This is a genomic window from Pseudomonas sp. GW821-FHT07G10, assembly GCF_059418545.1.
The window spans coordinates 1-51355 of record NZ_JBWKQB010000040.1 but is presented as its reverse complement, the minus strand read 5'-3'; the positions used below and the strand labels follow the sequence as shown (position 1 = coordinate 51355).

The following is a 51355-nucleotide window of genomic DNA, read 5'->3' as shown; positions in this document are numbered from 1 at the left end:
GCTGATAATCTTGTTGACTATCAGTCTGACTCCACAAGCACCCACACGAATTGCTTGATTCAGTTGTTAAAGAGCGGCTGGTTAAGATCTTTCGTCTCAACCGAGGTGCGCATTCTACAGATACCAATTACCCCGTCAAGCAATTATTTCGAAATTTTTCAAACTTTCTCTTTAGACTTCAAATGCTTAGCCAGCCACCATCATCTCTTGTCAGCAGGCGAAGAATGCTGTACCACAAAAAATCCCGGCCTAAGTCGCACACCCTTCTCTCTATATATGTGTACTTAGGCTCCATAGCGCCCCCCCCTTGCAGCCGTCCTTTTGCAACGACCGCACACTGGCAACCCAACGCGCGACCGCAAACACTCCATGTTCAGCCCCTGGATAAGAATATAAAGCCAGCTTTTGAAAAGCACTGCCGACCCGGAAAAACGTGATGGATGCCACCAACGCCAAAGGAGTCCAGGTTGCTACAATCAGAAAGTGTGGTTGAGCAGCAGCCCACCCTCCGCGTCCGGGCTAGCGTCGGAAAAGCCCTTTACCGCATACAACTGGATCTTCCAGTGCTGGTTGAGCTTCTGAGTAACGAAGAGGGTGAGCTCCTTTAGTTGGTCGCCACTCGAGACGACTTTCTGCCGCCAGTCGTAGGAGGCGCCCACCGTGGTGAGCGCGGCCACTGGTATGGCGAAGCCAAGGCTGGCAAATATCGGGTTGTTGAAGTTGGTGCCGGACGGATCGCCGAACTTCTTCCAGCCCAGGGTGGCGAACCCGGTCACCGGGCCAAAGGCCTTGGCGACGTCGACCTGGGCGGAGTAGTCGGTTTTTCCGGTGCCCAGGCACTTGTCCTCGTCGGCAGTGGGGAGCTTGACCTTGCCAACCAGATTCAACAGCACGCTGCCCTGACTACCGTCGAGCACGGCATAGTCGGCGCTGGCGACGGTGTCTCCGAGACCGCTTTCCATTTTGCCGCATCCGCCCGGCAACGGTTCGCCATCAGGGCCGACCGAGGGGTTGGTAATGCGTAGCCAGGGAACGGTGAGTTTGTACGTCATGGGTCCGGTTTCGTACTTGCCGACGAGCGGGACGTACCAGATTTCGGATGTGGTACCGGTGCCATAGTCACCTCGTGAGTAGTCGACGCCGATCGAAGTGCTGAATGTATTGGCCAAGGCCGGCAAGGTTAAGCTGGCGAGCAGGCTGGCGAGCAGGGTGCGCTTGGATTTCATGTTCACCTCGTGTATCCAGTCATCGAAGCTCACAAAGCATTTTTTGTTTCTGCAAAGCGCGGCCACCAATAGGCACGTACGGATAGCGCGTGTCATCTTTGCGGTGGCATGGCGCAAGCGCGATGGGACTTATCCAGCCTAGTTACCTATGACGATAGTGCATCATGACGCACTGTTTAATTCTTCTTTTCAGGACGCTCGACCTTCTCGACCTTCTCGACCTTCTCGACCTTCTCGACCCTCTCGACCCTCTCGACTTTCTCGACCTTCTCGACCTTCTCGACTTTTTCTGGTCGTTCGACTTTCTCGACTTTTTCTGGTCGTTCGACCTTCTCGACCTTTTCTGGTCGTTCGACTCTCTCGACTTTCTCAACTTTGTCTGGTTGTTCCAGCTTCTCGGTGCCCTCGCGGCGGTCGTCGTCCCCGTGGAAGGTTTCGCTGCGCAAGCCGTTATCGCTCTCAGTGTGGCCGCTCTTGTTGTCGCCCGAGTCGTCCGCTCTATGATCGGTGTCGCCATCAGTGGCTCTGACTCGCCCGGATTGGTTCCTGGCTGGCGTATCGGAGCGCTCGTGAGGGAACTCGATACGCGTTGCCCGTACCTCGCGCGCACCGCTGAACACACCGCTCACCCGCACGCGTCGATCCAGTGCCAGTTCGGAGGGTTGCCCACCGACAAACACTGTGTCGCGCTCCAGCGTCACGTTGAAGCCGCCAACAACCAAGTGCCGGTCCTGCCGCCCCTGCACCAGGCCTTCGATCACCGCCTGGTGTACCTGGCCGACGAAGGCGAGGCTCGGGTCGGGGCGGCTCTGGGCGACGTTCAGCTCGCGACCGGACCAGTGGCCGCGCACCAGCACTTCTTCTGCCGGCGCCGGGTGATTGCTCAGCTTCAGCCCCTGGAGACTGCCGGTGCGATCAATCGAGCCGATGGCACTGGCGTCCCTGAGGCCGGGCGCCCGGTCGATGCGGCTGGCCACCACCTCGCCACGGGCATTGCGCAGCCCGCTGACCCGTACCGGCTCGCCCGGACGCAGACCTTCAGCGACCCGCGCGCCGCTGGCGAGGCGCACCGGTTGCCCCATGACCTGCAGTGGCGCCGAAGCGCTCGGGAGGGCCGTCAAAGGTCCTTCATAAATGTGCAAGATCGAGATGCCCTCTGCCTCCAGGCCTCGCTGAGAGGTGACCGCCGACACTGCGACCACTTGGCCCACCGCCAGTTGGGCGCTGTTGGCGGCGATACCGTTCTCGCTGACCGGCACGTCTTTGGCAAAGTGCACTTCCAAGCCATTGATGCAGATCGAGGCGAACCCGGTGATCGTGCCGACGATACCGGTGCCGCCAGTACCTCCCGGACGCTGCGTGATCGGCGCGCCGGTGCCGCCGATCCCACCATTTTCGGTGCGAATGCCGGTGCCACCCACGCCGCCAGCCAACGCACCGGTGCCGCCGATGCCTCCCGGACGTTGCATGATCGGCGTGCCAGTGCCGCCGATCCCACCATTTTCGGTTTGGTTACCGGCGCCACCCACGCCGCCAGGCTTCGCGCCAGTGCCACCAATGCCACCCGGAAGCTGCGTGATCGGCGCGCTGACAATACCCACGCCATCCTGGTTGACGCAGGCCGGCGTGGCCTGCACCAGAGCGGGAAGTCCAAGGCCCAGGGCGATGGTGATGGCACGAAAGAGGCGTAGGTTGGCAGTCATGGTTGGGGGGCCTTCGGCGAAATGGGTTCGGTAGGCTCCGTGTAGAAGTAAAGACCGATGGTAATGCGCTGGCGCGGTTCGGGACTGGGCAGGTCACGGCTTTCGAGTTCAGTGGCGAGCCGGTTAAAACCTAACAGGGCCTGCATACCCTCGTTGGCGACGGCCTCGCGCAACTCGTCGACGCTGGCCGGGACCAGCGCGTCGTAATGGACGCTACGCTCAAAAAAGGCCGGACCTTCCCCGCTCAGGTTGTGCACCGCAGCGCAGGCGTGATCGTGCAGGTTGTGACCCAAGTACGCTGCTTTCTCATCGAAGCCCTTCTGCGGCACGAAGGCCTGGACTTCGAGGTGGACGCGATCTTGCTCGTCAAGACGGACGACGCCCAGGCGCAGCCATTCGTCCAGCACCACCCGCGCACGGATGTCCGTGCTGATTTTCGCTACCAAAGCGTCGAAGGAGCAGTCGCCGCCGACACTGGCTAGTCGCGGCAGGGGCAATGGCTGGCCGGAGTGATTACAGAAGGGCATGCTGTTGGTCCAGGTGTTGACCAATTGCGCACCGAGGGTGATGTTTTCGGGAAGAGCGGTAAAAGTCGTGTCGCTTGTCTTGCGCAAGCGCCGCACATCCTTGCGATGAACCCCGGTGAGCAGGTTGATGCGGCTGTCGCTCGGGGCTTTATCGTCAAGGCGGAATTCACGATCCGCCACATCGACGAAGACCTCCTTGAGCAGGTCGGCGAACACCGAATAGGTGACTCCTTTGCGGAGCATCAGGCGTACCAGAGGCCGCATGACTTGCCGAAGGGCTTTTAGCAGCGAAGCAGGCAGGGTAGGCGGTTGCATTCAGTGCATTCCTAGACAGATAAACGCAGTATAGCGGTGCGGGAAAAAATCCCATGAGCGGCTTGTGCCGCGTTACCCCCTGCCAATTTTCAGGCCCAACCACTGTACTCATCTATGACGCTTGGTTGACGGGGACTGACCTGCTGCGCGCAAACGCCTCATACAAAACCAGTCCCCGGACCTTTGTTTGATGCCATTAAATTCCGTCAGTCTCCGCTGTTATCAGCGTCGGGTTCGCCGCCGACGTGATTGCGTGTACTTCCGAAATGGTTGCCTTTGAGGCCTCTATCCCTGAACGGCTTTTTCAGCCTTTTCTTCAGCCTGCTCTATAGCCTGTTCTTCAGCCTTTTTAGCCTTCTCAGCCTTTTCTTCAGCCTGCTCTGCAGCCTGTTCTTCAGCCTTTTTAGCCTTCTCAGCCTTTTCTGCTGCCTGTTCTGCTGCCTTCTCAGCCTTTTCTTCAGCCTGTTCTACAGCCTGTTCTTCAGCCTTTTTAGCCTTCTCAGCCTTTTCTGCTGCCTGTTCTGCTGCCTTCTCAGCCTTTTCTGCAGCCTGTTCTGCTGCCTTCTCAGCCTTTTCTGCTGCTTGTTCTGCAGCCTTCTCAGCCTTTTCAGCCTTTTCAGCCTTCTCAGCCTTCTCAGCCTTCTCAGCCTTCTCAGCCTTCTCAGCCTTCTCAGCCTTCTCAGCCTTCTCAGCCTTTTCAGCCTTTTCAGCCTTTTCAGCATGATCGCCGCTTAGCCCGTTGCCCACTCCATTCCCGCCCAATCCACCGGAATGACCAGTACCGCCATTACCCTCACCGTGGCCACCGCCATTTCCACCACTACCATTACCACCTCCGCCGCCATTACCACCACCGCTGCCACCACCACCGCCGCCACTGCCACTATGACCACCTCCGCCGCCATTGCCACCTCCGCCACCGCCACCGCCGCCATCGCCGTGACCTCCACCGCCACCGCTTCCACCACTGTCTTTGGCATATGCACTTGAGCTATGTGAAATAGCATCAGGTACCAGAACGATGGAAGCCGACAGGACTCCACCAATTGCCAACGCCAATAAAGCCTTCTTGAAACGCATATGAGCCATCATCTTGTCTCTCCTGGTGATTTACCGCGAGCAGAGCCAATGCCATCCGAGAGCCGCATACCTGGAAGCAGCCCCTCACCCTTACATTTTTCTCCTTAATCATTGGCGTGGGAAAAATTCCCATATGAATAAAGCTAGTTCGCTTTGGCCGAGCGTCAACCCGCGCACGGAAAAGCCGACTGGCGGTCGGGCGGAGGAGGACGTCAAAAATGGAGTGACGGCGGGGTGTAGTGTTCAACTAATCCCGGACACGACGTTAAGTTTTTTCTCGGCCTGAGCTGGCGCCAGCCCGCCGTTGAATTGGTGCGGTCGAACCCAGTTGTACCGATGCATCAAATAATGGCTGATGTCTCGGTGCGCTTCTTGGGCTGTCATGTAGCCCAGAGTCGGTATCCATTCAGTTTTCAGGCTGCGAAACACGCGCTCCATCGGCGCATTCCCAGCAGTTTCCACGACGGCTCATGCTCTGGCGCATGCGGTAACGCCAGAGCCGTTAGCGAAACTGACGGCTGCCATATTGCGACCCCTGATCCGAGTGAAACAGCAGCCCTTGAGGCCTGCCACGCTGTTCGTAAGCCATGTCCAGCGCCTTGATCACCAGATCCGCATCCGGCTTGTTCGACAACGCCCAGCCCACAACTCGACGTGCGCAGAGATCCAGGACAACAGCCAGGTAATGCCATTTCCCCTGCGCCCAGATGTAGGTGATGTCGCCACACCAGACTTGATTGGGTGCCGGGACATCGAACTCCCGATTCAAGATGTTCGGAATATCAGGTCGCTCGACCGTCGCTTGTTTGTAGGCATGTGATCCCGGTTGTTTACTGACTAAATCCAGTTCCCGCATCAGACCACGCACCTTGTACCGTCCGATTTGCTCGCCGTCTTCCTGCATCATCGACACGATGCTGCGGCTACCGGCAGCACTGCGACTTTGTGAAAACAACTCGCTCACCCGGCTGCGCAACCGAAGCCGTTCAACGTCTGGGGTTCGGCGCCTGAGGCGATGGGCGTAGTAGCACGAACGAGTGATTTCAAAGACTGTGCAAAGCCAATCAACCGGTTCTTGTGCACTCAACTGATCAATCAGCGCGTGCGCTCGTGTTCTTCCGACATCAAGAGTGCGGTAGCCTTTTTTAAAATGGATTTCTCCCGCTCAAGGCGGGCGATCCGGGCTTCCAGCTCCTGGATTTTCTGCTGTTCCGGTGTCAGCGCCTTGCTCTGCGGAGAAACGCCGGTGCGCTCCTGCTGAAGCTGATTAACCCAGCGACGCAACGCGGACTCGACAACCCCGAGCGAACGGCAGGCTTCGATATGGCTATAGCCTTGATCGAGCACGAGGCCTGCGGCCTCGCGTTTGAACTCAGCGGAAAAGGAACGACGCTGCTTGGTCATCAGACACCTCGATCTGGCGAGCATTCTCGCCTAAATGGGTGTCCGGTTTCATTAGACCACTACACTAACGCCGATACCGCCGTGGAACAATTCAACCAACTAAAGAGCGGCAGGTGAAACCTGATCCTTCTGTCCCTCCCGGGTGATATCAAAAATCTTCTGATTGCATACCGAAAAATTCTGCAAGTCGAACTCAACCAAATATGTCTTATTGGGCTGAGCAAGGAAGGTACGAGACAGCGGACCGCATTTTCCTATCCGATAAGTCGTGCTGCGGTCGTCACGCCAATTTGCTTCACCTTCAACCTCAGTCAGTTGACCTGCTGGCACCAGAATTTCGCGGCTCGGCCTAGCGCCATAAATCCCCCGAGAAAGCCCCTTATACAGCCCTCTAGCAAACGCTGGCATTTGCTGTTCTATAGCATCGTTATACACAACACCTACGCCGTTCAGATTTCCGGGCTTTCCAATCTTAAAGTTCACCTGTGATTCGGTGCTGACCACTTTGAAAATGACCTTTGAATTGTGTTCGTCCGCAGTTACCACAATAGGCTTTTCAACAGGTTCTTCTGGAGTCGCCCCCTTATGCGAAGAACAGCCAGCAAAAAAAGCGGTAACCACGATCAAAGAGACGGACCGAGCTAACAAATTGCACATAGACAAATCTTAATTCCCCACAAAATCCACAATCCCTAACCACAAGGTAGCCTAACGCCACTATATCGAAAGCCCCCAGAGTTAAACGGTTTTTTCGAGTATGCCTATCCAGATACGGCCAAATTTTGCCTTTTTCAGCCTTTTCGCTTGATAAGTAACACCCAAAGTGAAACAGTGTTAAGAGAACACCCTAACTGATACAGGTACCCATCATGTTCATCCGCGCATACCTCCGAGCATCGACCGAAGAGCAGGACGCCGGCCGCGCCCGGAAATCACTCGAGCAGTTCGCCAGCGATCACAACAAGGTCATTGCCAGTGTGTACCTGGAGAACGCCAGCGGAGCGACCGCAGACCGGCCTGAGCTGCTGCGCCTGCTCAAAGATGCGCGAAAGGGTGACGTGTTGCTGGTGGAGTCGATAGACCGCCTCTCACGCCTTCCTGTGGAGGACTGGCAGAAGCTCAAGGCTGCGATTGATTCCAAGGGGCTGCGCATCGTCGCGCTCGACCTGCCAACGAGCCACCAGGGGATGCAGGACACCAAAGGCGACGAGTTCACCGGGCGGATGCTGGGAGCGATCAACTCGATGCTGGTGGAAATGATGGCCGCCATTGCTCGCAAAGATTACGAGCAGCGCCGCGAGCGCCAGGCCCAGGGTATCGAGAAGGCCAAGGCCGCTGGCAAGTATCAGGGGCGCCCGGTTGACGCCGATCTGCACAAGCGAGTGAAAGAACTGCTGGCAGCAGGCCTCGGCATTCGTGCCACGGCCAGGCACGCTTCGTGCTCGACCACTACGGTACTCCGGATAAAAGATACGATTTGACAACGGTTTCGAAAAAGGAACGCTTATGAAGCGAAAGCATCACAACACGCTCAAATACATCTACGACCGAAATGAAGTCCCATTTCGGTCGATCGTCGGTCACGTGGCGAGGGTAAACGGTGATCACCGAGACTTTTACCCGCTAGCCGGGCTGGTTCTAGAGGGCTTCGTTGGCTTCACTGGACCAATGCTGTCCGGTAGCTCCGACGGGCTTGCTCATCAGGACGCCTACAATCTCAGCCGAGTATTTCAAGCCTACTCACAGGGGGTTGGCAACCAGTCGTATGACAATGTCACCATCCTGGGAAAGGGCGAAGATTCCCACCTTTTTATTGCAGCGAAAGGCCTGCTTTATTTCCATGAACGAAGTGAGAAACGTAGACAATGGTGGACGGCTGCCGGGCTAAGCTTGGCGGGAGCCATTATCGCGGGATGTATAACAGGGCTACTGGCCGCGAAGTTCTGGCCGCACTGATCTCCCACATCGAGCAGAAGTCAGAAACTACTCAACCTCAGAAACAGGCCCTGCAGGGCCTTTTTTGCGCCAGCTGCTGTCACCCTGCTGTCACAAGCGAGATCGCTGTCACGGGGAATCGGCTGAAAGCCTTGAATTATATGGTGTCCCAGGGCAGGTTCGAACTGCCAACCTTCCCCTTAGGAGGGGGATGCTCTATCCAATTGAGCTACTGAGACATAGGGCGACCGCAAAGACATGCGCGGTGCGAAGGATGGCGTGCATGTTAACGGCCAAGCCGGCATTTGTCATGTCGTCTATAGGGCTTTTTAAGTGTAGGTCAGAGCCAGCGCAGGACCGCCGCGTCGGCGATCGTGAAAACAGCATCAGTACAAAAAGCCATCACTGACGCCCTCCCGCACCAGCAGCCCGAGGAAATGCTCGACAGTGACAGACAACTCTCCGGAGTTATCCAGCCGTATGACAGGAGCGCCGTCGCCTGAGGATCCGCTGGCGAGAAACAGGTCATTGCGCTTGAGCCTCGCTTCAATTTCCTCGGCATTTTCACGCCTGCGTCGCACAAGGCGATGACGTAAAACATCGCTCTTCACCGATAACAAAACAGGTAGCAATGTCGGATAACGCTTACGCGCTGCAGCCAAGTACTCTCTGGAGCCGTTGACCAGTACGTTGCGCCCGAGGGCCAGCCATTCATCAATCTGGACCGGGATTCCGTAACCGAGACCGTTGGCGTGCCAATACAAGGCAAAACCTCCTTGCTGCTTGATTCGCTCGAACTCCGCTTGAGAGACACCCACGGCATCCTCCCCTGCGGACTCGGCCGAGCGCGTAATGACTCGTCGCGCCACATCGCAGCCAATTCTGCGCAATGGTTCGCGGGAGGCATCGATAAGGCTGTCTTTACCCGCCCCCGACGGGCCCATCAAATAAATCAGTCTGCCCGGCATCTCGGTAACGTCTCTAGTCGCTTGCATGCCTAGTAAATCGGCCATTTGCCACTATCCTATACAAAAAGGATAAATGATCGAATCCGCATAAAATGCTCGCTCCGGAGGCTTCAGACACCTCCTGTCAGGCAATTGGAAGCGGTCAGATGTGCCGCATAGGGTAATCTTTTCAAACCAATGCGCATTTCTGATAATTAGTGCTGGCATAACGCCTTTATCCAGCTCAATATTTGTCATAGAATTGACGCCAACGATCTGGCATTTATGAGGCATGATGCGGGCCTCTTAACAATTCAGGTTGAACATTTGGTTGTGAAGCTTGTCCTAACAGACATCTTGCGGCCAATTCCGAAAACCGCTCCCCTGAACTAACCGGTTAAATATATGCGCCCATTGAAACAGGCAATTTATTCCAGCCGCACGGCTGACAAGTTCGTCGTGCGTCTGCCCGATGGAATGCGTGAACGCATCGCCGAGGTGGCTCGCAATCATCATCGCAGCATGAATTCTGAAATCATCGCGCGCATGGAGCAAAGCCTGATTCAGGAAGGCGCGCTGGGCGAAGAATTGAGCATGCGCCTGGACAGTCCGGAACTGTCACTCCATGAACGCGAACTGCTTCAACGTTTCCGCCAACTCTCACATCGTCAGCAAAACGCACTGGTCTCCTTGATCGCCCATGACGCCGAAATGGCAGCAGACGCCTCCTGATTCCACCCTGAAAGTTCAAGCCAGCCTAGCGCTGGCTTTTTTTTTGCCCAAAATTCGGCACAACCGATCATGTCGGAGGGCGCATGCACCGCCCTGCTCAAGACCCATCAAGAATGAATATAAGGAGAATCGCACAGCCCGCCAAACGGTAAGACTGTGCAGGGAAGATTCAAAGCAGGAAAATCGTCGCCAGCCCAAGGAAGATAAAGAACCCGCCACTGTCGGTCATGGCGGTGATCATCACGCTCGCCCCCATTGCAGGGTCACGCCCGAATCTCGCCAGTGTCATGGGAATCAGGACGCCCATCAACGCCGCCAGCAACAGATTGAGGGTCATCGCTGCGGTCATCACCACACCCAGCGACCAACTGCCATACAGCAAGTAGGAGACCACACCGATCACCCCCCCCCAGACCAGGCCATTGATCAATCCGACGGCCAGTTCCTTGCGCATCAGGCGTGAGGTGTTGCCGGTGCTGACCTGATCCAGCGCCATGGCGCGCACGATCATGGTAATTGTCTGGTTACCCGAGTTGCCGCCAATACCGGCAACAATCGGCATCAAAGCAGCCAGGGCCACCAGCTTCTCGATGGAGCCTTCGAACAGACCGATCACTCGAGAAGCGACAAATGCGGTAATCAGGTTAATTGCCAGCCAGGCCCAGCGGTTGCGCAGGGACTTCCAGACTGAGGCAAAAATATCTTCCTCTTCACGCAGACCCGCCATGTTGAGAACTTCGTTTTCGCTCTCTTCACGAATCAGGTCGACCATTTCGTCGATGGTCAGACGGCCAATCAGTTTGCCGTTCTTGTCGACCACAGGAGCCGAAATCAAGTCATAACGTTCGAAAGCCTGAGCGGCGTCGTACGCATCTTCGTCCGGGTGAAAACTCACCGGATCGCTGGCCATGACATCCAATACCTGTTTGTCCGGGTCGTTGACCAACAACCGCTTGATCGGTAGCACGCCCTTGAGCACACCGCCGTAGTCGACCACGAACAGCTTGTCGGTATGACCCGGCAGTTCTTTGAGCCGACGCAGGTAACGCAACACCACTTCGAGACTGACATCCTCACGGATAGTCACCATCTCGAAGTCCATGAGCGCACCGACCTGCTCCTCGTCATAGGACAACGCGGAGCGGACACGCTCACGCTGCTGGCCATCGAGGGTTTCCATCAGTTCGTGGACGACGTCTCGCGGCAGCTCTGGCGCCAGGTCAGCGAGTTCGTCGGCATCCATCTCTTTGGCAGCCGCCAGGAGCTCGTGATCATCCATGTCGGCGATCAGCGTTTCGCGAACGGAATCGGACACTTCAAGGAGGATATCGCCGTCGCGCTCGGCCTTGACCAGTTGCCAGACAGTCAGACGCTCTGCAAGCGGCAAGGCTTCAAGGATGTGGGCAACGTCGGCGGAGTGCAGGTCATCGAGTTTGCGCTGCAACTCGACAAGGTTTTGCCGGTGAACCAGGTTCTCGATCCGGTCGTGATGATGACCTTCCTGGCGATGAGTCAGGTCTTCGACTACCCGCTGGCGCTGCAGCAGCTCAACGACTTGAGCGAGGCGGTCTTGCAAACTTTCTTGCGTTTTCTTTACTTCAACTTCAGACATAGGCGAACTCCACTCCCAGCAGCGGGGCACGCCGGAAGGATCAATCAGTCAATTCATGATTGTAAAAACGGGGTACTGAGTAACTACTGGGTAAGTCCATGGAGGTATTCCACAAGCCCCGGCGGGGCTGACGGGCGCAATGATACACCGCTTGATGTCGTTTAACGCTAAAAAATCTCGGCAAGAACAAGCGCTTGCAACGCAATCCTGGTCGCTGTCCGAATCTGTAGAGCTGCGACGACTCATTCAGAAAAGAAAACACACCCGGGGCCAAAAAAGTACCGTCTATCCTGTCTCGGGACCGTCACGGAGGACGTCGCATGTCGCTGAGAAAGACCTCGCTCTTGTACCTCGCCCTGCTTTGGCTAGCGTCGCAAGCAAGCGCCACGACTGTGCAGCGATGCGAAAACGCTGACGGCCATGTCACCTTCACCTCCCAGGGTTGCGCGCCACAAGAGACACTTCGAATTCACAATGTGGCCAATCCTGCTCCGAGCGGGGTCAAGGCTGCCTCCTCGAAGAGCAGCCCCCTGAAAATATTCAGAGCGAAATCAGCAAAAGAGGAGCCGGTCATTGTCGGGCAGCCCGATGACGTTTGTGCAAGCCTGCTCAGCGCCAAAGAACGCCGCCAGGCAATCATCAATCAACGAATCGTACCTGGCATGAGCCAACAGGAAGTCGAAAGCGCACTCGGCAAGCCAGACAAAATCAGCATTCGAAATGCGACCACGAGCTATCGCTACAACGCAAAGAAAGGTCGCAGCGCTCAAATCGTGTTCGATGAGAAAGGCTGCATAACAGAAAAACGCTAAGCAGCAAAAAGCCCGCACTCGGCGGGCTTTGTGTTTTACAGCCTGTTTACGCCTTAGCGCCCAGCTTCTTCAGTTCTTCGCTGCGCAGTTCACGGCGCAGGATCTTGCCCACATTAGTGGTTGGCAGCGCATCGCGGAACTCAACGGCTTTCGGCACTTTATAGCCGGTGACGTTGGCGCGCATGTGTTGCATCACCTGCTCCTTGGTCAAGGTCACGCCCGGTTTGGCGACGATGAAAATCTTGATCGCTTCGCCCGATTTCTCGTCCGGCACGCCAATGGCTGCGCACTGCAGCACGCCCGGCAAAGCCGCCAGCACGTCTTCGAGTTCGTTCGGATAGACGTTGAAACCAGAGACCAGAATCATGTCCTTTTTGCGATCGACAATGCGCATGTAACCGTCTGGCTGGATGATCGCGATATCGCCGGTCTTCAACCAGCCTTCGCTGTCGAGGATTTCGTCGGTGGCTTCCTGACGCTGCCAGTAACCCTTCATGACTTGTGGACCCTTGACGCACAGTTCGCCCACTTCGCCCAGCGGCTGTTCGACACCCGCATCATCAATGACTTTGCAGACCGTGGACGGTACCGGAATGCCGATGGTGCCGATCTGGATGTTCTGGATCGGATTGACCGTGGCCACCGGGCTGGTTTCGGTCATGCCGTAACCTTCGCAAATGGAGCAACCGGTCACGGCTTTCCAGCGCTCGGCAGCGGCCAGTTGCAGGGCCATGCCACCAGACAGAGTGACTTTCATCGCAGAGAAGTCCAGCTGGCGGAATGCCTCGTTGTTGCACAGCGCCACAAACAGCGTGTTCAAGCCGACAAAGCCGCTGAACTTCCACTTCGACAGCTCCTTGACCATCGCCGACAGGTCGCGCGGATTGCTGATCAGGATGTTGTGGTTGCCGATCAGCATCATCGCCATGCAATGAAAAGTGAAGGCATAGATGTGGTACAGCGGCAGTGGTGTGATCAGAATCTCGCAACCTTCATTCAGGTTGGACCCCATCAGCGCCTTGCACTGCAGCATGTTCGCCACCAGATTGCGATGGGTGAGCATCGCGCCCTTGGCCACGCCAGTGGTGCCGCCGGTGTATTGCAGTACTGCGACATCGCCGCTGGCCGGGTTGGCATCAGAGACTGGTTGGCCGCGACCTTTGCTCAACACGTCGTTGAATTTGATGGCCTTGGGCAAGTGGTACGCCGGGACCATCTTCTTCACATACTTGATGACGCTATTGATCAGCAGGCGCTTGAGTGGTGGCAGCAGGTCGGCCACTTCGGTAACGATCACATGCTTGACTGAGGTCTTGGGCACCACGGCTTGTGCCAGGTGCGCCATGTTGGCCAGGCAGACCAGCGCCTTGGCACCGGAGTCGTTGAATTGGTGTTCCATTTCCCGCGCGGTGTACAGCGGGTTGGTGTTGACCACGATCAAACCGGCGCGGATGGCACCAAACACGGCGATCGGGTATTGCAGCAGGTTTGGCAACTGTACGGCGATTCGATCGCCTGGCTGCAAGTCGGTATGCTGTTGCAGGTAAGCGGCAAAAGCGCCCGACAATTCGTACAGTTCACCGTAGGTGAGCGTCTTGCCAAGGTTGCTAAAGGCCGGTTTGTTGGCGAAGCGTTGGCAAGATTGCTTCAACACCGCCTGAATATTCGGATACTCGTCTGGGTTGATCTCGGCAGCAATCCCAGTTGGGTACTTATCCTTCCAAAAGTTTTCGATCATGGAAGCCCACTCCTCAGCAACGCGAATTCATCACCGCATTTAGTGCGATTATTATTGGTGTATGTATTGGTGAATCTGGCTTTTTACTTAGGCCGAGAAGTCACAAAGCGGGCCGAGAGTAGCAGCTTTGCCAATGGCCGACTAGAGCCAAAGAAGGCCTTGCCAGTCACGAATACGACTCAAGAAAACTCAATAGTCACTTTTAGAGCAAAAATTCTATAAGCTCGTAAATCGCTCTAGAACGGTAGTTTCAGCTGTATTTATCAACCAAAAAAAGATCACAGCCTATCGGTAGCTCCTACGCCGACCGTGTTCACCCATGAAATTGAGATGAGCACTGATCTCGCAGGAACTGCCGCAGGCTGCGATCATTTCAGGATCGATCGATCCCGCACTCTACTTACAAAATATTACGCGATATCGCGCAACTCCCGTCGCAGGATCTTGCCCACCGGTGTCATCGGCAGCGAATCGCGCAGCACGATGTGCTTCGGCACTTTGTAGCCGGTGAAATTTTCCTTGCAGTAAGCCTTCAGCTCTTCAAGGCTGACACCCGACTCGCGAGCGACCACAAACAACTTCACCGCCTCGCCCGAACGATCGTCCGGTACGCCGATCACCGCACAGTTGGCGACTTTCGGATGGGCCATGACCACGTCTTCGATTTCATTCGGGTACACGTTGAAACCCGAGACAATGATCATGTCTTTCTTGCGATCGACGATCCGCACAAAACCGTCCGGATCGATCACCGCAATGTCACCGGACTTGAACCAGCCTTCGGTATCCAGAACTTGCGCCGTGGATTCCACTTGCCGCCAGTAGCCCTTCATGATTTGCGGGCCTTTGATGCAGAGCTCACCGCGCTCGCCCAGTGGCTGCTCGACGCCGTCATCGTCAATGACCTTCAGCGTTGTACCCGGCACCGGAAGACCGACCGTGCCCAGCCGCGATTTGTCGCCGTAAGGGTTGGTACACGCAACCGGCGAGGTTTCGGTCAGCCCGTAACCTTCGGTAATGCGGCAACCGGTCATTGCCTGCCAACGCTCGGCAGTGGCCTTGACCAACGCGGTACCACCGGAATTGGTGAGCTTGAGGCTGGAGAAATCCAGGGTCTTGAAATCCGGGTGATCCATGAGCGCAACGAACAAGGTGTTGAGTCCCAGCAGCGCCGAGAAGCGCCAGTTTTTCAGCTCTTTGATAAAGCCGGCAATGTCCCGCGGATTGGTGATCAGAACGTTGTGGTTGCCGGTCACCATCATGCACATGCAGTTCGCGGTGAAAGCATAGATGTGGTACAGCGGCAATGGCGCGATCATCACCTCCTGGCCTTCCCTGAGCAGCGGCTGGCCATCGGCACCGAGCTGGGACAGGCAAGCCCGCGCCTGTTGCATGTTGGCAACCAGGTTGCCATGAGTGAGCATCGCTCCCTTGGCCAGGCCCGTAGTGCCGCCAGTGTATTGCAGCACCGCGACATCGTTGAGGCTGACGGTTAACGGCTTGATACCATGACCACGTCCCAGCCGCAGCGCGCTCTTGAACGAAATGGCCTGGGGCAGGCTGTACGCCGGCACCATCTTCTTCACTTTGTCGACCACGGTGTTGATCAACCACCCCTTGGCACTGGGCATCAGATCACCCATCTTCGCCTCGATCAGGTATTGGATCTCGGTATCGGCCAGCACTTCCTGGACTTTCTGGCCGAACATATTCAGGTAAACCAGTGCCCGGGCACCGGAATCCTTGAACTGATGACGCATCTCACGCGGGGTATACAGAGGATTGGTATTGACCACGATCAACCCGGCACGCAACGCTCCGAACACGGCAATCGGGTAATGCAGGACATTGGGCATCTGCACCGCAATCCGATCGCCAGCGACCAGATCAGTGTGCGCTTGCAGATAACCGGCGAATGCTGCGCTGTAGCGTTCCAGCTCAGCGTAGGTCAGGGTCACACCCATATTGCTGAATGCTGGACGATCAGCGAACTTCTTGCAGGAACGCTCGAAAACCTCGATCACCGACTTGTAGGCACCCAGATCGATATCCAGGGGAACGCCGGCCGGGCGTTTGTCATTCCAGAATTCAGGTTGCATTGTTCTTGTCCTCTTTACCTGAGCGTGTCCGGGCCGCATCTCTGCTTCTTTGAAAGGCGGGGCTCTTCGGACGTTAGCAGCTATAGCGATTCAGGCAAATACACGCCGGCGTGTCATTGATAGCGTGAATCTTGTTGCTGAGGCACACCCTGATCAGGCGGCAATTGTCTGATGAGCTATACAATGCAACGACCCCGTGCAAAGGAATCGCCATGATCCACGATACTTTCTGGCTGACCGCGAGTGACCACTGCCGCCTTTACGTCAACCAGTGGCTGCCTGAAACTGCGCTCAAAGCGGTGATCTTGTTGGCCCATGGAATGGCCGAACATAGCGGCCGCTATGCCCGCCTGGCCGAAGCGTTGAGCAAACAAGGCTATGGGTTGTACGCCCTGGATCAACGCGGTCACGGCAAAACCGCCGAGCACGGCGTGCCGGGGCATTACGCAGACAAGGACGGCTGGCGCAAAGTGGTCGGCGACCTGGCCTGCCTTAACCAGCACATTGGCCAGAAGCATCCCGGAACGCCTATTGTGCTGCTCGGGCACAGCATGGGCAGCTACATCGCCCAAGCCTACCTGCTGCATCATAGCGCCAGCCTGCACGGGGCGATTCTGAGCGGTTCAAACTTTCAGCCCGTTGCGCTCTACCGCGTCGCCCGTCTGATCGCTCGTTTCGAACGTTTGCGCCAGGGTGCCACCGGTCGCAGTGCGCTGATCGAATGGCTGTCATTTGGATCGTTTAATAAAGCCTTCAAACCCAATCGCACACCTTTTGACTGGCTCAGCCGCGATTGCGACGAAGTCGACAAATACGTCAACGACCCGCTCTGCGGCTTCCGCTGTACGAACCAGCTATGGATCGACATGCTGGGCGGGTTGCAGCAAATCAGCAAAGCGTCCAATCTCGCCCAGATTGATCCGGGCCTGCCGCTGCTGGTGATCGGCGGCGAATGTGATCCGGTGAGCAACGGCACACGTCTCAAAGACTTGGTCGATGCGCTGCGCGGGGCCGGAAGCCAGTACCTGCAACTGATTATCTACCCACAGGCTCGGCACGAACTGTTCAACGAAAGCAACCGCGACGAAGTAACGAGGGATGTACTGGCGTGGCTGGAGCAGGTATTGAAGAATCGTCGGCCACCACGAACTGAATAATTTTTGTTTAATATCAATAAGTTGATTTAATTACTTCGTCACAGGACTTGAGATAGATGACCCAGGTTACCAACACCCCATACGAAGCCCTCGAAGTCGGCCAGACCGCCAGCTACAGCAAAACCGTTGAAGAGCGTGATATTCAGCTCTTCGCCGCGATGTCCGGCGACCACAACCCGGTGCACCTGGACGCCGAGTTCGCCGCCGCGACCATGTTCAAGGAACGCATCGCTCACGGTATGTTCAGCGGCGCCCTGATCAGCGCTGCCGTTGCGTGCGAGCTGCCTGGGCCGGGCACTATCTATATCGGTCAGCAAATGAGCTTCCAGAAGCCGGTGAAGATCGGCGACACCCTGACCGTACGCCTGGAAATTCTCGAGAAACTACCGAAATTTCGTGTACGCATCGCCACCCGGGTGTTTAACCAGCGCGATGAGTTAGTGGTAGATGGCGAGGCTGAAATCCTGGCGCCGCGTAAACAACAGACCGTGACACTGCCGACATTGCCGGCGATCAGCATCGGCTGACCCGATCGTTCCCACACTCCCGGACACTGGTGACGCGCGAGCGTGGGAACGATCAATGCGACCCACCCGCTCCCTCCTCCACCTGCACGCTAGCGGTCATCCCCGCGCTCAGGTTGATGCCTTCAGGCAGCTTGTCGCGCTCGATCCCTAGCGCAATCCGCTGCGCCAGGAGCCCTCAGTTGAAGGTCGGCTCCACTTCCGCCAGCCGTTGCCCGTCCATCTGTATGATCTGCCAATTGGCCCGCATGCAGAATGCCTGTATTTTCCAGGATGTTTGAATCAAGACGGCCGCATCATGAATCCCGAAAAGCTTGAACTGCTGGTCACCCGCGAAATGCCCTTTGGTAAATACAAGGGCCGCATCATTGCCGACCTGCCCGGCCAATACCTGAACTGGTTCGCCCGCGAAGGTTTTCCTCACGGAGAACTGGGCGGCTTGTTGGCCTTGATGCAGGAAATTGATCACAACGGCTTGTCCGACCTGCTCGACCCGCTACGCGCCAAGCACGGCAAACCCAAACCTGGTGGCCTGTACGGCTAGTTCGTTAGCTCAAGTTCGGATGCCAGAAGTTCATAGCCAAAGCGCTGTGACGAGTCATAGCCCGCTATGGCGAGGAACAGCAACGCTGGATATGGGCTTCTGGCGCCGAAGTTGACTAACAGAACTAGCCACACAGGCCACTAACCACTGACCGAGTCGCCCCATGCCCGAGAATACCCGCCACGCCCGCGACGAAGCTTTTTGGCGGACATTCGCCGACCGCTTTGACATCGAACCGGGGCCCATCAACCTGGAAAACGGTTACTTCGGGCGCATGAGCCGTACCGTGGTTGATGAATACCAGCGCAATATCGCCTTTATCAACCGCAGCAACTCGGTGCATGTGCGCCAGCATTTCGAACAAGTCGAAAGCGTGCAGATCCGCCGCCAACTGGCCGACCTGCTGGGGGTCGATCCCGAAGCGGTCGCCCTCACCCGCTGCGCCTCCGACGCCCTGCAATCGTTGATCCGCAACTACAACACCTTGCAGCCCGGCGATCAGGTGCTGTTCAGCGACCTGGAGTACGACACGGTCAAAGGTGCCATGCGTTGGCTGGCGCGCAATCGCGGGGTGGAGGTGATCGAGATCGAGCATCGCCACCCCGCCAGCTTCGACAGCTTGCTGGCGAGCTACCGCGACGCCTTCATGCGTTACCCGCGTTTGAAGCTGATGGCATTGACTCACGTGACCCATCGCACCGGGCTGGTCATGCCGGTGCAGGCAATTGCCGCGGCAGCCCGGGAACATGGCGTCGATGTGATTCTCGACGGTGCCCACGCCCTCGGTCAGATTGAGTTCAACCTCGTTGAGCTGGGTGTCTGCTTTGCCGGTTTCAATCTGCAGAAATGGATCGGCGCACCGCTGACTCTGGGCTTTGTCTATATCGCCCCGCAGCGTCTGGCCGACATTGATCCGGACATGGGCGAAAGTCATTTCCCGATCACCGACATTCGCTCACGCACGGCCTACAGCACGCCGAACATCCCGGCGTTGCTGACCTTGCCGCTGGTGCTTGAAGAACATCGGATCATCGGCGGTGCAGCCACCAAAGGCGCGCGACTCAATTATTTGCGTGATCTGTGGGTGAGAGAGGTTCGCGAGTTACCGGGAATCGAAGTGATGACTCCGGACGACCCGCGACTGTATTGCGGCATAACCTCGATGCGCTTCACCCGGCACGCCAATCAGCAGGTGATGGTCGAGCGGCTGCTCAACGAATACAACCTGTTTACCGTGGCACGCAGCGGCTCGGCGGTTGGCCCATGCATTCGGATTACGCCGGGGTTTATCACTTCGGCAGCAGATATGCGGTTACTGGCGCGGGCATTGATTGAGTTGAGCAGTTAGGTCTTTGTTGCCAGCACCATTGCCTTCGCGGGCAAGCCTCGCTCCTACAAATTACGCATACCTGTAGGAGCGAGGCTTGCCCGCGATGGCGCCCTGAGCGGCGATACAAAACCTGACGAAGATGGCTTTTGTTCAGGCAAAAAAAAACGGCGCACTGACCAAGTGCACCGTAAAGCCGTAGAACAACAACGATTTCAGTAAAACCAATCAGTCCAGCAGGGCCAGAGCCTCTGCGGTGCATTCCTGGATCCGGGCCCAGTCACCGTTTTTGATCCACTCGGGATCCAGCATCCAGCTACCGCCGACGCACATCACATTTTTCAGCGCCATGTAGCTCTTGATATTGGCCGGGCTGACGCCGCCAGTCGGGCAGAAGCGCACTTCGCCGAACGGACCGCCAAGGGCTTTGATCGCTGCGACGCCGCCGCTGACTTCCGCCGGGAACAGCTTGAAGCGACGATAGCCCAGTGCATAGCCTTCCATGATCCCGGAAGCGTTGCTGATGCCGGGCAACAGCGGAATCGGGCTGTCGACGCTGGCTTGGAGCAAGTCGCGGGTGATGCCCGGGGTGACGATGAATTGCGAACCGGCCGCTTCAGCAGCGGCAAGCATGTTGCGATCCAGCACAGTGCCGGCACCGGTGACCAACTCTGGACGCTGCTCGCGCAGCAGCTGAATCGCCTTGAGGCCGAACTGCGAACGCAAGGTCACTTCCAGGGCAGTCAAACCACCGGCCGCCAGCGCATCGGCCAGTGGCAGAATGTCTTGTTCACGAGCGATGGTGATCACTGGCAGAATCCGCGCCTTGGCACAGAGGCTGTCGATCAGGGCAACTTTGTCCGCCATGGAAACGGTCGGGAGTGTGTTTGTCATAGCGGCTGATCCTTGGCTCATGGGCACCAGTAAATCTCTAACGTAGGTTGCAAAAATGCGCGAATCGGCATAACGGCGATATCGTCACCAGCCAGCGCGGCACTCAGGGTGGTCAATTTGGATTGACCGGAAATAGACAGAACAGTGACCTTCGCCGAAGCCAGCAGCGCACGGCTCATGCTCAGACGCTGATGCGGCACGGTCGGCGCCAGCATCGGCCAGCAGCGGCGCGAACCATCAAGCTTCAGTGCCTGGCCAAGGTTCGGGCTGTTGGGGAACAGCGAAGCGGTATGCCCATCATCGCCCATGCCCAGCACCAGCACGTCGATCGTCGGCAACTCGGCCAACAACCGGTCTGCCAGCTGCGCAGCTTCTTCCAGGTTTGCCGAAGCGCTGTACAGGCTCAGGAACCGCGCTTTCGCGGCCGGGCCTTGCAACAGATAACGCTTGAGCAGGCCGGCATTGCTGTCTGTGTGCTCCACCGGTACCCAGCGCTCATCCGCCAGGGAGACCACGACCTTCGACCAGTCCAGATCCTGCTTGGCCAGGCACTGGAAAAATGCGACCGGACTGCGTCCGCCCGACACCACCAGAGTCGCTGCGCCACGGGCGCTGATGGCCTCGCGCAGCTGCTCGGCTACATTGAGTGCCAGGCCTTCAGCCAGCAGCATCGGAGTAAGGAACTCATGGGCGCTGACGCCCTGAGGCAGTTTGAATTCAGATATCGCCATACCACGACCTCCCATCCCGCGTAATCAGTGCAATTGAGCTCATCGGCCCCCAGGACCCGGCCGCGTAAGGCTTGGGCGCATCACCGGATTTTTTCCAGCCGGCGATCAACTGGTCACACCACTTCCACGCGGCTTCGATTTCATCTTTACGGACAAACAGGTTCTGATTGCCGCGCATCACTTCCAGTAACAACCGCTCGTAGGCATCGGGAATCCGTGCGCTGCGATAGGTGTCGGAAAAGTTCAACTGCAATGGACCGCTGCGTAGTTGCATGCCTTTGTCCAGGCCTTGTTCCTTGGTCATCACGCGCAAGGAAATACCTTCGTCCGGTTGCAGGCGGATGATCAGTTTGTTGCTGATCTGCAGGCGCTGCTCGGGGGCGAAGATGTAGTGCGACGGTTCCTTGAAGTGGATGACAATCTGCGACAGCTTCTGCGGCATGCGCTTGCCGGTACGCAGGTAAAACGGTACCCCGGCCCAACGCCAGTTGCGAATATCGGCGCGCAGGGCAACGAAGGTTTCAGTGTCGCTCTGGGTGTTGGAGTTTTCCTCCTCCAGATAACCCGGTACCGATTTGCCTTCGCTGTGGCCGGCGATGTACTGGCCACGCACCACTTGAGTGGTCAGGCCTTCCGGACTGATCGGCGCCAGTGCCTTGAGTACTTTTACTTTCTCGTCACGAATACTGTCGGCGGACAAGTCGGCCGGAGGATCCATGGCGATCAGGCAGAGCAGTTGCAGCAGGTGATTCTGGATCATGTCCCGCAATTGGCCGGCCTTGTCGAAGTACCCCCAACGGCCTTCGATACCGACCTTCTCGGCCACGGTGATTTCCACGTGGGAGATGTAATTCTGGTTCCACTGGGTTTCGAACAAGCTGTTGGCAAAGCGCAGTGCGATGAGGTTCTGCACCGTCTCTTTGCCCAGGTAGTGGTCGATCCGGTAGGTACGGTTTTCCGGGAAGAACTGCGCTACCGCATCGTTGACCTTGCGCGACGACTCGAGGTCCGAACCGATGGGTTTTTCCAGTACCACACGGGTGTTCTGAGTCAGCCCGACCTTCGACAGGTTCTCGCAAATCGCACCGTAGACCGCCGCCGGGGTGGCGAAGTAAGCAATCATACGCTGCGCGGTTGCGGCCCGTTCGGCCAGGGCGACGTAATCATCCGCCTTGAGGAAGTCGACATGCAGGTAACTCAGACGTGCCAGGAAGCGATCGACCACGGCTTCGTCGAGTTCCTTGGCATCCACATACCGGCGCAGTTCGGCCTCGATGAATGCCAGATGCTGCTGCTCGCTGCCAGGCTCACGCGCCAGCGCGATAATCCGCGTGTCGTCGTGCAGCAGGCCAGCACCATCGAGCTGATACAAAGCAGGAAACAACTTGCGAAGCGCCAGATCGCCGAGGGCGCCGAACAAGGCAAAGGTGCACGGTTCAACCGTAATCGAGGGCATGATGTTTGTTCTTTTATCAAGTTAAGCTACAAATACCTTTTTTTAAGGCATCACTCAAGAGAAAATGTAGTAATAAACACAACATTTACTCAAAATATAGATTCCGAGTGGTGGTAGGTCGAGGCCATCAGTAGGATAGGCCACCGCCGAGGGCCGCTTCAAAGGCCCAATTTGCATAGCCGACCCAAGGAACATATATGGACCGCGTGCGAAATCTTCTGGAACAGATCCAGAAACGCCTCGAAGAATTGAACAAGGCTGAACGCAAAGTCGCCGAAATCATCCTGCTCAATCCGCAGCAGGCGACCCGCTTCAGTATCGCCGCCCTCGCCCAGGCCGCTTCGGTGAGCGAGCCGACGGTCAATCGTTTCTGCCGCTCGTTCGGCGTCAGCGGCTATCCGGAACTTAAACTGCAGCTGGCCCAGAGCCTGGCCAGCGGCGCGGCCTATGTCAGCCGTGCGGTGGAGGCTGACGACAATCCTGAAGCCTACACCCAGAAAATCTTCGGCAGCGCCATCGCATCCCTGGACAGCGCCTGCCAGGCGCTGGACCCGAACCTGATCAGCCGCGCGGTAGATCTGTTGATTCAGGCCCGGCAGATCCACTTCTTCGGCCTCGGTGCTTCGGCTCCGGTGGCACTGGACGCCCAGCATAAATTCTTCCGCTTCAACCTGGCCGTCACAGCCCATGCGGATGTGCTGATGCAGCGGATGATTGCCTCGGTCGCTCACACCGGTGAGTTGTTCGTGATCATTTCCTACACCGGCCGCACTCGCGAACTGGTGGAAGTGGCGCGCATCGCCCGGGAGAACGGCGCTTCGGTACTCGGCCTGACCGCCGCCGACTCGCCCCTGGCCAAGGCCAGTACCCTGAGCCTGAACATCCCGCTGCCCGAAGACACTGACATCTATATGCCGATGACCTCACGGATCATCCAGCTCACCGTGCTCGACGTACTTGCCACCGGCATGACCCTGCGCCGTGGCGTGGACTTCCAGCCGCACCTGCGCAAGATCAAGGAAAGCCTCAACGCCAGCCGGTATCCGATTGGAGATGAGTTCAACTGACACACTGATCGTTCCCACGCTCTGCGTGGCAATGCAGCCCGTGACGCTCCGCGTCACTGGACGCGGAGCGTCCCAAGAGACATTCCCACGCGGAGCATGGGAATGATCACTAAGCCCCGACTCTCGCCTGCAAACTCAAATGCGCCCTCTCCCCCGGTGCCAGGCTGAGGCTGTCGGTCCCGCCGCTGGCCGCTTCAACGCAGACGAACCCAGAGACCTCACTCCAGCTCACGCCCAACAGTGGCCGCGTCCCGGGATGCCAGACCACGGTGTCGGCGCTGTCACCGGTATCGATACACAATTCGCGCTGCCAGGCATGGTCCTTTAGCTGCAATTCACCCTCGTGCTGGAACACCCGCTGGCAGCCGCCGTCGACCCGCAATTCGCCTTCCTGTTGGCAAACCTTGCGATTCAACTGGTCATAACCCTGCGCGCCGTCGAGCCCAGACAGCGCTACCTCGCCAACGTCACCAATACGCCAGTAAGCGTGCAAAGCATGACTCAACTGGCACGGCAGGCTGTCCTGATGCTCGGTGCTCAGGCGCAAGTCCATGCTTTCCCCCAAATGCGCATGGAGGTCCACTTGCCAGTCGCACAGTTGCAATTGCCAGTGCAGGCATACGCCATCATCGTCACTGCTGCTGTCGAGCAGCTTCCAGTCGATCAACCGTGCCCAGCCATGGGAGGGCCAGGCGTTTTCGCTTGGATGTCGGCCATACCAGGGCCAACACACCGGCACACCACCGCGAATTGCCCCGACCTGCGGCCACTTCGCCGCACACCAGAGCCAGGGTTTTTGCCCCCGTGGCTGGAAGTGCAGCAGTTGCGCCCCCTGGCGACTGAACACCGCCTGGCACAGCGGATGATCGATCACCAGTACATCACGCAACTGATAGCGCTCCCACGCAAACGTCGGGCGTGCGCGGAGTGATTTGAAAAAGCGTTGTAGCGGGTGCTCATGCATGTGCCGCGGTCCTGAAAATCATTTGCCTACCTGTTGATCGTTCCCACGTCGAGGCGTCGAACCATCTGCGTGGGAATGCCGCTCTGGACGCAGAGCGTCACGGGATGCGTTACCACGCGCGAGCGTGGGAACGATCATATGTGTGCCCCAAAAAAAAGCGGATAGCCAAGGCCATCCGCAAAATGCGCACATAGAGAAGGAGCTTATCGCAGCTGCGTTAGAACACCGACTGAATTTTCAGGCCGGCGACGATTGCGTTGTCGACTTGATCGACACCACCTGGGTGCATCACGTATTGCAGGTTCGGGCGCACGGTCAGCCAGTTGGTCACATGGAAGCCGTAGTTCAGCTCGGCGTTGTACTCGGTTTCCTGGATCGGCAGGAAGCTCGGGTTGTCAAAGTCGCTGATGCCGTTCAGGTCGTTGGTCAGACGACGTTGTTTTTGCGCATCGTCGTTGACGTGGATGCGGGCGATGCCGATACCGACGTCATCCTTCGGACGGGCATCGAACGGACCTTTGTAGACCAGCATGATCGACTGGTAGTTGTCGACGACGTTGGTGTCCTTGTCGTGGAAGGTGGCATTGGCGGCGATATTCAGGCCGCGCGAGGCATCGCCGTTGTGATCGGTAAGTTGCTGCTGGGCGACGAACCAGTAGCCATGCTTGCTGCTGTGGGATTTGAAGGCGCCACCGGACACCGGTTGCGGCTGACCATCGGCACCTTCAAAGACGTCGTCGGCCTTGGCGGTGCTGTAGTAGTAACCGACGCGGTATTCGCCTGGCAGGTCGTTGACCTTGGGCGACCAGACCAACTCCACCGGCAGGATGGTGCCTTTGGTGCCGCTGCCGCTGAGTTTGAAACTGTTGCCGGTTTCCAGCTGGGACGGGTTCTGGTTGTAGGCGCCAATCTGCGCAAAGAGTTCAGGCGTGATGTTGTACTTCACACGGATCGCCGCCTGACTGACGGGCCAGTTGAACCAGATGTTACCGACCCAGTTACCCACCTGGGAACCGCAGAACGCCAGGTTCTGGAAGTCGCAGGGGAAGGTGTTGAAGTCTTCGCCTTCACCGAAATAGCCGGCCTTCACGTCCAGCTTGCCGTCGAAGTATTTCTGCTTGAGCCACAGCTGGGTCAGACGCCAGGTCTGCCCACGCCCCCAGACTTCCTGAGATGAACTGAAGGTGCCGGCACGCGGATCACTGATCCGGTCGTTAGAGATGTTGCGACCGCTACGCTCGGTGATCGCCACTTTGAATTCGGTGTCTTTCCAGCCGAGAATCTTCTCCAGGTCCAGATGCGCGCCAAGCCCGAACTGGTCGCTGTAGCGTGCTGTCCTGTCGTTGTTGAAACCACCTTTGAGGTTAGCGCCGACCTCACCGACGTAGTCCAGCGTGAAGTCGTAGCCCTTCTCGATCAGCGCCGTCCGTTCCCCACCCCAGTCACCGGTCATCCACTTCGAGTTTTCGCTGAACGCATCTGCAGCCTGTACGCTACCGACCAGACTCATCGCCGCCACGGCTGACAACTGGCAGATAAGCTGGCTATTGGCGTTTCTTTTTTTCATCCCTACATCCTCGTCTTTATTGTTATTAACTGTTTTTATCTAACGCGGTTTACATCGATTGCGACGCGTGACAGACCACCCCCGCCACGAACTCAGTGGCCCTTGAACTGCGCCACGTTGGTGCTACGAGCCTCAACTTGCGGCTGACCGGCAACCCCCAGACGTTCACCGGTCTTTGCGTCGAACAGCAGCACTTTGGATGGATCAAATTGCAGCGTCAGGGTTTCTCCCGCTTGCGGCGCGACGTCCGGCGCCAAACGGCAGCAAACCTTGGTCTCATTGAGATTGACGAACACCAGGGTGTCCGGACCGGTGGGTTCGGTGACCTGGACTTCAGCACGAATAATCGGCAAGCCGTTCGGCTCGTTCGCTGCCAGAACGATCTGTTCCGGACGCATACCGAGGATCACTTCACGCTCTTCAAGACCCGCATCCTGCATACCCAGCGGCAGCTCGCAACGCGCCTGGCCGCTGTCGAGCAGCGCCACCAGACGGCCTTCCTTGCGCTGCAAACGCAGCGGGATGAAGTTCATCGGCGGCGAGCCAATGAAGCTGGCGACGAACAGGTTGGCCGGATCGTTGTAGATCTGCTTCGGCGTACCGAATTGCTGAATGATCCCGTCCTTCATCACCGCCACTTTGTCGCCCAGGGTCATGGCTTCGATCTGATCGTGGGTGACATAGACCGTGGTGGTTTTCAGGCGCTGGTGCATCAGTTTCATTTCGGTGCGCATCTCGACCCGCAGCTTGGCGTCGAGGTTGGACAGCGGTTCGTCGAACAGATAAATCTTCGGCCGCCGAGCCAGTGCGCGGCCCATGGCCACACGCTGTTGCTGACCACCGGAGAGCTGGCCGGGTTTGCGGCTGAGCAGGTGTTCGATTTGCAGCAGCTTGGCGACGCGGGCCACTTCCTCTTCGATCTCGGCCGCCGGCATTTTGCGGATCTTCAATCCGAAGGCGATGTTGTCGCGCACGCTCATGGTCGGGTACAGCGCGTAGGACTGGAACACCATGGCGATGTCGCGATCCTTGGGGCTCATGCCGCTGATGTCAGCGTCGTCCACCAGAATCGCCCCGCCGCTGATGTTTTCCAGACCGGCGATGCAGTTCATCAAGGTCGACTTGCCGCAACCGGACGGGCCGACGAGGATCAGGAACTCACCGTCATCGATCTTCAGTTCGATGTTTTTCAGGGTGTCCGGCAATCCGCTGCCGTAAGTCTTGTTAACATTGCGTAATTCGAGAGTTGCCATGTTCTACCCCTTGACCGCGCCAGACGTCAGCCCACGCAGGAAATACTTGCCAGCGAATATGTAAACCAGCAGTGTCGGCAGCCCGGCGATCATCGCCGCCGCCATATCAACGTTGTATTCCTTGACCCCGGTGCTGGTGTTGACCAGGTTGTTCAGGGCCACGGTGATTGGCTGGGCATCGCCACTGGCGAAGACCACACCGAACAGGAAGTCATTCCAGATCTGGGTGAATTGCCAGATCAGGCAGACCATCACGATCGGAATCGACATTGGCAGCAGGATCTTCCCGAAGATGGTGAAGAACCCCGCACCATCGAGCCGCGCCGCTTTCACCAGCGCATCCGGAATGCTCACGTAGTAGTTACGGAAGAACAACGTGGTGAACGCCAGCCCGTAGACGATGTGCACCAGCACCAGGCCCGTGGTGGTATTGGCCAGGCCGAGTTTGCCGACGGTGAACGATGCCGGTAGCAGCACGGTCTGGAACGGCAGGAAGCAACCGAACAACAGCAGGCCGAAGAACAGCTGTGAACCACGGAAGCGCCACATCGACAGCACATAACCATTCATCGCGCCGATGAAGGTCGAGATCAGCACCGCCGGGACAGTGATTTTCACCGAGTTCCAGAAGTAGCCGCCCACGACGTCCCAGGCCTTGATCCAGCCAATGCCGTCGATCACTTGCGGCCAGCTCAGCAGGTTGCCGGTGCGGATGTCTTCCGGGGATTTGAAGCTGGTCAGCAGCATCACCACCAGCGGAATCAGGTACACCGCTGCGGCCAACAATAAGGTCGCGTAGATCGCTATGCGGCTAAAGCTGATGGCAGGTTTGCCAGGCTGATTACTCATGACGTTTGCCTCGCAGTTCGGAGTACAGGTACGGCACCAGAATCGCCAGGATCGCGCCGAGCATCATCATCGCGCTCGCCGAACCGATGCCCATCTGGCCACGGCTGAAGGTGAAGGAATACATGAACATTGCCGGCAGGTCGGAGGAGTAACCCGGACCGCCCGCCGTCATCGCCGCCACCAGGTCGAAGCTCTTGATCGCGATGTGCGCGAGGATCATGAAGGCGCTGAAAAACACCGGACGCAGGCTCGGCAGGACGATCTTCAAATAGATGGTCGGCAAGCTCGCACCATCGACTTGAGCGGCACGGATGATCGATTGATCGACACCGCGCAGGCCGGCCAGGAACATCGCCATGACAAAGCCCGAGGCTTGCCACACAGCGGCGATCACCAGGCAGTAGACCACGCGATCCTGATCCACCAGCCAGTCCAGGCGAAAGCCTTCCCAGCCCCAGTCACGCAGCATCTTGTCCAGCCCCAGGCCTGGGTTGAGCAGCCATTTCCAGGCGGTACCGGTGACGATCATCGACAGCGCCATCGGGTACAGGTAGACGGTGCGTATGAAGCCTTCCTTGCGAATGCGCTGATCCAGCAGCACCGCCAGAAACACGCCGAGCACCAGGCTGATGCCGATAAACATACCGCCGAAGACCGCGAGGTTCTTGCTCGCGACCCACCAGCGGTCGTTTTCCATCAACCGGATGTACTGCTGCAGGCCTACCCACTTGTAGCTCGGCATGAAGCTGGAATTGGTAAAGGACAGAACGAATGTCCAAATGATGTAACCGTAAAAGCCAACCAGGACGATCAGCATGCTCGGCGCCAAAACCAGTTTGGGGAGCCAGCGCTGCAGTGCGTCAAACGGTGAGGCTTTGCTGAAAACCGCCACAGAGCTCATCGGGATAATCCAGTTGAAGAGAAGTGAATGCGCACAGTGACCCCTTGTGGGAGCGAGCTTGCTCGCTCCCACAAGTTCACGCGGCGTCAGGGACTACTGGGCGGCTTTGATGGCCGATGCCAATTGGGCGCTGGCCTTGGCCGGGTCAGCGCTCTTGTCGTTCATGAAGTTGGTCACCACATCGAAGATCGCGCCCTGTACCGCCAGGGACGTGGCCATGTTGTGCGCCATGCTCGGTTGCAGGCCGCCGGTCTTCTCGTCAGCCAGGAAATCCTTGGCCGACGCCTGGGCGCAGGAGTCGAAGCCCAACGTGCTCATGTCATTGAGCATGTCGGTGCGAACCGGGATCGAACCTTTGTTGATGCTGAAGACCTTCTGGAAGTCTTTACCCAGTGCGACCTTGGCCAGGTCCTGCTGAGCAGCGATATCGCCGGTGCGATCGGCCTTGAGCTTGAACACTGCGAGGGAGTCGATGTTGTAGGTGAAGGCTTTTTCAGTGCCCGGGAACGGCACACACTCATAGTCCTTGCCGGCTACCTTGTGGGCGGCGGTCCATTCGCTTTTGGCCCAGTCACCCATCATCTGCATGCCAGCCTTGCCGTTGATGACATCGGCGGCAGCGATGTTCCAGTCACGCCCCGCGCGATTGGGGTCCATGTAGCCGGTGAGCTTTTTCAGCTCGGTGAAGGACTTGACCATTTCAGGGCCGGAAAGGGTTTTCTGGTCCAGATCGACCAGGGCTTTCTTGTAACCATCAGCGCCCATGACCGAGAGCACCACATCTTCAAACACGGTGCTGTCCTGCCAAGGCTGACCGCCGTGGGCCAGGGCAATGAAGCCTGCGGCTTTCAGTTTGTCGCCAGCGGCATAGAACTCTTCGAGGGTGGTCGGGGCTTTTTCGATACCGGCTTTCTTGAAGACGGCCGGGTTGATCCACAGCCAGTTGACCCGGTGGATGTTCACCGGCACAGCGACGTAATCGCCTTCGTACTTGACGGTATTGGCGACCTTGACCGAGAGCAGGCTGTCCCAGTTTTCCGCTTTGGAAACGCCTTTCAGGGCGTCGGTGCTGAGCAGGCCAGTGCTGCCCCACTCCTGGATATCCGGGCCTTTGATTTGCGCGACACCCGGTGGGTTACCCGCCACGGCGCGGCTCTTGAGTACGGTCATGGCTGTAGCGCCACCGCCGCCGGCAACTGCACCGTCCTTCCAGGTGAAGCCGTCTTTTTCGACTTGAGCCTTGAGGACATCGACCGCTGCTTTTTCACCGCCAGAAGTCCACCAGTGCACGACTTCCACGGAACCTTTGGACTCGGCAGCAAGGGCGCTGAGGGGAAACAATGAGGCGAGAGAAATGACAGTGGCGAGGCGAGAAATCGCATTCATCTGAAGTACCTTTCTTGTTGTTATGCATGCAAGTCTGGTGCTTGCGCTGCATAGGATTTTAACCAGGGCTTTAGCCTTCGCAGGTAACGAAGGGACGCGTAAATGTCACGACATGGTTACACAGCAACGCTCAGGGATAACTGTGCCAGGGCAGTTGCCATGCTGGGCGCCAGAGGCAGACGGGGCAGCAGAACGGCTTGCCAGGCGTGATAGAGATCGGGTTTGCCGGCCCAGATATCGGCACTGGGTCGATTCTGCGGGTCCAGTTCGTGATGCCAACTGCCATTGTCTCGATCGATCAGCCGGGTTTCACTGAACTCCCAAAACAACCGATACCAGGTTTCGTAACGAGGCTCACCCGTGCGCTTGAGCAAAGCGCTGGCGGCGGCACTGGCTTCGGCATGTGTCCAGTGCAATCGATGGCGAACCACCGGGCGATTGTCCCAGTCCAGGGTATAGACGATGCCCGGCGCCCCATCGACTGCCCAACCATGACGGCAGGCGCTGTCGAACAAGCCCTGGGCATCCGTCGCCAACCATTGCGGTGTCAGCAGCCCCGCCCGATGACGAGCTGCGTCAAGGTGCAGCACTAGCCGCGCCCATTCGAAACCGTGGCCGGGGGTAGTGCCGTAGGGCCGGAAACCATCGTCGGGTTTGTCCTGGTTGTATTCGCGTAGCGGCTGCCAGTGTCGATCGAAATGCTCGATGACCATGAACTCGTTGGCCGCAGCATGGGTATGAATCACTCGCTCGACGATGCGCAACGCGCGGTCCAGCCAGCGACTGTCCTGGGTGACATCCGCCAGGGCCAGAAAAGCCTCGGTTGCATGCATATTGCTGTTGGCGCCGCGATAGGTTTCTTCGTCACTCCAGTCACGATTGAAGGATTCGCGCATGGCGCCCTCCTCTTCGCTCCAGAAGTGCTCGTCGATAATGGTGATCGCATCCGCCAGCAAGGCCTGTGCACCCGGCCGCCCGGCGACAACCGCAGAGCTGGCAGCCAGCGCGACAAAGGCATGCAGGTAGGCGGCTTTGCCCGTGTTGCCGTCGCGGTGGGACGGTGCGGCAAACCAGCCGCCGTGCCTGGCGTCCCGAAGCGGTCCGCTCAGGGCGGCGATACCGTGATCGACCAGTTCGGCAAACCCGGGTATGCCCTGAACGTGCGCCATGGCAAAGCTGTGGGTCATGCGCGCGGTGTTCATGGTTTCGGCTTGGGCATTAGCCGGGAGGCAGCCCTGATCGTCGAGATTGCCAAAGCCTTCGACAACTTTCGCGGCTTTGGCGAATGACAACAGACGCTGGCCTTCGGCGGCGAGCCAGGCGTGGTGGGCAGGCGAATTCAGCCAACAGCTGAACGTTGGAGGAGTGGTGTCCATTGGGTACCTTTTTTTGTTGTTATGACTGACTGGAGTCTAAACAACGCGTGGTACAGCGCAGGTAACGAAGGACCGGCCGAATGTCACCGCTCAGTGACACAAGAGGATCCGCTTTTCGTAGCAACTGGCGAAGCCTGCTGCTACAAAGTACCGGTCAATCCACACTGCGGGGCAAATGCAACGTCACCCGCAACCCACCCTCACGCAGATTCTGCAAGCTCACTTCACCACCATGGCTATGAGCGATGTTGCGGGCGATGCCCAGCCCCAGGCCGTAACCCTGCTGCTGACCCGACAGACGAAAGTGCGGCTCGAAGACCTGTTCCAGACGCTGTTCAGGCACCCCCGGCCCCTCATCGTCGACATGCAGGATGAACGCGGCGTCATCGTCATCGATATGCAGATGAGCCTTCTGTCCGTACTTCAACGCGTTGTCGATCAGGTTGCCGATACAGCGCTTGAGCGCTAGCGGTTTGCCAGGATAGGTCGCCAGCGCCCGCCCCTGCTGGGTCACCCGGCCATTGCCGTTGGGACTCAGATAGGGTTCGACCAGGCAATCGAGCACATGGTTGAGGTCCACTGGCTCGATGTTTTCGTGAATATCGGTGTCTTTGACGCATTGCAGCGCGCCTTTGACCAGCAACTCCAACTCATCGAGATCCCGACCGAACTTGGCTTGCAGCTGTTCATCTTCCAGCAGTTCGACCCGCAGCCGCAGACGGGTAATCGGCGTACGCAAGTCATGGGAAATGGCGCTGAACAACTGGCTGCGCTCGGTCAGGTAGCGACTGATGCGCTCACGCATGGTATTGAAGGCGCGGCCGACCTCGACCACTTCGCTGCCACCACCCTCGGCTACCGGCTCGACTTCGGCGCCCAACGACATGTCCCGCGCGGCCCGCGCCAGACGCTTGAGCGGTCGACTTTGCCAGTGCACCAACAGGCCGATGAACAGCAGCAGAAAGCCGCTGGTCAGCAGAATGAACCACACCTGCTGCGAAGGCAGCCCTTGCTCTTCGAGGCTGGTGTAGGGTTCGGGCAACAGCGAGGCGATGTATAGCCATTCGCCCGGGGCCAACTGAATTTGCGTGACCAGCACCGGCGGATTGACCGGCTCCAGGGTCAGCGCGTAATGGGCCCAGGAGCGCGGCAACTCATCGAGTTTCAAACCGCCATTGAATATCCGCAGGTCTTCGGCGCTGACGAATTGCACCGAGATAACCGCATCATTGCCCAAGGACTGGCGCAGCACCTCATCCACCGCCTTGAGCACCGCTAGCTTGCGCGGCGTCGGCGGTAGCACTTCCATACCCAAGGGCTTGTCGTTGAGGGTCACGACGAATCGCGTGCCGCCCATGCTGCGCAACTGGTCGAGCACCAACGGTCGGTAAGCCACCGGCAACGACCGGAAGTAACTGACGCTGGCAGTCATCGAATGCGCCAGGCTGCGGGCGCTGGTGACCAGTCCTTCAAGCTGGGTAGCGCGCAATTGCGAAACCCAGATCACACTCGACAGCGTCTGCGCGAACAGCACCGCCAGTAACGTCAGCAACAACATTCGCCCAAGCAACGAACGTGGCACCGGCACGCGGCGAGCGATTCTGGCGAAGAACTCAGTGACCATTGCTGGCAACCACATTGGCAGCCAATTGATAACCGCTGCCGCGCACCGTGCGAATCAGGCGCGGTGGTTTGTCGGTGTCGCGCAAACGCTGGCGCAAGCGACTGACCGCCATGTCGACGATACGGTCCAGCGGCATCAAATCACGGCCGCGGGTGGCGTTGCCGATGGTGTCGCGATCGAGGATTTCCTGCGGGTGATCCAGGAACAGTTTCAGCAAAGCGAAATCGGCACCGGACAAAATCACTTCCTCGCCGTCGGTATGAAACAAGCGGTGGCTGACCATATCCAGTCGCCAGTCATCGAAGGACAAGACTTCACCACCGGAGCGCTCCTGACCGAACTGGGCCCGGCGCAACAAGGCCTTGATCCGCGCCTGCAATTCACGGGGGCTGAAGGGTTTGCCCAGATAGTCGTCGGCGCCCAACTCCAGCCCGATCACCCGGTCGGCTTCGTCGGAACTGGCGGTAAGCATGATGATGGGCACCTGGGACTGACGCGGGTGCTGGCGAATCCAGCGACACAGGCTGAAGCCGTCTTCGTCCGGCAGCATCACATCGAGGATCACCAGGTCACTCGGTGCGTCGTTCAAGGCCTGGCGAAACCCGGCGCCGTCCGGCGTGGTCCGCACCTGAAAGCCGGCGCGGCTGAGGTAGGCGTCCAGCAACTCGCGTATCTCTTGATCGTCATCGACCAACAAAATCGACTTACTGACTGAGCTCACGTGGGTCGTCCTTGTTGTTATGGATGGAGCGGATTATGCCTTATGGATCACAGATCTGGATCGTTCCCACGCTCTGCGCGGGGATGCATCCCGTGACGCTCTGCGTCACCTCTCGAAGCGGACGCAGAGCGTCCATGGCGGCATTCCCACGCGGAGCGTGGGAACGATCATCAGGAAACCGCCTGCTCCAGTGCCACGCCGGCCCCCGTCAGGCCGGAATATGGCGCTGTCACCAGCCACACCGGAATACCCTTGAAATAATCGCTCATGCAGCCCTTGTCGGCGAAGCAACGAGCAAAACCACTCTCCAGGAAGAAGTCGGCAAACCTCGGTATCACGCCACCCACGATATACACCCCGCCACGCCCGCCAGTGGTCAACACGTTGTTGCCGGCGACGCGACCGAGCCAGCAGCAGAATTGCTCCAGTACTTCCAGCGCAATCGGATCCCCCGCAAGCCCCGCAGCTGTGATCGCCTCCGGCGTATCGAGGACCGGCTCATGCCCGTCCACCGCACAAATCGCCCGATAGACCCGCGGCAAGCCGCTGCCGCTCAGCGCGGTCTCGGCGCTGACATGACCGATCTCACTGTAGATGTGTTGCCACAACTGGGTTTCCCGCAGGCTGCTCAACGGTAAGTCGACATGCCCGCCTTCGCCTGGCAACGCAGCCCAGCGGCCTACGCCAAGGTCTAGCAAGGTACCGACACCGAGCCCTGTGCCCGGCCCGATCACCACCGCCGGACGCAACGGTTCGGGAGTCCCTTCGCAAACCACCCGATATTCACCCGGTTGCAGGCGGGTCATGCCCAGCGCCATGGCCGAGAAGTCATTGACCAACAGCAGCTGATCGACCTGCAAGGCCTGGCAGAAGGCTTTACGACTCAACCGCCAGTGGTTGTTGGTAAAGCGAAATTCGTCACCACTCACGGGGCCGGCCACCGACAGGCATACCGACCCGATCGAACCGAGGGGCAAACCCAGCCCGCTCAGATAGACGCCAATGGCCTCTTCCGGGCTGGTGTGGTCGGCCGTCGCCAGCACCTGGATCGACTCCAGTTGCTGGTCTTTCCACAACGCAAAACGTGCATTGGTTCCGCCAATGTCACCGACCAGCGCTAGCTTCACTTCAGGGTCTCCAGTGCAGAGGTAAAGGCGCTGGCACCTTGCTCTGCCGAGCTGAAGGCCATGCGCATGAAACCGAACAATTCACGACCGCAACCAATGCCGTTATCCAGCAGACCTTTGGCCGGCTCGCGTGCCGCGAATTCATCGGTGTCCACCATAAGCTGCAAGGTACCATTGACGCCATCGACACGAATGATGTCGCCGTCGAGCACTCGCGCCAGCGCGCCACCGACAAAGGCTTCGGGGCTGACGTGGATCGCCGCCGGGATCTTTCCGGAAGCACCGGACATACGCCCGTCGGTGACCAGCGCAACCTTGAAGCCACGGTCCTGCAGAACACCGAGGAACGGGGTCATTTTGTGCAGTTCCGGCATACCGTTGGAACGCGGCCCCTGGAAGCGCATCACCGCGACAAAATCCTTCTCCAGCAGACCTGCCTTGAAGGCATCGGCCAGGTCCTGCTGATCCTGGAACACCATCGCCGGTGCTTCGACGATCTGGTGCTCTGGCGCAACCGCCGAGACCTTCATCACGCCACGGCCGAGGTTGCCTTCCATCACCCGCAAACCGCCCTCTGGCGAGAACGCGCGAGCCACCGGCCGCAGGATGTTTTCATCGAGGCTTTCGATCGGACCTTCACGCCACACCAGTTCACCGTTCTCCAGGAACGGCTCCTGGGTGTAGCGGCTCAGGCCATGGCCGGCCACAGTGTTGACGTTTTCGTGGAGCAAACCGGCTTCCAGCAGTTCGCGGATCAGGAACGACATTCCGCCCGCGGCCTGGAAGTGGTTGATGTCGGCTTTGCCGTTGGGGTAGACGTGGGACAGGGTCGGCACCACCTCGGAGAGGTCGGCCATGTCCTGCCAGGTCAATTGAATGCCCGCCGCCATGGCGATGGCCGGCATGTGCAGCGTGTGGTTGGTCGAGCCGCCAGTGGCGTGCAGTGCCACGATGGAGTTGACCAGCGAACGTTCGTCGACGATCTCGCCCAGCGGCGTGAAGTTACCGCTTTGTTTGGTCAGACGGGTGATCTGGTGCGCGGCTTCGCGGGTCAAGGCATCACGCAGCGGGGTGTTCGGGTTGACGAAGGATGCGCCCGGCAAGTGCAGGCCCATGACTTCCATCAGCAACTGGTTGGTGTTGGCGGTGCCGTAGAAGGTGCAGGTGCCAGGGCTGTGGTAGGACTTCATCTCCGATTCCAGCAGCTCTTCGCGGCTGCACTTGCCTTCGGCGTAGCGCTGGCGGACGTCGGCTTTTTCCTTGTTGGAAATCCCCGAGACCATCGGCCCGCCCGGGACAAAAATCGTCGGCAAGTGACCGAAGCGCAGCGCGCCCATCATCAGGCCGGGAACGATCTTGTCGCAGATACCGAGCATTATCGCCGCGTCGAACATGTTGTGGGACAGCGCCACGGCAGTCGACATCGCGATCACTTCGCGGCTGGCAATGCCCAGCTCCATGCCCGGTTCACCCTGGGTCACGCCATCACACATGGCCGGTACGCCACCGGCGAACTGGCCGACCGAGCCGATCTCGCGCAACGCGTGTTTGATCTGTTCCGGGTAGTGCTCGTACGGCTGATGCGCCGAGAGCATGTCGTTATATGACGAAACTATTGCCACGTTGGCGGCGTTCATCATCCGCAGAGTGTTTTTGTCTTCAGTGCCGCAACCCGCCACGCCGTGGGCGAAGTTGGCACATTGCAATCTGGCGCGTTGCGGGCCATCGCTGGCGGCACCGCGAATCAGGGCCAGGTAAGCCTCGCGAGTAGCGCGACTGCGGGAAATAAGCCGTTCGGTGACCTCAAGAACGCGGGGATGCATATGTAGAACTCCAGGCTAACGGATGTGGCGACCTGATTGTCTATGCTGATTGAAGGTGTCTGCGCTTGGCATTGCAGACGTGCTTTTCAAGCATTCGGACCAGTTGATTCAGGCCACTCGTTGTAGATAAAACAAAATATTGCCACTAAAAAGGCTTGTTTTCTATTTTTTTACGAATAATCTTGTAATTCCAACAACAAAATTACAGCAGGCGCTTTTCAAATGACTCTACGAATTGCAATCAATGGTTTTGGCCGTATTGGCCGTAACGTCCTGCGAGCACTTTATACCCAAGGCTATCGTCAGGATCTGCAGATCGTCGCCATCAACGATCTGGGGGACAGCGCGATGAACGCGCACCTGCTCAAGTACGACACCGTCCACGGCACCTTTGATGCCGACGTGCAGCACGATCAGGAAAGCCTGACCGTCAACGGTGACCGTATCGCGGTCAGCGCCATCCGCAACCCGGCCGAACTGCCATGGGCTGCCGAGAAGATCGACGTGGTCTTCGAATGCACCGGCCTGTTCACCGACCGCGCCAAAGCTGCTGCCCATATTACTGCCGGCGCACGCAAAGTGATTATCTCGGCACCGGCCAAAGGCGCCGACGCCACCGTTGTCTACGGGGTCAACCACGACATTCTGCGCCAATCGCACCAGATCATTTCCAACGCGTCGTGCACCACCAACTGCCTGGCCCCCGTGGCCCAGGTGCTGCACCGCGAGCTGGGCATCGAAAGCGGTTTGATGACCACCATCCACGCCTACACCAATGACCAGCACCTCACCGACGTCTACCATGTCGACCCGTACCGTGCCCGTTCGGCCACCCAGAACATGATCCCGAGCAAGACCGGCGCCGCCGAAGCGGTGGGCCTGGTGCTGCCGGAGCTGGCGGGCAAACTGACCGGCATGTCGGTGCGCGTACCGGTGATCAACGTGTCGCTGGTGGACCTGACCGTGCAGCTCAAACGCGAAGCGACAGCCGATGAGGTCAACGCGCTGCTCAAAGACGCCAGCCAGCATTCGAAGATCCTCGGTTACAACACCCTGCCGCTGGTCTCCAGCGACTTCAACCACAATCCTCTGTCGTCAATCTTCGATGCCAACCACACCAAGGTCAGCGGCAAGCTGCTCAAAGTGCTGGCCTGGTACGACAATGAATGGGGCTTCTCCAACCGCATGCTCGATAACTGCCTGGCCCTCTGCAACGCGGAGTAGGTGCTGGCGCAGGCTGCGATCTTTTGATCTTGACGTCCGCGTGACCGCTGAAAAAATCGCAGCCTTCGGGCGCTCTGCAACGCCCAATAAAGCGAATCGCCTATGGAACAGCAACCGATGATCGGTATCAGCTTCACCCAGAAAACCATGGCGGCGCGCAAGCGTATCGCCCTGGTCGCCCATGACCACTGCAAAGTGTTCCTGCTGGACTGGGCCGAACGGCAAAAGGACAAGCTCGCCCAACACGAACTGGTCGCTACCGGCACCACCGGCCTGCTGCTGAGTAAACGTCTGGGCCTGCCCGTGGAAAGTATGATCAGCGGCCCGTTAGGCGGCGATCAGCAACTCGGTGCACGGATCGCCGAGCAGCGGGTGGATATGCTGGTGTTTTTCTGGGACCCCTTCGAGCCACAACCACACGACCCGGACATCAAGGCGTTGCTGCGGGTTGCGGCGGTCTGGAACATCCCGGTGGCCTGCAATGAATGCAGCGCCGACTACCTGCTCAGCAGTCCGCTGATGGATCAACCGCACTCGTACCGGATTCCCGATTACGAGGCTTACCTGCTGGGCCGTCAGTAACTCTCTCACAAAGTAGTACTTGACCATTCGTGCAGATGATAAGCATTATCATTAACTGCAAAATGGATCAGGTCCTACCGTGAGTCAATCGCGCTTCAACCACGTCTTCCTCGCTCAGCGAGTCTCTCTGCTGCGCACGCTGGAGCGGATGGTCAACAACCACAGCACCGCCGAAGACCTCTTGCAGGAAACCTACCTGCGCGTGACCCGCGCCTTGAGCGAACGGGCGATCGACCACCTGGAACCCTTCGTTTTTCAGACCGCCCGCAACCTTGCCCTGGATCATCTGCGCTCGCGGCGCATCCAGGCCCGGACCCTGCTTGAGGACGTCCCGCTGGATGTGGTGCAAAGCGTCGCCGCGCCCCTGAGCAGTGCCGAAGATGCCGCCCATGCCGAACAGTTGCTCGAACGCTTGAACATCAGCCTCAGCCAACTCAGCCCGCGCCAGCAGCAGATTTTCATGCTCAGTCGCCTGCACGGACACAGCTACCTGGAAATCGCCGAGAAGCTCGGCGTGTCCCTGAGCACCGTACAAAAAGAACTCAAACTGATCATGGCCATCTGCATCGGCGTCGCCGAACGCTTAAACAGCTGATCGGTCTGCCGGATTACTCTTTAATACAGTATGGGTGTCATACAAATCAGTTTGTTACCCTTAGCCCTCTTTCCAGATATCCATCCAGTAAAGCAGTCGTGCTGCAGACACCACCAAGGAACGCCCGTGACGGACACCGACCGATTCCGCCCGCCAGCCATGGCGCCGGACACCTCCAGCGACAGTGCCATGGACCAGGCGCTGGATTGGCTGATCGTGCTGGAACGTCCGGGCGAAGAGCAAACCCGGCAATTCCACGACTGGTTGGCGGCCTCGCCGTTGCACGCCCAGGCCTTTGCCAAAGCCCAGGCCATCTGGGACGGTCCGCAGGTAGCACAGTGCGCTCAAAGCCTGAGCGCACAGCATAAAAAGTCGATCCTCTCGCGCCTGCGCCCGCACTGGAAGCCGCTCGCCACAGCGGCCGTGTTGGTGCTCGGTTTATTCAGTTTCAGCAACCTGCCACTGCGTTTGCAGGCCGATCATCTGACCGTGGTCGGCGAGCGCCAGCGCCTGCAACTGGAGGACGGCTCCCAGGTCCTGCTCAACACCAACTCGGCGTTGTCCAGCACCATCAACGAACAGCAGCGCGTTGCCCGTCTGTTTCAGGGCGAGGCGTTTTTCGACGTGACGGCCAATCGTGGTCAGCCGCTGGAAATCGACGCCGGCCCGGTCAGGGCCAGCGTGCGCGACACCGCATTTGCCGTGCGTTATCTGGACGGCGTGGCCCAGGTCAGGGTTCAGCGCGGTGACGTCGATCTCCAGACGACCCGTGACGACGCGCGAATACGCCTTTCCGCCGGGGACAGCATCCGCATCGGCCCGAATGGTTTTGATCGGCCCGCCAGGCTGGACCTCGACAAGGACCTGGCCTGGGTCCAGGGACGCCTGGTGTTCGAAAACTGCCCGCTGAGCCAGGTGCTGGCTGAACTGCGTCGTTACTACCCGGGCTGGATCATCAACAACAACGCACAGCTTGCCGATGTTGCGGTAACCGGCAACTACCGTCTCGACCAGCCGCTGGAGGTGGTTCGCGCCCTGGCCCACATCACTTCCGCCAGGCTCCAGGAATTCCCGGCACTGGTAATCCTCAACTGATTCGAACTTATTTTTACTCGATAGCCATCGGTAGAACGTCTCGTTATAGCCAATGCAATTGATTCGCATTTTTAATGCTGATCTGCACCTATAAGATTCGTGCGACACGGAGCGCTATCGATGTCCCCTCGCCTCAACAGCCGGTCCCCTTCATCTTCTGCACGCCTGCAAAACGGCACGCTGTCCTTGCTCACCGCCGCCATCCTGCTGGCTGGCGCACCAGCCACCCCGGCCATGGCCGCCACCGCAGCCCAACAACCGACCCACAACATGGGCGATTACACTTTCGCCATCGCCCAGCAGCCGCTGGTGTCGGCACTGAACGCCTTTACCGCCGTCACCGGCTGGCAAGTCGGGCTGCCCGCAGAGCTCGCTGAAGGCGTCGCATCGCCTGGCGTGCGCGGTTCACTGGCGCCGGAAAAAGCGCTGGACCGACTGTTGTCGGGCACCAACCTGAGCTATCGCAAGCTCGGTAACAACAACATCGTTCTGGAAAGGCGTACCGGCGGCGCACTGGCCCTGCAAAAGGTGACCATCAGTGCCACTCGTCAGGCACAGGACGTGACCACCGTGCCGAGCACCGTCACGGTTCACGACCGTCAGGAGCTGGACCGCCAGAACGTCAACACCATCAAGGAACTGGTGCGCTACGAGCCGGGTGTTTCGGTGGGCGGTGCCGGTCAACGTGGCGGCATCACCGGCTACAACATCCGCGGCATCGATGGCAACCGGATTCTGACCCAGGTCGACGGCGTCGAAGTCCCCAACGGCTTCTTCAACGGCCCCTATGCCAAGACCCAGCGCAACTTCGTCGACCCGGAAATCGTCAAGCGCGTGGAGATACTCCGCGGCCCGGCGTCAGTGCTCTACGGCAGTAACGCCATCGGCGGCGCGGTCAGCTATTTCACCCTCGACCCGGACGACATCATCAAACCCGGCCAGGACTTCGGCGTACGCCTGAAGACCGGCTACAACTCTTCCGACGAGAGCTGGCTGAAGTCCGGCACTTTCGCCGGCCGCGTCGATCAGTTCGATGGCCTGCTGCACTTGAGTCAGCGCGAGGGTCACGAAACCGAGTCCTTCGCCAGCAACAACGGCACCGGGCTGGAACGCACCGCTGCCAACCCGGAAGACGTGCGCACCACCAACGTGCTGGCGAAACTGGGCTGGAACTACAACGAAGATTCGCGTCTGGGCCTGACCTACGAAAAGTACAAGGACGATCGCGACATCAATCAGAAAAGCGCCGTCGGTGGTCCGTTCAACGCGGGCCAGCCGCTGGGTATGTATCGTTCGCGTACCGGTAACGACACCGTTACCCGAGAGCGTTTCGGCCTGGAGAACAACTTCGCCCTCGAGACCACAGTGGCCGATCACCTCAAGTGGAGCCTGAACTACCAGATTGCCAAGACCGACCAAAGCACCGTGGAAAACTACTTCCCGTTCAGCCGCAATGTGATGCGCTCGCGCGACACGCTCTTTGAAGAGCAGCAGTGGGTGTTCGACGCACAATTGGACAAGGCATTGAGCATCGGTGAGACCGATCACCTGCTGACCTACGGCACTACCCTCAAGCAGCAGAAAGTCACCGGCTCGCGCAGCGGTAGCGCTACTTGCCTGGCGGTCGGTCGTGGCTGCACGGCCATCGGTGCAATCAGCCCGGCGGATGTATTGAAGAAGTCCAGCGACTTCCCGGACCCGACCATCAACACCTACAGCCTGTTCGCCCAGGATCAAATCAACTGGAACCAGTGGACCTTCCTGCCGGGCCTGCGCTACGACTACACCCAGCTCAAGCCGCACATCACCCAGGAATTTCTCAACACCGTCGCCGCCGATGGCAAAGGCGCCGTCAGTGACGAGAACAAAACCTGGCACCGTGTGTCGCCCAAGTTTGGACTGACCTACGCGCTGACCGATCAGTACACCTGGTACGGTCAATACACCGAAGGTTTCCGCACCCCGACCGCCAAGGCGTTGTACGGACGCTTCGAGAACACCACCACCGGCTACCGCGTGGCGCCTAACCCTGATCTGCAACCGGAAACAAGCAAAAGCTACGAGACCGGCCTGCGCGGCAACTTCGAATCCGGCTCGTTCGATGTGGCGGTGTTCTACAACCAGTATCGCGACTTCATCAATGAAGACGCCGTCACCCCCGGCTACACCGAGCTGACCTTCCAGAGCAGCAACATCAAGCACGCCACCATCAAGGGCATCGAGGTCAAGGGTCGCCTGCAACTGGATGCCTTTGGCGCACCACAAGGCCTCTACAGCCAGGGCTCGGTGGCCTACGCCCACGGTCGCAACAACGACACCGGCGAGCCAATCAACAGCATCAACCCGCTGACCGGCGTGTTTGGCCTGGGCTACGATCAGGACAACTATGGCGCCTTGCTCAGCTGGACGGTGGTCAAGAAGAAAGATCGCGTCGACAACAGCAACTTCAAGTCGCCTGACGGCGTCAGCACCCAATTCAAATCGCCTGGCTTCGGCATTCTCGACCTCAGCGCTTTTTACAAGGTCACCGACGATGTCACCGTCAACGCTGGCCTCTACAATCTGACCGACAAGAAGTACTGGCTGTGGGATGACGTGCGCGGCTTCGACAGCGTCGGCGAAGCCGCCGTGATCAGCCCGGCCAACCTCGACCGCCTGACCCAGCCGGGTCGCAACTTCGCGGTCAACCTGATTTGGGATATCTGATCCGGGGTCCTCACTGCGTCGCTCTTATCCATGACGCAGTGAGGATTTTTTACGCTGCCACGTCTCCCCGTTCGTCTAGTTACAAAGCGCCTCTCATTCTCAAGGACATCTTCATGACCAATCAGGATTCAACCCAGCGCCCAAGCCTGCGCTCCCAGCGTCTGAACCAGATCACAAACGAACCTCATGCCCGACTCGACGCGCTGGTCAAAGCACACGCGCCGTTTGAAACCCAAGCCAGCTTCGCCCGTTTCGTCGTCGCCCAGTACCTGTTCCAGTCGGAGCTGGTGGCGCTGTACAACGACGCTGAACTGATCAGCATCGTCCCGGACCTGCCAGCCCGCTGCCGTGCCGAGCAGGCCAGGGCCGACCTTGCCGATCTCGAGACAGATGTACCGGCATCGGTTGCTGGCGCGGTTAAAAACCCGAGTAAAGCCCAAGCCCTGGGCTGGATCTTCGTTTCCGAGGGCTCGAAACTCGGCGCAGCGTTTTTGATCAAACGTGCCGTCAGCCTGGGCTTGAGCGACACCTTCGGTGCCCGCCACCTGGGCGAGCCGGCTGGCGGTCGTGCCGAAGGCTGGAAGAGCTTCATCAAAACCCTCGACGGGCTTGAGTTCAGCGCCGAAGAAGAAGTCGATGTAGAGAAAGGCGCGATCGACGCATTCAACCGCTTCACCGTATTGCTGGAACAGGCGTACGCCACGGCACCCGAACTAGCCTGAACCGGACATGCTTTTGTAGGAGCAGGGGGGGCGCCTAGCCCTTGCCCGCGATGAACGATGACGCAGTCTGTCTGATACACCGCAGCGCATTGATCGCGGGCAAGTCGGATCGCCGCACCGCTCGCTCCTACAGGGTTCGGAGATGTTTCAAAAGAACCGATACAATCAAGCCTATGACCCGCCAATCCCTCCCCACCTCAAAATCCGCCCGCCTCCTCTTTGGCCTGCTGGCCTACGCCAGTCTGGCCTTGGGGCTGATCGCCATCGTCGTGCCAGGTTTGCCGACCACCGAGTTCATCCTGCTGGCCGCCTGGGCTGCGACCAAAAGCTCGCCGCGCCTGAGTGCCTGGCTGGAAAACCATCGGCTGTTCGGGCCGATCCTGAACAACTGGCGCAACGGCAAAATCATCGCCCGTAGAGCCAAGGTCAGCGCCACCCTCAGCATGCTGCTATGCGCCGGGCTAATGCTGGTGATGCTCGACCACGGCTGGCCGATCTACCTGGCCATTGCCGGAATGAGCCTGGGTAATCTGTGGATCTGGTCACGACCGGAAACTGTGCCGCAGACGTCCTGATCCACCGCCCCCTCGCCACAACTTTCGGGGGTAACCCCCGTAGGAGCGAGGCTTGCCCGCGATCAACGATGAGCGGGTTGGTCTGATACACCGCAACGCCCATTTCGCGGGCAAGCCTCGCGCCTACAGATACCCGCGCAGCTTTTGATCTTTTGATCATTAATCTATGATTCCCCCTCTTCCGGAGGGCCTTTGATGACTGATTTTCTGACGTCCATTCATGCTGCACTTGGCTTGCAGCAACCCCCTGAAACCATCCGTTTCACCTCCATCGGCGCCCTGTCCTCGGCATTTGCCGTCACCGATTTGGCTGGTGCCAGCATCGCTGCCGCAGGCCTTGCCGTTGCCGAACTGCTTCGCAGCCAGACCGGCCGCTTGCCCGCGCTGGAAGTCGACCGGCGTCTGGCGTCGTTCTGGTTCGCCACCTCACTGCGTCCAGTCGGCTGGAGCGTCCCGCCACTGTGGGACCCGATAGCCGGTGACTACGCCACCCGCGACGGCTGGATCCGTCTGCACACCAATGCAGCGCATCACCGCGCCAGCGCCGAACGCGTCCTGGGCCAGTGCGCTGATCGGGCGGCGATGGCCGCCAAGGTCGAACAATGGGGAAAAACCGAGCTGGAACAAGCGCTCGTCGACGCCGGAGGCTGCGCCGCCGAAATGCGCTCCTGGGCGCAATGGCAAGTGCATCCCCAAGGTGTGGCGGTGAATGCCGAGCCGCTGATCCATTTCGCACAGAGCAGCCGTGAAGCCGCAGAAAAATGGCAAGGTTCGGTGGCGCAACCACTGGCCGGGATCAAGGTATTGGACTTGACCCGCGTGCTCGCAGGCCCGATTGCCAGCCGCTTCCTCGCCGGACTTGGCGCCGATGTGCTGCGCATCGATCCGCCGGATTGGGATGAGCCCGGTGTCGTACCGGAGGTGACCCTGGGCAAACGTTGTGCCCGACTGAATCTCCATGACAGCGTCGATCGCGCCGTATTCGAAAGTCTATTGGGAAAGGCCGACATCCTCCTCCACGGCTACCGCGCCGACGCACTGGAACGTCTCGGTTACGGGCAGATTGAACGCCAGAACATCGCTCCTGGACTGATTGATGTCTGCCTCAACGCCTACGGTTGGAGTGGCCCCTGGCAAAACCGCCGGGGTTTCGACAGCCTGGTACAGATGAGCAGCGGAATTGCCGACGCTGGCATGCTCTGGAAAAAGACCGACAGACCCACGCCGTTGCCGGTCCAGGCACTGGACCATGGGACCGGTTACCTGATGGCCGCCAGCGCGATTCGCGCGCTGACAGAACGCTTGAATCATGGCCACGGCAGCTCGGCCCGATTGTCATTGGCGCGCACCGCGAAGTTGTTGGTGGAGCATGGGCCTGGCAACGCGCAAGAGCCTCTGCGGGCAGAAGATGCAGAGGATCAAGGCATGCTGGTCGAGCAGACCACCTGGGGGCCAGCCCATCGCCTGCAAGTGCCGTTGAAGATTACCGGCTCACCATTGCAGTGGGCATCTCCAGCCTGTGAGTCAGGTTCACATCGGGCGAAATGGTGGTGATTTTAAAGTGATTTTCTCGAGCAAGCCCGCTTGTACATGCACAGCAGCAGTCCGGATCCGAAGGTCAGTGTCGAGGCATTGCAAGGTTCGATTGCCAGGCCAGAGATCCGTTGAACGGCAATCAATGATCAGCTGAGCGACGTCCAAAGATGCTGTGCCGCATAGGCCCGCCACGGCCGCCAGGCTTCGGCTCGCAACAATAGATGGCGGGCCGTGACCGGCTTGCCTTCGAGGGCCGCCAAGGCATTGATCAACCCCACATCGCCCGATGCAAACGCATCGGGCTCGCGCAACTGGCGGATGGCAATGTACTGCGCCGTCCAGTCACCAATACCGGGTAACTCCAGCAATCTCGCCACACTGTCCTGCAGGCTGGCCTTGGGTTCGAATATCTGCGGATCATCCAGCAAGGCCTGCGCGACCCCAGACAACGTCCTGCCACGATTTTTGGGCATCCCCAATGCAGCGAGATCAGCTGCGGCCATGACCGCCGGCTCCGGGAAGACATGGGTCAACCCCGGCAGTTTCGGGTTCAGTGCGCGCAGCGGCTCGCCATACTGCGCCACCAGCTTACCTGCCAGTTTAATCGCCGCGCCGATGGTGATCTGCTGGCCCAACACCGCCCGGATCGCCAACTCCAGAGCGTCCCATGCTCCAGGTACGCGCAGCCCCGGGCGAGCGGCCGTCAACCGGCCCATCAACGGGTCACGCGCCAATTGCTGATTGATCATCCGCGGCTCAGCCGCCAAATCAAACATGCGCTGCAATCGCCCCAGAATCTGCGGCATAGAGGCCCGGTCCGCAAAACGCACCGTCACCTCAAGTGCATCTCCCGTCCCCGGTTGCACGCTGAGCGTGCCATGAACACCTTTCAGGCTGATGCTGCGTGAATACGCGCCATCGGCCACGGTCTCCAACCCGGCAATCGACCGTGCAGCGAGGAAACCGAACATCGCCGACCAGTCATACGGCGGCCGGTAAGGCAGAAAAAGTGTCACTTCTTCTGCACTGCAAACATCGCGCGCAGTCACAACGAATAGATCCTGCTGCCGATCATCGAACCCACTACCAGAGCGATTAACGCGCTGAGTCGAAGCTTTTGCGTCGGCTGGGTCATGTTTACCTCGGCGTTCAAGTGTTTTCAAACGAGCGAAACTACAGCACTTATTCATCCAACTAAATAATCACAGGCAATAACGTTTATCAGGTAACGCCAGAAACCCTGCCTTGCTTAGAACTAATTATTCTATGCGCCAGCCGTCGCTTTGCGGTTCTGTGGTGTGTTGCTGATAAATCAATCACCCAGCGGAAATCGCTATCAGACTGCGCACATTTGATAAAACGGACTAAGTTCATATTTCCAGGCAGTTGAATCCATTCAGCTTACATATTAGCCACAGCCTCTGGAAAAGGCTTCAACAGCATCCACTGTCATACCGTTGAAATAAGCATAAACCGTTCATAAACAATGAAATGTCCCCATGCACCGATCCACGTCAGTTATTGGGTTACTTCGTCCTGCCGTTCAGTACCCTTGGATATTTCTCCCCGATCTTCGGCGAAGGCAACACTGTGGCCGCCGTCATCCGGCCAATATCGCCCTGGAGCAAGCGCAATACCCTATGCACACGATCAAGGCGATCCTGCGTCGCGGTGAAGCCATGACCGCAGCAGGCAGGCCCCAAAGTCCAGGCTGCCTGCAAGTTCGCCCACAACACTGGCAAAGTCGCGGTGATCGGTTCACTCTCGGACATCGAAGCGATCGTCCAGGGCAGGCCGGTACTCACATCAGCACGGCGAAACCCGGGATCAGCGACTACCGAGAAGCTTGCTGCAAGAATTTCGAGGGCAGACCGGCGGTCTGCCCTTTTTCAGCCTTGAAGGAGAGACACCCATGGCCATATTCGAACCCGGGCATTTGCACATCGAGCGCCACGCGCTGCAAAAAGGCGACGTCAGCTATGACCTGCGTATCGACTATGAAGTGGTCCAGGATCCCAAGGAAGGCATAGGCATGCTCTTCACCCTGCACGGGACTGTCGAGGGTAAGGAGCTCAAGGAGTCGTTTTTTCTGCCCAAGGACCAGGCCTTCGATTTTGCTCGCCACGCCACCCATATCGCACAGAAATACGGCATGCCCAAGACCGCCAACATCATCTCGATGCACAAATACTACGACGAGATGTTCGAGGACGTGCGCAAGCAACTCGGCGTCAAATCCGGTGACCCGGTCAAGCCGGAGCATCTGGAGTAAACCTGCTCCGAAATTATCGGCGCAAGGGACATCCACCCCTCACCCTTGGGGAGAGGGCTGGGGTGTGTAGTGGTTTTCGAAACCGACGATAATTTCGACATTTCACCAACTACCCTCCTCCAAGGCATACTTGCCACCCCTCGCATTGCAGAACCGTCAACCGCCCCATGCGTATCCACGTCAGTTTCATCGACCGCGTCGGCATCACCCAGGAAGTCCTGGCCTTGCTCGGCGGGCGCAATCTCAATCTGGATGCGGTGGAAATGGTTCCACCCAACGTCTACATCGACGCCCCGACGTTGAGCCCGCAGGTGCTGGAAGAGCTACGCGATGCACTGTTCAGCGTGCGTGGCGTGCAAGCGGTGACAGTGGTCGACATCCTCCCCGGCCAGCGCCGTCATCTGCAGCTAGACGCTTTGCTCGCGGCGATGACCGACCCGGTGCTGGCTCTGGACAGCGCTGGCAACGTCCTGCTGGCCAACCCGGCGCTCGTTGCCTTGTACGGCCGCGAACCGGCCGGGGAAAGTATCACCGAACTGTTTGCCGATCCGGCGCTGCTGGATGCGTTGCTCGAACATGGCTTCCGTCTGCCGTTGCGCGAAATCACCGTCAATGGCCAGACCCTGTTGCTCGACGCCACACCGATCACCGACGCCGGGGCTCTGCTGACGCTGTACCAGCCCAATCGCATCGGTGAACGCCTGTCCGCGCTGCATCACGACCATGCCGAAGGCTTCGACGCACTGCTCGGCGAGTCCCCGGCGATCCGTACCCTCAAGGCCCGCGCCCAGCGGGTGGCGGCCCTCGACGCACCGTTGTTGATCCAGGGCGAAACCGGCACTGGCAAAGAGCTGGTGGCCCGCGCCTGTCACGCCATCAGCGCACGCCACAGTTCGCCGTTTCTGGCGCTGAACTGTGCGGCACTCCCGGAAAACCTCGCCGAAAGTGAGCTGTTTGGCTACGCCCCCGGCGCCTTTACCGGCGCCCAGCGCGGCGGCAAGCCGGGGCTGATGGAGCTGGCCAACCAGGGCACGGTGTTTCTCGACGAAATCGGCGAGATGTCGCCCTATCTGCAAGCCAAGCTGCTGCGCTTTCTCAACGATGGCAGCTTCCGCCGGGTCGGTGGTGATCGCGAGGTCAGGGTCAATGTGCGGATACTCAGCGCCACCCACCGCGATCTGGAAAAAATGGTCGGCGAAGGCAGCTTTCGTGAAGACCTGTTCTATCGCTTGAACGTGCTGAATGTCGAAGTCCCGCCGCTGCGCGAACGCGGTCAGGACATTCTGCTGTTGGCGCGCTACTTCATGCAGCAGGCCTGTGCGCAGATTCAACGTCCGGTCTGCCGCCTGGCGCCCGGCACCTATCCGGCGCTGCTGGGTAACCGTTGGCCGGGCAATGTCCGGCAATTGCAGAACGTGATCTTCCGCGCCGCAGCGATCTGCGAAAGCACGCTGGTGGACATCGGTGATCTGGACATCGCCGGCACTTCCGTGGCGCGTCAGAGCGACACCGAAGTCGACAGCCTGGAACAGGCCATGGAAGAGTTCGAGAAAACCCTGCTGGAAAAACTCTACGTCAATTACCCCTCGACCCGCCAACTGGCCAGCCGCCTGCAAACCTCCCACACCGCCATCGCCCATCGTTTGCGCAAATACGGCATTCCCGGCAAGGTCTGAAGCCATCTGCGTCCTTCGTAGGAGCGAGGCTTGCCCGCGATTCAGACGATAAGGTGCGCCAGACGTACCGCGTTATCGTTCATCGCGAGCAAGCCTCGCTCCTACGAAGGACGACGCATCAAAAACGACCTCCACCTGTACTGAAAGCGCTACAGTGGAATGATATCGATACACCCCTCAGTAATCTCCGCCACGCAAGGCTTTGATCCTCATAGGCTTTTTTCTTCGCCTTCCGCTGTAGCGATTTCGCTACAGTCATGGATTTCTTTGCCTACTCAAAAACACCCAAGCAATTGATTTATAAAGAATAAAAAACATTGGCCGCAATTTTGCTAAGTAATTGTTCATTCAGCTCTGCCCTGCACGAGCATTCAATCGCGTCTACCAGACGAGTCTGGCCCCTGAGGAGTTTCCATGAGCGAGTTGCGTTTTACTGAAGATCACGAATGGCTGCGCACCGAAGCTGACGGCAGCGTTACAGTCGGCATCACCGCCTTCGCACAGAACGCCTTGGGCGACGTGGTCTATGTGCAACTGCCAGAACTGCAGTCCTACGACAAAGGCGCCGAAGCCGCCACCGTCGAATCGGTAAAGGCTGCCAGCGGCGTTTACATGCCATTGGACGGTGAAGTGGTTGAAACCAACCCGGCCCTCAACGACAGCCCTGAACTGGTCAACGAAGATCCGCTGGGCGAAGGCTGGTTCTTCCGCTTCAAGCCGACCGACGCCTCGGCTGTCGCCAACCTGCTGGATCAAGACGCCTACGACCGTCTGATCAAAGCCAACGCCGAAGCCTGAGGAATAGCGCCATGACTCAAGTCAACCTGAGCACCGCCAACGAATTCATCGCGCGCCACATCGGCCCGCGTCAGGGCGACGAGCAAGCCATGCTCAACAGCCTGGGCTTCGACTCCCTGGAAGCCCTGAGCGCCAGCGTCATCCCCGACAGCA

Annotated in this window: 46 protein-coding genes, 1 tRNA gene and 4 pseudogenes; 23 read left to right on the top strand and 28 right to left on the bottom strand. The window is 58.6% G+C overall.

Annotated features, from left to right (window positions below):
- Nucleotides 1–476: 476 nt before the first annotated feature.
- From AC07O1_RS28180 to AC07O1_RS28150, 7 genes and pseudogenes are all read right to left on the bottom strand, one after another.
- A complete protein-coding gene (locus tag AC07O1_RS28180) occupies nt 477–1226 on the bottom strand; it encodes a hypothetical protein (RefSeq protein ID WP_495090908.1) in 750 nt (249 codons plus the stop codon).
- A gap of 176 nt (nt 1227–1402) precedes the next feature.
- The gene (locus AC07O1_RS28175) at nt 1403–2929 is read right to left on the bottom strand and encodes a DUF5666 domain-containing protein (protein ID WP_495090907.1); all 1527 of its coding nucleotides are present in this window, start codon (nt 2927–2929) and stop codon (nt 1403–1405) included.
- Entirely contained in the window at nt 2926–3771 is an 846-nt protein-coding gene (locus tag AC07O1_RS28170; RefSeq protein WP_494992130.1) for a DUF6502 family protein, read from the bottom strand. Before AC07O1_RS28170 ends, AC07O1_RS28175 begins: the two co-directional genes overlap by 4 nt.
- 285 nt (nt 3772–4056) lie before the next feature.
- Nucleotides 4057–4518, bottom strand: a complete 462-nt coding sequence (locus AC07O1_RS28165; protein WP_495090906.1) for a hypothetical protein — start codon at nt 4516–4518, stop codon at nt 4057–4059.
- On the bottom strand, nt 4503–4778 hold the full coding sequence (locus tag AC07O1_RS28160) for a hypothetical protein (protein WP_495090905.1): 276 nt from the start codon (nt 4776–4778) through the stop codon (nt 4503–4505). The genes AC07O1_RS28165 and AC07O1_RS28160 overlap by 16 nt, the downstream gene beginning before the upstream one ends.
- Nucleotides 4779–5094: 316 nt before the next feature.
- Nucleotides 5095–6255: pseudogene (locus AC07O1_RS28155) on the bottom strand (IS3 family transposase).
- Between the two features lie 99 nt (nt 6256–6354).
- Nucleotides 6355–6882, bottom strand: a complete 528-nt coding sequence (locus tag AC07O1_RS28150) for a hypothetical protein (RefSeq protein WP_495090904.1) — start codon at nt 6880–6882, stop codon at nt 6355–6357.
- A gap of 242 nt (nt 6883–7124) precedes the next feature.
- Between AC07O1_RS28150 and AC07O1_RS28145 the strand changes: the two genes are divergently transcribed.
- The gene (locus tag AC07O1_RS28145; protein WP_495090903.1) at nt 7125–7736 is read left to right on the top strand and encodes a recombinase family protein; all 612 of its coding nucleotides are present in this window, start codon (nt 7125–7127) and stop codon (nt 7734–7736) included.
- 25 nt (nt 7737–7761) lie between these two features.
- A complete protein-coding gene (locus AC07O1_RS28140) occupies nt 7762–8211 on the top strand; it encodes a hypothetical protein (RefSeq protein ID WP_495090902.1) in 450 nt (149 codons plus the stop codon).
- Nucleotides 8212–8352: 141 nt separating this feature from the next.
- Here AC07O1_RS28140 and AC07O1_RS28135 read toward each other — a convergent pair.
- A tRNA-Arg gene (locus AC07O1_RS28135) sits at nt 8353–8429 on the bottom strand.
- Between the two features lie 147 nt (nt 8430–8576).
- Nucleotides 8577–9158, bottom strand: coding sequence for a phosphonate metabolism protein/1,5-bisphosphokinase (PRPP-forming) PhnN (gene phnN, locus AC07O1_RS28130; protein WP_495090912.1), 582 nt, complete (start codon nt 9156–9158; stop codon nt 8577–8579).
- A gap of 384 nt (nt 9159–9542) precedes the next feature.
- Between phnN and AC07O1_RS28125 the strand changes: the two genes are divergently transcribed.
- Complete coding sequence (locus AC07O1_RS28125; RefSeq protein WP_133837973.1) at nt 9543–9869, top strand: Arc family DNA-binding protein; 327 nt, start codon at nt 9543–9545, stop codon at nt 9867–9869.
- Nucleotides 9870–10038: 169 nt separating this feature from the next.
- Here AC07O1_RS28125 and mgtE read toward each other — a convergent pair whose 3' ends face one another.
- Complete coding sequence (gene mgtE, locus AC07O1_RS28120; RefSeq protein WP_495090901.1) at nt 10039–11481, bottom strand: magnesium transporter; 1443 nt, start codon at nt 11479–11481, stop codon at nt 10039–10041.
- Between the two features lie 320 nt (nt 11482–11801).
- Here mgtE and AC07O1_RS28115 point away from each other — a divergent pair, with 320 nt between their 5' ends.
- Complete coding sequence (locus AC07O1_RS28115) at nt 11802–12293, top strand: DUF4124 domain-containing protein (protein ID WP_495090900.1); 492 nt, start codon at nt 11802–11804, stop codon at nt 12291–12293.
- 46 nt (nt 12294–12339) lie between these two features.
- Here the strand turns inward: AC07O1_RS28115 and fadD1 are convergent, their stop codons facing one another.
- Complete coding sequence (gene fadD1, locus AC07O1_RS28110) at nt 12340–14031, bottom strand: long-chain-fatty-acid--CoA ligase FadD1 (protein WP_495090899.1); 1692 nt, start codon at nt 14029–14031, stop codon at nt 12340–12342.
- Between the two features lie 410 nt (nt 14032–14441).
- Nucleotides 14442–16130 (bottom strand): long-chain-fatty-acid--CoA ligase FadD2, encoded by a 1689-nt coding sequence (gene fadD2, locus AC07O1_RS28105; protein WP_495090898.1) that lies wholly within the window; start codon nt 16128–16130, stop codon nt 14442–14444.
- A gap of 212 nt (nt 16131–16342) precedes the next feature.
- On the opposite strand from fadD2, the gene AC07O1_RS28100 reads away from it, so the two are divergent.
- Both AC07O1_RS28100 and AC07O1_RS28095 read left to right on the top strand, forming a co-directional pair.
- A complete protein-coding gene (locus AC07O1_RS28100) occupies nt 16343–17287 on the top strand; it encodes an alpha/beta hydrolase (RefSeq protein WP_495090897.1) in 945 nt (314 codons plus the stop codon).
- Between the two features lie 56 nt (nt 17288–17343).
- A complete protein-coding gene (locus AC07O1_RS28095) occupies nt 17344–17814 on the top strand; it encodes a MaoC family dehydratase (RefSeq protein WP_020295762.1) in 471 nt (156 codons plus the stop codon).
- 52 nt (nt 17815–17866) lie between these two features.
- Here the strand turns inward: AC07O1_RS28095 and AC07O1_RS28090 are convergent.
- Nucleotides 17867–18031, bottom strand: a pseudogene (locus AC07O1_RS28090) (HlyD family secretion protein); the annotation flags it as partial.
- A 78-nt stretch (nt 18032–18109) separates the two neighbouring features.
- Between AC07O1_RS28090 and AC07O1_RS28085 the strand changes: the two are divergent.
- Both AC07O1_RS28085 and AC07O1_RS28080 read left to right on the top strand, forming a co-directional pair.
- On the top strand, nt 18110–18355 hold the full coding sequence (locus tag AC07O1_RS28085) for a DUF3820 family protein (protein WP_489075735.1): 246 nt from the start codon (nt 18110–18112) through the stop codon (nt 18353–18355).
- A gap of 163 nt (nt 18356–18518) precedes the next feature.
- Entirely contained in the window at nt 18519–19703 is a 1185-nt protein-coding gene (locus AC07O1_RS28080; protein ID WP_495090896.1) for an aminotransferase class V-fold PLP-dependent enzyme, read from the top strand.
- 207 nt (nt 19704–19910) lie between these two features.
- On the opposite strand, the gene AC07O1_RS28075 is transcribed toward AC07O1_RS28080, so the two are convergent.
- From AC07O1_RS28075 to zwf, 3 genes are read right to left on the bottom strand one after another with little or no spacing between them, the layout of a single operon-like run.
- The gene (locus AC07O1_RS28075) at nt 19911–20576 is read right to left on the bottom strand and encodes a bifunctional 4-hydroxy-2-oxoglutarate aldolase/2-dehydro-3-deoxy-phosphogluconate aldolase (RefSeq protein WP_494992121.1); all 666 of its coding nucleotides are present in this window, start codon (nt 20574–20576) and stop codon (nt 19911–19913) included.
- 17 nt (nt 20577–20593) lie between these two features.
- A complete protein-coding gene (pgl, locus tag AC07O1_RS28070) occupies nt 20594–21307 on the bottom strand; it encodes a 6-phosphogluconolactonase (RefSeq protein WP_495090895.1) in 714 nt (237 codons plus the stop codon).
- Nucleotides 21294–22763, bottom strand: a complete 1470-nt coding sequence (zwf, locus tag AC07O1_RS28065; RefSeq protein WP_495090894.1) for a glucose-6-phosphate dehydrogenase — start codon at nt 22761–22763, stop codon at nt 21294–21296. The genes pgl and zwf overlap by 14 nt, the downstream gene beginning before the upstream one ends.
- A gap of 206 nt (nt 22764–22969) precedes the next feature.
- On the opposite strand from zwf, the gene AC07O1_RS28060 reads away from it, so the two are divergent.
- Nucleotides 22970–23830 (top strand): MurR/RpiR family transcriptional regulator, encoded by an 861-nt coding sequence (locus AC07O1_RS28060; protein ID WP_494992155.1) that lies wholly within the window; start codon nt 22970–22972, stop codon nt 23828–23830.
- Nucleotides 23831–23939: 109 nt separating this feature from the next.
- Here AC07O1_RS28060 and AC07O1_RS28055 read toward each other — a convergent pair whose 3' ends face one another.
- The 11 genes from AC07O1_RS28055 to edd form a co-directional block, all read right to left on the bottom strand.
- Nucleotides 23940–24794, bottom strand: a complete 855-nt coding sequence (locus AC07O1_RS28055) for a D-hexose-6-phosphate mutarotase (RefSeq protein WP_494992118.1) — start codon at nt 24792–24794, stop codon at nt 23940–23942.
- Between the two features lie 217 nt (nt 24795–25011).
- A complete protein-coding gene (locus AC07O1_RS28050) occupies nt 25012–26361 on the bottom strand; it encodes a carbohydrate porin (protein WP_495024530.1) in 1350 nt (449 codons plus the stop codon).
- 92 nt (nt 26362–26453) lie between these two features.
- Nucleotides 26454–27614 carry an ABC transporter ATP-binding protein gene (locus tag AC07O1_RS28045; protein WP_495024529.1) on the bottom strand — a complete coding sequence of 387 codons (1161 nt, stop codon included), beginning with the start codon at nt 27612–27614 and terminating at the stop codon, nt 26454–26456.
- Nucleotides 27615–27617: 3 nt separating this feature from the next.
- On the bottom strand, nt 27618–28463 hold the full coding sequence (locus AC07O1_RS28040; RefSeq protein WP_494992115.1) for a carbohydrate ABC transporter permease: 846 nt from the start codon (nt 28461–28463) through the stop codon (nt 27618–27620).
- Complete coding sequence (locus AC07O1_RS28035) at nt 28456–29364, bottom strand: carbohydrate ABC transporter permease (protein ID WP_095632148.1); 909 nt, start codon at nt 29362–29364, stop codon at nt 28456–28458. Before AC07O1_RS28035 ends, AC07O1_RS28040 begins: the two co-directional genes overlap by 8 nt.
- A gap of 93 nt (nt 29365–29457) precedes the next feature.
- The gene (locus AC07O1_RS28030; RefSeq protein ID WP_495090893.1) at nt 29458–30750 is read right to left on the bottom strand and encodes an ABC transporter substrate-binding protein; all 1293 of its coding nucleotides are present in this window, start codon (nt 30748–30750) and stop codon (nt 29458–29460) included.
- A 116-nt stretch (nt 30751–30866) separates the two neighbouring features.
- Nucleotides 30867–32126 (bottom strand): D-mannose isomerase, encoded by a 1260-nt coding sequence (locus AC07O1_RS28025; RefSeq protein WP_495090892.1) that lies wholly within the window; start codon nt 32124–32126, stop codon nt 30867–30869.
- A gap of 154 nt (nt 32127–32280) precedes the next feature.
- Entirely contained in the window at nt 32281–33750 is a 1470-nt protein-coding gene (locus tag AC07O1_RS28020) for an ATP-binding protein (protein WP_494992112.1), read from the bottom strand.
- Nucleotides 33740–34471 carry a response regulator gene (locus AC07O1_RS28015; RefSeq protein ID WP_494992111.1) on the bottom strand — a complete coding sequence of 244 codons (732 nt, stop codon included), beginning with the start codon at nt 34469–34471 and terminating at the stop codon, nt 33740–33742. The genes AC07O1_RS28020 and AC07O1_RS28015 overlap by 11 nt, the downstream gene beginning before the upstream one ends.
- A 170-nt stretch (nt 34472–34641) precedes the next feature.
- Nucleotides 34642–35598, bottom strand: a complete 957-nt coding sequence (locus AC07O1_RS28010) for a glucokinase (protein WP_495090891.1) — start codon at nt 35596–35598, stop codon at nt 34642–34644.
- On the bottom strand, nt 35595–37421 hold the full coding sequence (gene edd, locus AC07O1_RS28005) for a phosphogluconate dehydratase (RefSeq protein ID WP_495090890.1): 1827 nt from the start codon (nt 37419–37421) through the stop codon (nt 35595–35597). Before edd ends, AC07O1_RS28010 begins: the two co-directional genes overlap by 4 nt.
- Nucleotides 37422–37643: 222 nt before the next feature.
- On the opposite strand from edd, the gene gap reads away from it, so the two are divergent.
- The 8 genes from gap to AC07O1_RS27965 all read left to right on the top strand — a co-directional run bounded on the left by gap (nt 37644) and on the right by AC07O1_RS27965 (nt 46474).
- Nucleotides 37644–38645, top strand: a complete 1002-nt coding sequence (gene gap, locus AC07O1_RS28000) for a type I glyceraldehyde-3-phosphate dehydrogenase (RefSeq protein WP_494992108.1) — start codon at nt 37644–37646, stop codon at nt 38643–38645.
- Between the two features lie 117 nt (nt 38646–38762).
- Complete coding sequence (locus AC07O1_RS27995) at nt 38763–39227, top strand: methylglyoxal synthase (RefSeq protein WP_495090911.1); 465 nt, start codon at nt 38763–38765, stop codon at nt 39225–39227.
- A 79-nt stretch (nt 39228–39306) separates the two neighbouring features.
- Nucleotides 39307–39822, top strand: a complete 516-nt coding sequence (locus AC07O1_RS27990) for an RNA polymerase sigma factor (RefSeq protein WP_495090889.1) — start codon at nt 39307–39309, stop codon at nt 39820–39822.
- Between the two features lie 126 nt (nt 39823–39948).
- The gene (locus tag AC07O1_RS27985; protein ID WP_495090888.1) at nt 39949–40917 is read left to right on the top strand and encodes a FecR family protein; all 969 of its coding nucleotides are present in this window, start codon (nt 39949–39951) and stop codon (nt 40915–40917) included.
- A gap of 120 nt (nt 40918–41037) precedes the next feature.
- A complete protein-coding gene (locus AC07O1_RS27980) occupies nt 41038–43623 on the top strand; it encodes a TonB-dependent receptor (RefSeq protein WP_495090887.1) in 2586 nt (861 codons plus the stop codon).
- A gap of 113 nt (nt 43624–43736) precedes the next feature.
- A complete protein-coding gene (locus AC07O1_RS27975; protein ID WP_495090886.1) occupies nt 43737–44345 on the top strand; it encodes a biliverdin-producing heme oxygenase in 609 nt (202 codons plus the stop codon).
- 173 nt (nt 44346–44518) lie between these two features.
- Nucleotides 44519–44920: a YbaN family protein gene (locus tag AC07O1_RS27970; protein WP_495024523.1), complete on the top strand. Its 402-nt coding sequence runs from the start codon at nt 44519–44521 to the stop codon at nt 44918–44920.
- Nucleotides 44921–45115: 195 nt separating this feature from the next.
- The gene (locus AC07O1_RS27965; RefSeq protein WP_495090885.1) at nt 45116–46474 is read left to right on the top strand and encodes a CoA transferase; all 1359 of its coding nucleotides are present in this window, start codon (nt 45116–45118) and stop codon (nt 46472–46474) included.
- A gap of 128 nt (nt 46475–46602) precedes the next feature.
- Here AC07O1_RS27965 and AC07O1_RS27960 read toward each other — a convergent pair whose 3' ends face one another.
- The gene (locus tag AC07O1_RS27960) at nt 46603–47472 is read right to left on the bottom strand and encodes a DNA-3-methyladenine glycosylase family protein (RefSeq protein ID WP_495090910.1); all 870 of its coding nucleotides are present in this window, start codon (nt 47470–47472) and stop codon (nt 46603–46605) included.
- Nucleotides 47473–47977: 505 nt separating this feature from the next.
- Here AC07O1_RS27960 and AC07O1_RS27955 point away from each other — a divergent pair.
- From AC07O1_RS27955 to AC07O1_RS27930, 6 genes and pseudogenes are all read left to right on the top strand, one after another.
- Nucleotides 47978–48061: pseudogene (locus tag AC07O1_RS27955) on the top strand (hypothetical protein); the annotation flags it as partial.
- Between the two features lie 90 nt (nt 48062–48151).
- Nucleotides 48152–48288, top strand: a pseudogene (locus AC07O1_RS27950) (carbamate kinase); the annotation flags it as partial.
- Nucleotides 48289–48368: 80 nt separating this feature from the next.
- Nucleotides 48369–48728, top strand: a complete 360-nt coding sequence (locus tag AC07O1_RS27945) for a DUF5064 family protein (RefSeq protein ID WP_495090884.1) — start codon at nt 48369–48371, stop codon at nt 48726–48728.
- A 167-nt stretch (nt 48729–48895) separates the two neighbouring features.
- The gene (gene gcsR / locus AC07O1_RS27940) at nt 48896–50404 is read left to right on the top strand and encodes a transcriptional regulator GcsR (RefSeq protein WP_495090883.1); all 1509 of its coding nucleotides are present in this window, start codon (nt 48896–48898) and stop codon (nt 50402–50404) included.
- A 414-nt stretch (nt 50405–50818) separates the two neighbouring features.
- A complete protein-coding gene (gcvH, locus tag AC07O1_RS27935; RefSeq protein WP_494992099.1) occupies nt 50819–51202 on the top strand; it encodes a glycine cleavage system protein GcvH in 384 nt (127 codons plus the stop codon).
- Nucleotides 51203–51213: 11 nt separating this feature from the next.
- Nucleotides 51214–51355 (top strand): hypothetical protein (locus tag AC07O1_RS27930; RefSeq protein ID WP_495090909.1); only part of this gene is annotated, 142 nt, incomplete at its 3' end.

Coding starts and splice junctions, on each gene's coding strand:
- AC07O1_RS28055 (WP_494992118.1), bottom strand. CDS start 24,794: ATGCATGAGCACCCGCTACAACGCTTTTTCAAATCACTCCGCGCACGC.
- gcvH (WP_494992099.1), top strand. CDS start 50,819: ATGAGCGAGTTGCGTTTTACTGAAGATCACGAATGGCTGCGCACCGAA.
- AC07O1_RS28020 (WP_494992112.1), bottom strand. CDS start 33,750: ATGGTCACTGAGTTCTTCGCCAGAATCGCTCGCCGCGTGCCGGTGCCA.
- AC07O1_RS28095 (WP_020295762.1), top strand. CDS start 17,344: ATGACCCAGGTTACCAACACCCCATACGAAGCCCTCGAAGTCGGCCAG.
- AC07O1_RS28050 (WP_495024530.1), bottom strand. CDS start 26,361: ATGAAAAAAAGAAACGCCAATAGCCAGCTTATCTGCCAGTTGTCAGCC.
- AC07O1_RS27980 (WP_495090887.1), top strand. CDS start 41,038: ATGTCCCCTCGCCTCAACAGCCGGTCCCCTTCATCTTCTGCACGCCTG.
- AC07O1_RS28045 (WP_495024529.1), bottom strand. CDS start 27,614: ATGGCAACTCTCGAATTACGCAATGTTAACAAGACTTACGGCAGCGGA.
- zwf (WP_495090894.1), bottom strand. CDS start 22,763: ATGCCCTCGATTACGGTTGAACCGTGCACCTTTGCCTTGTTCGGCGCC.
- AC07O1_RS28030 (WP_495090893.1), bottom strand. CDS start 30,750: ATGAATGCGATTTCTCGCCTCGCCACTGTCATTTCTCTCGCCTCATTG.
- AC07O1_RS28175 (WP_495090907.1), bottom strand. CDS start 2,929: ATGACTGCCAACCTACGCCTCTTTCGTGCCATCACCATCGCCCTGGGC.
- AC07O1_RS28100 (WP_495090897.1), top strand. CDS start 16,343: ATGATCCACGATACTTTCTGGCTGACCGCGAGTGACCACTGCCGCCTT.
- AC07O1_RS28160 (WP_495090905.1), bottom strand. CDS start 4,778: ATGCTATTTCACATAGCTCAAGTGCATATGCCAAAGACAGTGGTGGAA.
- mgtE (WP_495090901.1), bottom strand. CDS start 11,481: ATGTCTGAAGTTGAAGTAAAGAAAACGCAAGAAAGTTTGCAAGACCGC.
- AC07O1_RS28145 (WP_495090903.1), top strand. CDS start 7,125: ATGTTCATCCGCGCATACCTCCGAGCATCGACCGAAGAGCAGGACGCC.
- fadD1 (WP_495090899.1), bottom strand. CDS start 14,031: ATGATCGAAAACTTTTGGAAGGATAAGTACCCAACTGGGATTGCTGCC.
- AC07O1_RS28080 (WP_495090896.1), top strand. CDS start 18,519: ATGCCCGAGAATACCCGCCACGCCCGCGACGAAGCTTTTTGGCGGACA.
- AC07O1_RS28180 (WP_495090908.1), bottom strand. CDS start 1,226: ATGAAATCCAAGCGCACCCTGCTCGCCAGCCTGCTCGCCAGCTTAACC.
- gap (WP_494992108.1), top strand. CDS start 37,644: ATGACTCTACGAATTGCAATCAATGGTTTTGGCCGTATTGGCCGTAAC.
- AC07O1_RS27945 (WP_495090884.1), top strand. CDS start 48,369: ATGGCCATATTCGAACCCGGGCATTTGCACATCGAGCGCCACGCGCTG.
- AC07O1_RS28085 (WP_489075735.1), top strand. CDS start 18,110: ATGAATCCCGAAAAGCTTGAACTGCTGGTCACCCGCGAAATGCCCTTT.
- AC07O1_RS28115 (WP_495090900.1), top strand. CDS start 11,802: ATGTCGCTGAGAAAGACCTCGCTCTTGTACCTCGCCCTGCTTTGGCTA.
- AC07O1_RS28040 (WP_494992115.1), bottom strand. CDS start 28,463: ATGAGTAATCAGCCTGGCAAACCTGCCATCAGCTTTAGCCGCATAGCG.
- AC07O1_RS28170 (WP_494992130.1), bottom strand. CDS start 3,771: ATGCAACCGCCTACCCTGCCTGCTTCGCTGCTAAAAGCCCTTCGGCAA.
- fadD2 (WP_495090898.1), bottom strand. CDS start 16,130: ATGCAACCTGAATTCTGGAATGACAAACGCCCGGCCGGCGTTCCCCTG.
- pgl (WP_495090895.1), bottom strand. CDS start 21,307: ATGGCGATATCTGAATTCAAACTGCCTCAGGGCGTCAGCGCCCATGAG.
- AC07O1_RS27970 (WP_495024523.1), top strand. CDS start 44,519: ATGACCCGCCAATCCCTCCCCACCTCAAAATCCGCCCGCCTCCTCTTT.
- AC07O1_RS28140 (WP_495090902.1), top strand. CDS start 7,762: ATGAAGCGAAAGCATCACAACACGCTCAAATACATCTACGACCGAAAT.
- gcsR (WP_495090883.1), top strand. CDS start 48,896: ATGCGTATCCACGTCAGTTTCATCGACCGCGTCGGCATCACCCAGGAA.
- edd (WP_495090890.1), bottom strand. CDS start 37,421: ATGCATCCCCGCGTTCTTGAGGTCACCGAACGGCTTATTTCCCGCAGT.
- AC07O1_RS28025 (WP_495090892.1), bottom strand. CDS start 32,126: ATGGACACCACTCCTCCAACGTTCAGCTGTTGGCTGAATTCGCCTGCC.
- AC07O1_RS28075 (WP_494992121.1), bottom strand. CDS start 20,576: ATGACAAACACACTCCCGACCGTTTCCATGGCGGACAAAGTTGCCCTG.
- phnN (WP_495090912.1), bottom strand. CDS start 9,158: ATGCCGGGCAGACTGATTTATTTGATGGGCCCGTCGGGGGCGGGTAAA.
- AC07O1_RS27995 (WP_495090911.1), top strand. CDS start 38,763: ATGATCGGTATCAGCTTCACCCAGAAAACCATGGCGGCGCGCAAGCGT.
- AC07O1_RS28035 (WP_095632148.1), bottom strand. CDS start 29,364: ATGAGCTCTGTGGCGGTTTTCAGCAAAGCCTCACCGTTTGACGCACTG.
- AC07O1_RS28125 (WP_133837973.1), top strand. CDS start 9,543: ATGCGCCCATTGAAACAGGCAATTTATTCCAGCCGCACGGCTGACAAG.
- AC07O1_RS27965 (WP_495090885.1), top strand. CDS start 45,116: ATGACTGATTTTCTGACGTCCATTCATGCTGCACTTGGCTTGCAGCAA.
- AC07O1_RS27975 (WP_495090886.1), top strand. CDS start 43,737: ATGACCAATCAGGATTCAACCCAGCGCCCAAGCCTGCGCTCCCAGCGT.